Source organism: Candidatus Polarisedimenticolaceae bacterium (assembly GCA_036376135.1).
Classification (GTDB): domain Bacteria; phylum Acidobacteriota; class Polarisedimenticolia; order Polarisedimenticolales; family DASRJG01; genus DASVAW01.
In genome coordinates this window covers 1-57,457 of sequence record DASVAW010000137.1, presented here as the reverse complement: position 1 = coordinate 57,457, position 57,457 = coordinate 1, and the positions used below count along the sequence as shown (strand labels likewise).

At 72.2% G+C, this 57,457-nt stretch carries 53 protein-coding genes and 1 tRNA gene (1 of these 54 cut by a window edge); 34 read left to right on the top strand and 20 right to left on the bottom strand.

Annotated features, from left to right (window positions below; genetic code table 11):
- A protein-coding gene (locus VF139_14355; protein ID HEX6852574.1) for a TIGR04282 family arsenosugar biosynthesis glycosyltransferase crosses the window boundary here: on the bottom strand, positions 1–210 show its start. It extends 465 nt beyond the left edge of the window; the window shows 210 of its 675 coding nt (coding positions 1–210); it begins with the start codon at positions 208–210; its stop codon lies off the left edge, out of view.
- A 22-nt stretch (positions 211–232) separates the two neighbouring features.
- Here VF139_14355 and VF139_14350 point away from each other — a divergent pair, with 22 nt between their 5' ends.
- On the top strand, positions 233–838 hold the full coding sequence (locus VF139_14350; GenBank protein HEX6852573.1) for a molybdenum cofactor guanylyltransferase: 606 nt from the start codon (positions 233–235) through the stop codon (positions 836–838).
- On the opposite strand, the gene VF139_14345 is transcribed toward VF139_14350, so the two are convergent.
- Entirely contained in the window at positions 835–2,292 is a 1,458-nt protein-coding gene (locus tag VF139_14345; GenBank protein HEX6852572.1) for an aminoacyl-histidine dipeptidase, read from the bottom strand. The genes VF139_14350 and VF139_14345 overlap by 4 nt on opposite strands.
- A 58-nt stretch (positions 2,293–2,350) precedes the next feature.
- On the opposite strand from VF139_14345, the gene moaC reads away from it, so the two are divergent.
- Both moaC and VF139_14335 read left to right on the top strand, forming a co-directional pair.
- Positions 2,351–2,833 carry a cyclic pyranopterin monophosphate synthase MoaC gene (gene moaC / locus VF139_14340; GenBank protein HEX6852571.1) on the top strand — a complete coding sequence of 161 codons (483 nt, stop codon included), beginning with the start codon at positions 2,351–2,353 and terminating at the stop codon, positions 2,831–2,833.
- A gap of 4 nt (positions 2,834–2,837) precedes the next feature.
- Positions 2,838–3,272, top strand: coding sequence for a hypothetical protein (locus tag VF139_14335; protein HEX6852570.1), 435 nt, complete (start codon positions 2,838–2,840; stop codon positions 3,270–3,272).
- Here the strand turns inward: VF139_14335 and VF139_14330 are convergent.
- Positions 3,250–3,804, bottom strand: coding sequence for a hypothetical protein (locus VF139_14330; GenBank protein ID HEX6852569.1), 555 nt, complete (start codon positions 3,802–3,804; stop codon positions 3,250–3,252). The genes VF139_14335 and VF139_14330 overlap by 23 nt on opposite strands.
- Positions 3,805–3,871: 67 nt before the next feature.
- On the opposite strand from VF139_14330, the gene VF139_14325 reads away from it, so the two are divergent.
- On the top strand, positions 3,872–4,543 hold the full coding sequence (locus VF139_14325; protein ID HEX6852568.1) for a hypothetical protein: 672 nt from the start codon (positions 3,872–3,874) through the stop codon (positions 4,541–4,543).
- Positions 4,544–4,648: 105 nt separating this feature from the next.
- Here the strand turns inward: VF139_14325 and VF139_14320 are convergent, their stop codons facing one another.
- Complete coding sequence (locus VF139_14320) at positions 4,649–5,806, bottom strand: hypothetical protein (protein HEX6852567.1); 1,158 nt, start codon at positions 5,804–5,806, stop codon at positions 4,649–4,651.
- A gap of 177 nt (positions 5,807–5,983) precedes the next feature.
- On the opposite strand from VF139_14320, the gene VF139_14315 reads away from it, so the two are divergent.
- Complete coding sequence (locus tag VF139_14315; GenBank protein ID HEX6852566.1) at positions 5,984–7,147, top strand: PLP-dependent aspartate aminotransferase family protein; 1,164 nt, start codon at positions 5,984–5,986, stop codon at positions 7,145–7,147.
- Here the strand turns inward: VF139_14315 and cutA are convergent.
- The gene (gene cutA, locus VF139_14310) at positions 7,144–7,476 is read right to left on the bottom strand and encodes a divalent-cation tolerance protein CutA (GenBank protein HEX6852565.1); all 333 of its coding nucleotides are present in this window, start codon (positions 7,474–7,476) and stop codon (positions 7,144–7,146) included. The two genes, VF139_14315 and cutA, sit on opposite strands and share 4 nt — an antisense overlap.
- Positions 7,477–7,581: 105 nt before the next feature.
- Between cutA and eno the strand changes: the two genes are divergently transcribed.
- From eno to VF139_14290, 4 genes are all read left to right on the top strand, one after another.
- Complete coding sequence (gene eno, locus VF139_14305; protein HEX6852564.1) at positions 7,582–8,886, top strand: phosphopyruvate hydratase; 1,305 nt, start codon at positions 7,582–7,584, stop codon at positions 8,884–8,886.
- The gene (locus VF139_14300) at positions 8,887–9,450 is read left to right on the top strand and encodes a septum formation initiator family protein (protein HEX6852563.1); all 564 of its coding nucleotides are present in this window, start codon (positions 8,887–8,889) and stop codon (positions 9,448–9,450) included.
- A tRNA-Met gene (locus VF139_14295) sits at positions 9,451–9,527 on the top strand.
- 38 nt (positions 9,528–9,565) lie between these two features.
- Positions 9,566–10,198: a hypothetical protein gene (locus VF139_14290; GenBank protein HEX6852562.1), complete on the top strand. Its 633-nt coding sequence runs from the start codon at positions 9,566–9,568 to the stop codon at positions 10,196–10,198.
- On the opposite strand, the gene VF139_14285 is transcribed toward VF139_14290, so the two are convergent.
- Genes VF139_14285 through VF139_14270 form a run of 4 tightly spaced genes read right to left on the bottom strand, consistent with a single transcriptional unit; the run spans position 10,195 to position 15,644 of the window.
- Entirely contained in the window at positions 10,195–11,493 is a 1,299-nt protein-coding gene (locus VF139_14285) for a hypothetical protein (GenBank protein HEX6852561.1), read from the bottom strand. The genes VF139_14290 and VF139_14285 overlap by 4 nt on opposite strands.
- Positions 11,493–11,957 (bottom strand): DUF2721 domain-containing protein, encoded by a 465-nt coding sequence (locus VF139_14280; GenBank protein HEX6852560.1) that lies wholly within the window; start codon positions 11,955–11,957, stop codon positions 11,493–11,495. The genes VF139_14285 and VF139_14280 overlap by 1 nt, the downstream gene beginning before the upstream one ends.
- A gap of 16 nt (positions 11,958–11,973) precedes the next feature.
- Positions 11,974–14,250 carry a sulfatase-like hydrolase/transferase gene (locus VF139_14275; protein HEX6852559.1) on the bottom strand — a complete coding sequence of 759 codons (2,277 nt, stop codon included), beginning with the start codon at positions 14,248–14,250 and terminating at the stop codon, positions 11,974–11,976.
- Entirely contained in the window at positions 14,247–15,644 is a 1,398-nt protein-coding gene (locus VF139_14270; GenBank protein HEX6852558.1) for a S8 family serine peptidase, read from the bottom strand. The genes VF139_14275 and VF139_14270 overlap by 4 nt, the downstream gene beginning before the upstream one ends.
- A gap of 171 nt (positions 15,645–15,815) precedes the next feature.
- Between VF139_14270 and VF139_14265 the strand changes: the two genes are divergently transcribed.
- Positions 15,816–22,730: a thrombospondin type 3 repeat-containing protein gene (locus VF139_14265; protein ID HEX6852557.1), complete on the top strand. Its 6,915-nt coding sequence runs from the start codon at positions 15,816–15,818 to the stop codon at positions 22,728–22,730.
- Between the two features lie 70 nt (positions 22,731–22,800).
- On the opposite strand, the gene VF139_14260 is transcribed toward VF139_14265, so the two are convergent.
- Positions 22,801–24,240, bottom strand: coding sequence for a HEAT repeat domain-containing protein (locus tag VF139_14260; protein HEX6852556.1), 1,440 nt, complete (start codon positions 24,238–24,240; stop codon positions 22,801–22,803).
- On the bottom strand, positions 24,237–25,004 hold the full coding sequence (locus tag VF139_14255; GenBank protein ID HEX6852555.1) for an AraC family transcriptional regulator: 768 nt from the start codon (positions 25,002–25,004) through the stop codon (positions 24,237–24,239). Before VF139_14255 ends, VF139_14260 begins: the two co-directional genes overlap by 4 nt.
- 194 nt (positions 25,005–25,198) lie before the next feature.
- Between VF139_14255 and VF139_14250 the strand changes: the two genes are divergently transcribed.
- Genes VF139_14250 through VF139_14155 form a run of 20 tightly spaced genes read left to right on the top strand, consistent with a single transcriptional unit; the run spans position 25,199 to position 42,741 of the window.
- On the top strand, positions 25,199–26,425 hold the full coding sequence (locus VF139_14250) for a helix-turn-helix domain-containing protein (GenBank protein HEX6852554.1): 1,227 nt from the start codon (positions 25,199–25,201) through the stop codon (positions 26,423–26,425).
- Positions 26,422–27,135 (top strand): hypothetical protein, encoded by a 714-nt coding sequence (locus VF139_14245; GenBank protein HEX6852553.1) that lies wholly within the window; start codon positions 26,422–26,424, stop codon positions 27,133–27,135. The genes VF139_14250 and VF139_14245 overlap by 4 nt, the downstream gene beginning before the upstream one ends.
- A gap of 57 nt (positions 27,136–27,192) precedes the next feature.
- Complete coding sequence (locus VF139_14240; protein HEX6852552.1) at positions 27,193–27,879, top strand: DUF502 domain-containing protein; 687 nt, start codon at positions 27,193–27,195, stop codon at positions 27,877–27,879.
- Entirely contained in the window at positions 27,876–29,108 is a 1,233-nt protein-coding gene (locus VF139_14235) for a competence/damage-inducible protein A (GenBank protein HEX6852551.1), read from the top strand. Before VF139_14240 ends, VF139_14235 begins: the two co-directional genes overlap by 4 nt.
- Positions 29,108–29,668 carry an RNA 2',3'-cyclic phosphodiesterase gene (gene thpR, locus VF139_14230; protein HEX6852550.1) on the top strand — a complete coding sequence of 187 codons (561 nt, stop codon included), beginning with the start codon at positions 29,108–29,110 and terminating at the stop codon, positions 29,666–29,668. Before VF139_14235 ends, thpR begins: the two co-directional genes overlap by 1 nt.
- Positions 29,665–30,246 carry a glycerol-3-phosphate acyltransferase gene (locus VF139_14225; protein ID HEX6852549.1) on the top strand — a complete coding sequence of 194 codons (582 nt, stop codon included), beginning with the start codon at positions 29,665–29,667 and terminating at the stop codon, positions 30,244–30,246. The genes thpR and VF139_14225 overlap by 4 nt, the downstream gene beginning before the upstream one ends.
- On the top strand, positions 30,243–31,259 hold the full coding sequence (locus VF139_14220) for an NAD(P)H-dependent glycerol-3-phosphate dehydrogenase (GenBank protein HEX6852548.1): 1,017 nt from the start codon (positions 30,243–30,245) through the stop codon (positions 31,257–31,259). The genes VF139_14225 and VF139_14220 overlap by 4 nt, the downstream gene beginning before the upstream one ends.
- Positions 31,256–32,050, top strand: a complete 795-nt coding sequence (locus VF139_14215; GenBank protein HEX6852547.1) for a CpsB/CapC family capsule biosynthesis tyrosine phosphatase — start codon at positions 31,256–31,258, stop codon at positions 32,048–32,050. Before VF139_14220 ends, VF139_14215 begins: the two co-directional genes overlap by 4 nt.
- Positions 32,047–32,826 (top strand): tetratricopeptide repeat protein, encoded by a 780-nt coding sequence (locus tag VF139_14210; GenBank protein ID HEX6852546.1) that lies wholly within the window; start codon positions 32,047–32,049, stop codon positions 32,824–32,826. The genes VF139_14215 and VF139_14210 overlap by 4 nt, the downstream gene beginning before the upstream one ends.
- 2 nt (positions 32,827–32,828) lie before the next feature.
- Positions 32,829–33,752 carry a signal recognition particle-docking protein FtsY gene (gene ftsY / locus VF139_14205; GenBank protein HEX6852545.1) on the top strand — a complete coding sequence of 308 codons (924 nt, stop codon included), beginning with the start codon at positions 32,829–32,831 and terminating at the stop codon, positions 33,750–33,752.
- Positions 33,749–34,849 carry a bifunctional diaminohydroxyphosphoribosylaminopyrimidine deaminase/5-amino-6-(5-phosphoribosylamino)uracil reductase RibD gene (ribD, locus tag VF139_14200; protein ID HEX6852544.1) on the top strand — a complete coding sequence of 367 codons (1,101 nt, stop codon included), beginning with the start codon at positions 33,749–33,751 and terminating at the stop codon, positions 34,847–34,849. Before ftsY ends, ribD begins: the two co-directional genes overlap by 4 nt.
- Entirely contained in the window at positions 34,834–35,433 is a 600-nt protein-coding gene (locus VF139_14195) for a riboflavin synthase (protein ID HEX6852543.1), read from the top strand. The genes ribD and VF139_14195 overlap by 16 nt, the downstream gene beginning before the upstream one ends.
- A 4-nt stretch (positions 35,434–35,437) precedes the next feature.
- On the top strand, positions 35,438–36,676 hold the full coding sequence (locus tag VF139_14190) for a bifunctional 3,4-dihydroxy-2-butanone-4-phosphate synthase/GTP cyclohydrolase II (protein ID HEX6852542.1): 1,239 nt from the start codon (positions 35,438–35,440) through the stop codon (positions 36,674–36,676).
- A 10-nt stretch (positions 36,677–36,686) separates the two neighbouring features.
- On the top strand, positions 36,687–38,021 hold the full coding sequence (gene ffh, locus VF139_14185; protein ID HEX6852541.1) for a signal recognition particle protein: 1,335 nt from the start codon (positions 36,687–36,689) through the stop codon (positions 38,019–38,021).
- A 51-nt stretch (positions 38,022–38,072) separates the two neighbouring features.
- Positions 38,073–38,324, top strand: coding sequence for a 30S ribosomal protein S16 (rpsP, locus tag VF139_14180; protein ID HEX6852540.1), 252 nt, complete (start codon positions 38,073–38,075; stop codon positions 38,322–38,324).
- A 30-nt stretch (positions 38,325–38,354) separates the two neighbouring features.
- A complete protein-coding gene (locus VF139_14175) occupies positions 38,355–38,585 on the top strand; it encodes a KH domain-containing protein (protein HEX6852539.1) in 231 nt (76 codons plus the stop codon).
- Complete coding sequence (rimM, locus tag VF139_14170; GenBank protein ID HEX6852538.1) at positions 38,563–39,114, top strand: ribosome maturation factor RimM; 552 nt, start codon at positions 38,563–38,565, stop codon at positions 39,112–39,114. Before VF139_14175 ends, rimM begins: the two co-directional genes overlap by 23 nt.
- Positions 39,111–39,833 (top strand): tRNA (guanosine(37)-N1)-methyltransferase TrmD, encoded by a 723-nt coding sequence (trmD, locus tag VF139_14165; protein HEX6852537.1) that lies wholly within the window; start codon positions 39,111–39,113, stop codon positions 39,831–39,833. Before rimM ends, trmD begins: the two co-directional genes overlap by 4 nt.
- Positions 39,834–39,843: 10 nt before the next feature.
- Positions 39,844–40,197, top strand: a complete 354-nt coding sequence (gene rplS, locus VF139_14160; protein HEX6852536.1) for a 50S ribosomal protein L19 — start codon at positions 39,844–39,846, stop codon at positions 40,195–40,197.
- Positions 40,198–40,200: 3 nt separating this feature from the next.
- Positions 40,201–42,741: a tetratricopeptide repeat protein gene (locus VF139_14155; protein ID HEX6852535.1), complete on the top strand. Its 2,541-nt coding sequence runs from the start codon at positions 40,201–40,203 to the stop codon at positions 42,739–42,741.
- A gap of 156 nt (positions 42,742–42,897) precedes the next feature.
- Here VF139_14155 and VF139_14150 read toward each other — a convergent pair whose 3' ends face one another.
- The 8 genes from VF139_14150 to VF139_14115 are packed head-to-tail and all read right to left on the bottom strand — an operon-like array spanning position 42,898 to position 51,429.
- The gene (locus tag VF139_14150) at positions 42,898–45,384 is read right to left on the bottom strand and encodes a heavy metal translocating P-type ATPase metal-binding domain-containing protein (protein ID HEX6852534.1); all 2,487 of its coding nucleotides are present in this window, start codon (positions 45,382–45,384) and stop codon (positions 42,898–42,900) included.
- Positions 45,374–46,093, bottom strand: a complete 720-nt coding sequence (locus VF139_14145) for a sulfite exporter TauE/SafE family protein (protein HEX6852533.1) — start codon at positions 46,091–46,093, stop codon at positions 45,374–45,376. The genes VF139_14150 and VF139_14145 overlap by 11 nt, the downstream gene beginning before the upstream one ends.
- Positions 46,090–46,569: a FixH family protein gene (locus tag VF139_14140; protein ID HEX6852532.1), complete on the bottom strand. Its 480-nt coding sequence runs from the start codon at positions 46,567–46,569 to the stop codon at positions 46,090–46,092. The genes VF139_14145 and VF139_14140 overlap by 4 nt, the downstream gene beginning before the upstream one ends.
- Positions 46,566–47,960, bottom strand: a complete 1,395-nt coding sequence (gene ccoG / locus VF139_14135) for a cytochrome c oxidase accessory protein CcoG (GenBank protein HEX6852531.1) — start codon at positions 47,958–47,960, stop codon at positions 46,566–46,568. Before ccoG ends, VF139_14140 begins: the two co-directional genes overlap by 4 nt.
- Before the next feature lie 2 nt (positions 47,961–47,962).
- The gene (locus VF139_14130) at positions 47,963–48,595 is read right to left on the bottom strand and encodes a cbb3-type cytochrome c oxidase N-terminal domain-containing protein (GenBank protein HEX6852530.1); all 633 of its coding nucleotides are present in this window, start codon (positions 48,593–48,595) and stop codon (positions 47,963–47,965) included.
- On the bottom strand, positions 48,582–48,791 hold the full coding sequence (locus VF139_14125) for a CcoQ/FixQ family Cbb3-type cytochrome c oxidase assembly chaperone (protein HEX6852529.1): 210 nt from the start codon (positions 48,789–48,791) through the stop codon (positions 48,582–48,584). The genes VF139_14130 and VF139_14125 overlap by 14 nt, the downstream gene beginning before the upstream one ends.
- Complete coding sequence (gene ccoN, locus VF139_14120; protein ID HEX6852528.1) at positions 48,788–51,040, bottom strand: cytochrome-c oxidase, cbb3-type subunit I; 2,253 nt, start codon at positions 51,038–51,040, stop codon at positions 48,788–48,790. Before ccoN ends, VF139_14125 begins: the two co-directional genes overlap by 4 nt.
- 26 nt (positions 51,041–51,066) lie before the next feature.
- Positions 51,067–51,429, bottom strand: coding sequence for a hypothetical protein (locus VF139_14115; protein ID HEX6852527.1), 363 nt, complete (start codon positions 51,427–51,429; stop codon positions 51,067–51,069).
- Between the two features lie 203 nt (positions 51,430–51,632).
- Here VF139_14115 and VF139_14110 point away from each other — a divergent pair, with 203 nt between their 5' ends.
- Positions 51,633–52,286, top strand: coding sequence for a Crp/Fnr family transcriptional regulator (locus VF139_14110; GenBank protein HEX6852526.1), 654 nt, complete (start codon positions 51,633–51,635; stop codon positions 52,284–52,286).
- A gap of 90 nt (positions 52,287–52,376) precedes the next feature.
- Positions 52,377–53,501, top strand: coding sequence for a sigma 54-interacting transcriptional regulator (locus VF139_14105; protein ID HEX6852525.1), 1,125 nt, complete (start codon positions 52,377–52,379; stop codon positions 53,499–53,501).
- Here VF139_14105 and VF139_14100 read toward each other — a convergent pair.
- Complete coding sequence (locus tag VF139_14100) at positions 53,498–56,227, bottom strand: kelch repeat-containing protein (GenBank protein HEX6852524.1); 2,730 nt, start codon at positions 56,225–56,227, stop codon at positions 53,498–53,500. The genes VF139_14105 and VF139_14100 overlap by 4 nt on opposite strands.
- A gap of 75 nt (positions 56,228–56,302) precedes the next feature.
- Here VF139_14100 and VF139_14095 point away from each other — a divergent pair, with 75 nt between their 5' ends.
- Together VF139_14095 and VF139_14090 are read left to right on the top strand one after the other, a co-directional pair.
- A complete protein-coding gene (locus tag VF139_14095; protein ID HEX6852523.1) occupies positions 56,303–57,133 on the top strand; it encodes a lipoate--protein ligase family protein in 831 nt (276 codons plus the stop codon).
- Between the two features lie 35 nt (positions 57,134–57,168).
- A partial coding sequence (locus tag VF139_14090) for a hypothetical protein (protein HEX6852522.1) occupies positions 57,169–57,457 on the top strand: 289 nt, incomplete at its 3' end.

Genomic DNA, 57,457 nt, shown 5'->3' with positions numbered 1-57,457 from the left:
CACCGCCGATTCCGGGAGGGATTCGGCGGGCTCGGCGAGGGCGAGGATCCCTTCGCGTCCCCGCCGGCAACAGGCGGCGACGAAACGGATCTGATCGTCGACGAACGCGCGGTGCAGGTCGAGCGCCTGCTCGGCGGTGAGCGGCGGGACGAGCCGCGTCTTCACGGCGCCCAGACGGGGGGCCTTGGCGAACAGGATGAGGCGTTCCATCGGGGGAGTGTAAATTGCCGGCGTGGCTCAGACGATCGGAGTGGTGCTCGCCGGCGGAGCGGGCCGGCGCATGGGACGCCCGAAAGGCGAGCTCCGGCTCGACGGCGGTTCGCTCGCCGAGCGGGCGGCGAAGGTGCTGCGCCCTCTCTGCGGGAACGTGCTGATCAGCCTCCCGAAGGGCGTTCGGAATCCGGCGCCCTCCTTCGCCGTCGTCGAGGACGAGCCTCCCGCGGGACGGGGTCCGCTCGCGGGGATCGCCGCAGCCTTCTCGTCCACCGGAAAGGCCGACCTCCTGGTCCTCGCGTGCGACTACCCGGCGGCCGACTCGGACCTGTTCCGGGTGCTCCTGGCCGAGGCGCGGCCGGAGGCCCAGGTCGTCGTGCCGACGGACGCCGCCGGTCGGGACCACCCGCTCGTCGCGTTGTGGCGACGGTCGGCGGAACCGCTCGTGCGGGACGCCCTCGAGACGGGCGCGCTGAAGGTCCAGGCGTTGTTCGCGGATCTCGAGGTGCAGCGTCTCCCCGCCGCCGCGCTCGAGGGCTGGGGGATCGACGTCACGCTCGCGCTCGCGAACGTCAACTGGCCCTCGGAGCTCGAGGGGTTCGGGATCGAGCGGCCGGGGGCCTAGGCCGACATCCGGTCGAGCACTTCCTTGAGCGCGCCCCAGAACCGGTCGACCGACGCCACGTGCACGCGTTCGTCGGGGGAGTGCGCCCCTTCGATCTGCGGCCCGAAGGAGACCATGTCGAGACCGGGGACCTTCTCCCCCAGAAGACCGCACTCGAGTCCGGCGTGGATCGCCTTGACCTCGGGCTCGCGCCCCCAGCGCCGGCGGTAGACGTCGCGGACGACGCCGAGCGCGGGTGAGGCGAGATTCGGCTTCCATCCGGGATAACCGTCCCTCGACTCCACGTCGGCACCGGCCAGCTGGCCGGCGCAGCGGATGGCGTCCAGGACCATCCGGATCGACGGCGCGACGCTCGAGCGGCTCGAAGTGACGATCCGGACGAGGTCGCCCTCGATCTCGGCCACCGCGAGATTGTTCGACGTCTCGACGAGGCCGGGAAGGTCCCGGCTCATCGCGATCACGCCGTGCGGGAGCACGGCCAGCAGCCGCACGAGCCTCCCGGCCGCCTCGGCGGAGGCGACCCGCGCGGCGGACGGTGCGTCCGAAACCGCCACCTCGACTCCGTCGTCGACGCCGGCGAGCTCCACGCCGAACCCCTCGCGCATGCAGGCGACGATGCCGTCGAGCTTCGCCCGGTCCGCCGGATCGACGTGGAGGATCGCCTCCGCCTCGCGGGGGATGGCGTTGTGTTTCGATCCGCCCCGGATCGCCGCGAGATCGAACCGGACCCCGGCCTCCAGAGCCGAGAAGAGGATCCTCACGACGAGCTTGAGCGCGTTCCCGCGTCCCTCGTGGATGTTCAGGCCGGAGTGCCCGCCGCGAAGTCCGCGAACCTCGAGGAGCAACGGCGCGCGGCCGGGGGTCGGCGCGGTCCAGCGGGGGTCGAAGTGCAGGATCGAGTCGCATCCCCCCGAGCAGCCGACGTAGATCGCGCCGTCCTCCTCGGAGTCGAGATTGAGCAGCGTGCGCCCTCGCAGGAGCGACGCGTCGAGGCCGATCGCTCCCGTGAGGCCGCGCTCCTCGTCGATCGTGAAGAGCAGCTCGAGGGGACCGTGCGACACCGCCGGGTCGGTCGCGGCCGCGAGGGCGGCGGCGACGCCGATGCCGTTGTCGGCGCCGAGCGTCGTGCCGACGGCCCCGACCCACTCGCCTTCGACGCGCGTGCGGATCGGGTCCTTCAGGAAGTCGTGCTCGACCCCCTTGTTCTTCTCCGCGACCATGTCGAGGTGGCCCTGGAGGATCACGGCGGGGGCCTTCTCGCGCCCGGAACTCGCGGGAACCGAGAGGACGACGTTGCCCACGGCGTCGCGGCGGATCTCCGCGCCGATGCGGCGGGCGACCGACTCGACGTACGCGGCGGCGGCGGCCTCGCGGCCGGAGGGGCGGGGGATCTTCGTGAGGGCGTCGAAGTGTTCCCAGAGCGAGCGGGGTTCGAGGGCGGCGAGGGTGCTCACGGGGTCGTCTCCTGAGGTGGCCGGGGAGTCTACAACCGGCTGGGGTAGGATGCTTCCCATGGGCAGGCTGACCCACGTGGATGCGCAGGGAGCGGCTCGCATGGTCGACGTCGGCGCCAAGGGCGCGACCGAGCGCCGCGCGGTCGCCCGGGCCCGGGTCCGGTTCGGCGCGACGTCGTTCCGGCTCCTGCGCGAGAACCGCCTCGCCAAGGGGGACGCCCTGGCGGTCGCCCGCCTCGCGGGGATCCAGGCCGGCAAACGCACCGCCGAGTGGATCCCGCTGTGCCACACGATCCCGCTCGACCACCTCGACGTCCGCATCGAACTGAAGTCCCGGGGCCGGGAGGCGGTCGTCACCGCCGAGGCGGCGGCCCGCTGGACGACCGGCGTCGAGATGGAGGCGCTCGTCGCGGCGTCCGCCGCGGCGCTCGCCCTCTACGACATGGCCAAGGCCGCGGACCGCGGCATCACCGTCGAGGAGGTCTGCCTCCTCGAGAAAAGCGGAGGGCGCTCGGGATCCTGGCGCCGCCCCCGGGAGTAGCACCATGAAGAAGGGAACGATCCTCGCCGCCGTGCTCGCGCTCGCCTCGACGGCGCGTGCCGACGGCTTCGTCTCGAAGAGCTACGAGTTCAAGGCCAACAAGCCGTTGCAGGTCGGCATCGAGCTGGGTGACGGGGCGAAGTTCGACTCGATCGAGTTCGTCCTTCCCGAGCCGCAGGGGGACAAGCCGACGCCGCTGTTCGAGCAACCCAAGGCGAAGGTGACGGTCTCCAACCTCGGCGAGGCATCGGTGAAGATCGGGATCGCGCTCGCCGTCGTCGACGGCGAGGGAAACCTCGTCGGCGCGGGCACGGGGGGGACGAAGCTCATCCCGCTGCGCGCCGGTCGCCAGATGGTCTACAGCATCGGATTCGACGACGTGCGCCAGCACCTGTCGACCGCTTCGGCGTTCCGGATCACTTTCGAGACCACGCACTGATCTCCTCGAGGAGGGCCTCGAGCGAGGGGCCGGGTATCTTCGCGAGGTCGGCGACGACGATTCGCCCGGAGGGGAGTCCCGCGGGCGGGGCCGTCCCGTTCACCACGATCGCGTCGGCGCGGGACGCGGCCTCGACCGCGGCGGGCTTCAGGTCGCGCGACCCGGCGCGCGCGACGAGGTAGAGCCGGTCGGCTCCGAGCGCCTCGGCCGCCCTGAGACCCTCGACGACGAGACCGGGAAGGCCGGCGCTCCACCTCCGCACCGCGTCGAGCGCATCCTGGGGGGGTGTTCCGGCACTGCGCAGCCACGCGACGCGGGCGGCCCCCGCGTCGATCATGCGCGCCGTGTCCGATCCCGCGGCGCGGAGGGCCCTGGCGTCGGTCTCGAGCGTCCAGGGACCGGTCGGCGGCCGGCCGTGTTTTCCCGGAGAAGTTTTCAGGGCCCCCCATCCGGGAAGCCGCGCGAGCAGAAGCGCGACGAGCGTGGTTTTTCCGGATCCGGAACCGAAGCCCCCGACGGCGAGGATGCGCATGCGGCAAGGCTACCAACTTGCCCCGTCGCGGGATCGGTTTAGATTTGGCCGGGCAGGAGGCCACTCCATGAAACGACTCCTCGTGGTTACGATTTTCGTCGTCGCGCTCGTCGCGGCTCCGGCCCGGGCGGGACTCGACGTGAGCTTCGGCGCGAACGTCCCGGTCGGCGACGACGCCAATCTCTTCTTCTCGATCTCCTCCCGGTACTTCGACCGCGACGTGCGCGTGATCGAGGACTGGGGTCGGCGGTATTACCCGAACCCCGACGATCTCTCCGTCGCCCTCTACCTCGACCGCTACTGCGGCAAGGGCCCCGAGTTCTACTTCGGGCTTCGCAGGCAGGGGCTCGGGTGGTTCGAGATCTCCAACCGCTGCAACGTCCAGCCCGACGTCTTCTTCGTTCCGGTGCAGCGCGACCCGGGCCCTCCTTACGGGAAGGCCTACGGCTACTGGAAGAAACACAAGCAGGATCCCCGCCACGCGATCGTGCTGAAGGACGCCGACGTGCGCAATCTCGTCGCGGTCCGCATGGCGCACGAGTACTACGGCGTTCCGGTCGAGACGGCGATGCAGTGGCGCTCCTCGGGCCGCGACGTGCGCTCCGTGATGACGGGCGAATACAAGAAGCGGCACGGCAAGGGCGGCTCGGGCGGCGATCAGGCCAAGTCCCAGAAGGGTCAAGGCCAGGGCAAGAAGGACAAGAACAAGGGCAAGGGGAACCAGGGCGGCAAGTCCTGAGCGCGTGCATGGTGGTGCGGAGCGTGTTGGAAGCCGGGCCCACGCCCCCGCTCTTCGGCCATTCCGGTCGCGTCCACGCGCAACGCGGTGGCGCGACCGGCTTGGTCAGTACGCCAACCCCAGTTTGTGCGCGGCGTTCGGGATGCCCGGCGTGATCCAGGCGCGGCGGTAGACCTCGAGCCAACTCGCGGGGACGCGGACCCGGCCGGGGAACAGCCGTCGCGCCAGGACGCGCGCCCAGGTCCACGGCTCGGTCGTCAATCCCAGCCGCATCGCGGGGGTCGTCGGATCGGGTCGGCGCTCCGAGACCCCCTTCACGAAATTGCGCCAGGCGATGGCGAGGTACAGCCGCTCGAGGATCGCGTTGGTCCGACGCCCGAAGGCGATCGTCTCCCGCCGGTGATGGCTCTCGGAGTGGCGCAACAGCCCGTGGAGCGCGTCGACCGGGAACATCGCGCGGTCGCGGACGATGGCCGAGGCGCTGCGCGGCGAGCCCTTGGGCCCTCGCTTCGGATTCGGGAACGCGGCGTGCCGGACCCGGCTCCGGAACTTCGTGCTGGACACGACCTGTCGGTAACTCGCGTGGCCGTCGGTGCGAAGCGAGAGCGAGCGTTTGTCCGGGAAGAAATGAAGCAACGCATCGAGAATGCGGATCATCGAGCCGACATACCCGCCTCGCGTCGGCTGCGGGGGCCGCGCACGTCGCTTGGCTTCCTGGAAGGGCGTTCGTGTGCCGGCTCGAGCGTGAGGCGCAGGGTCGAGGGCGTAGATGAACCAGGACTGCTTGCCGACCACGGTGGCGACTCCGACGGGGTAGTCCTGGGTTCCGACGAAGGTCTCGAAGTGATCGGCGACGAGCTCTTCGCTCAGCTCTCCCAATTCCGAGAGCGCGCTTGCGGTGAGGAGGAGCGCGTGACGACCGAGCCTTGCGCTCTGTCGCGTGACGGTCGAGGGGGCGCAGCCGAGCGACCGCGCGAGCTGACGATGGCACGAGCCGGCCTGGAGCCCGGCGAAGATCGGAACGAGGAGCTCCGGTCGCTTCAGGAAGTACGAGAGGGCGAAGGCCTGCTTGCTCGAGGTCCTCCCGCAGGCGAGGCAGCGGTAGCGGGGGACGCGTCGGCCGTCCCGGCGGCGGTACGAGCCGTGGTATTGGAACCGAAAGGTCTCCCCCTCGCGGAGCGTGTGCTGCGCGCAGTCCTTCCGCGGGCAGAACCGCGGCACGAAGCGGCGTTGTTTCTCGACCCTGTGAATCGGCCAGCGCATGGGGTCGAGGCAAGCACCCGGCGTGCCCGCGAAAAGAGCCTTGAAATCGGGCGAGGCGTCCGCTTGGGAGTCCGCGGGCGTCCGCCTCGCGTCCGCCGCCGGTCGCCTCCCGGCAACACGCTCCGCACCACCATGGAGCGCGTGCTAACGTCCGGGGCTTCCGGGAGGAGACGATCCATGGCACCCCCGAGACGCGGCAAACCCGGCTTCGCGACCCAGGCGATCCACGCCGGACAGATCCCCGACCCGACGACCGGCGCGGTGATGCAGCCGGTCTACTTCACCTCGACCTACCGGCAGCCCGGCCTCGGCGAGGGGTGGCCGTACGACTACGGCCGCGTGATCAACCCGACGCGCTCCGCCCTCGAGCGCAACCTCGCCGCCCTCGAGGGGGGGCTGGAAGCGCGCTGCTTCGCTTCGGGGGTCGCGGCGACGCACGCGGTGTTGTCGCTGCTCGAGTCCGGGGATCACGTGGTCGTCTCGCGCAACGTCTACGGCGGGACCTACCGCCTGTTCGAGGGGCTGCTCCGGCAGTTCGGCCTCGACTTCTCCTGGGTCGACACCTCCGACCTCGCCGCGATCGAAGGGGCGATCAAGCCCTCGACGCGGATGCTGTTCGTCGAGACGCCGACGAACCCGGTGCTCGGGCTCACCGACCTCGCCGGCGCGGCGAAGATCGCGAAGGCGCGAAAGCTCCGCTTCGTCGTCGACAACACCTTCATGAGCCCCTACTTCCAGCAGCCGATCGCCCTCGGCGCGGACATCGTGATCCACTCGACGACGAAGTACCTCAACGGTCACAGCGACAGCCTGGGCGGGGTCGCCGTGCTCACGCGGCGCGAGGATGCCGACCGGATGGCGTGGCTGCAGAAGACCATCGGCTCGATCCTCTCGCCGATGGAGTCGTTCCTGATCCTGCGCGGCATCAAGACGCTTCCGGTGCGGATGGAGCGCCACGCGCGCACCGCCGGGGAGCTCGCGCGCTGGCTCGATGCGAAGCGGGGGATCGTCCGGGTGATCTATCCGGGGCTCAAGAGCCACCCGCAGCACGCCCTCGCGCGCCGTCAGATGTCGGGGTTCGGCGGCATGATCTCGTTCGATCTCGGGTCGCTCGCCCGCGCGAAGCGGTTCCTCAAGAAGGTCGAGCTGTGCGCCCTGGCGGAGAGCCTCGGCGGGGTCGAGACGCTGATCTCGCACCCGGCCTCGATGACCCACGGCTCGGTGCCGAAGGCGCAGCGGAGGAGGATCGGAGTGACCGACGGCCTCGTGCGCATCAGCGTCGGGCTCGAGGACGTCGAGGACCTCAGGAAGGACCTCGGGCAGGCGCTGAAGGCGCTCTAGCCGCCGACGTTCTCCGCGACCCAGCGCAGGTAGGCATCGCCGCCCCCTTCGACCGGGAGCACGACGACTTCGGGGACCTCGTACGGGTGGAGCTGCGCGATCGCGCCTTGCACCGCCTCGGCCCCCGCCCGCGTCGTCTTGACGAGGAGCAGGACCTCGTCGTCGCGCTGCACGTCGCCCTTCCACCGGTAGGTCGAGAGGATCCCGGGAATCACCTGGACGCACGCGGCCAGCCGCCGCTCGACGAGGGCGTTTGCGAGCCTTTGGGCCGTCGCCACGTCCGGGGCGGTCGACAGCACCACGACGACCGCGTTTCCGACCCTCTCCATCGCCACCTCGGCGGGGACCTAACCCCGGGGTTTTGTTCGAGTTGCCTTGAGCGTCGCCTCGGGGCTGAAGTATAGTCGCCCCGGCCCTGCTTCAAGGAGATTCGCGTGAGCGTTCAGGGACGGATCCAGGATGTGGTCGCGCGGGAGGTCCTCGACTCGCGCGGGAACCCGACGGTCGAGGTGGACGTCGTGCTCGAGAGCGGGGCGTCCGGCCGCGCGGCGGTTCCCTCGGGGGCCTCGACCGGCTCGCGCGAGGCGCTCGAACTGCGGGACAAGGACGCGAAACGCTACGGCGGGAAGGGCGTCCTGAAGGCCGTCGCGCACGTCGAGCGCACGATCGCCCCGGGGATCGTGGGGATGAGCGCGCTCGACCAGGTGTTCCTCGACAACGCGATGGTCGAGCTCGACGGCACGGACAACAAGGAGAAGCTCGGCGCGAACGCGATCCTCGCGGTGTCGATGGCGCTCGCCCGCGCCGGGGCGGCGGAGACGGGGCTGCCGCTGTACCGCTACCTCGGCGGCACCAACGCGAAGGACCTCCCGGTCCCCCTCATGAACGTCCTCAACGGCGGGGCGCACGCGGACAACAACGTCGACGTGCAGGAGTTCATGATCGTGCCCCTCGGATTCGACTCCTTCGCGGAGGCGCTTCGCTGCGGCGCCGAGTGTTACCACGCGCTCAAGGGAGTGCTGAAGAAGAAGGGGCTGGCGACCGGAGTCGGCGACGAGGGGGGCTTCGCGCCGAACCTCGAGAACAACGAACAGGCTCTCGCGGCGCTCGTCGACGGGATCGCCAAGGCCGGATACAAGCCGGGGAAGGAGGTCGCGCTCGCCCTCGACGTGGCGGCCTCGGAGTTCTTCGACAAGGGGATCTACACCCTCGCGGCCGAGAAGAAGCCTAGGAAGTCCTCGGCCGAGATGGTCGCGATGTACCAGGCCTGGTGCAAGGCCTACCCGATCGTGTCGATCGAGGACGGGATGGCGGAGGGAGACTGGGAGGGCTGGGCCGCGCTGACGAAGGCGCTGGGCGATTCCGTGCAGCTCGTCGGCGACGACGTCTTCGTGACGAACCCCGCGATCGTGGCGAAGGGGATCCGCGAGGGGATCGCCAACAGCGTCCTCATCAAGCTCAACCAGATCGGGACCGTCACCGAGACCCTCGACTGCATCCAGATGGCGCACCGGGCGGGATACACCTGCATCGCGTCGCACCGCTCCGGCGAGACCGAGGACGCGATCATCGCCGACCTCGCGGTCGCGTTGAACCTCGGCCAGATCAAGACCGGCGCCCCCGCCCGCGGGGAGCGCACGGCGAAATACAACCAGCTGCTGCGCATCGAGTCCGAGCTCGGCGACGAGGCGCGGTACACCGGCTGGGGCGCGTTCCCGCGTCACGGCCGCAGGCGGTAAGTGGCGAAGATCCTCCGCTTCCGGCGGGGCGGGAAGGGCGGCTCTTCCCAACGCGGGTTGTTCGACCCGGGCAGGCCCGTGCCTTCGCCGGACCTGACGCTCCGGCCGGACGGCCGCGCGACCGACGCGCGCCCGCTCGGCCCCGAATCCTCCGACGCCGTCGCGGCGGGGGAGTACGAGCGTCCGGGGGATCCGACCCCCGAGGCGGCCCGCCGCCGCCGCCGCCGCCGGAACGTCTACGTCGCGGCGCTCGCCGTCGTCTTCGTCACCGGGGTCCTGACCGCGATCTTCGGCGAGCGGGGCTGGATCGACGTCCGCGCGCAACGGGCCGAGCTCGCCGCGCTCGAGGGGGACTTCGAGGAGCAGCAGCAGCGCGTGTCGGCGCTTCGCGCGGAGGTCGAACGCCTCAAGCGCGACCCACGCGCGATCGAGCGGATCGCGCGCGAGAAACTCGGCTACGCCAAGCCCGGCGAGATCGTCGTGGTGACGCGCGGCGGCACCGGTCCCGGCCTTGATGAGTCGGGTCGATCTGCTATAGTGCCGCGCGCTTCGAACGAACCTTGACGCGGGGTGGAGCAGTCCGGTAGCTCGTTGGGCTCATAACCCAAAGGTCGCAGGTTCAAATCCTGCCCCCGCTACCAAACTTCGATTCGAAGCCTCCGGACGTCGTGTCGCGCCGATGAAGCCCCCCAAGCTGACCCCGAAGGTCATCCTCGAAGGCACGCGCCTCACCCACAAGACCGACCTCGCGTTCGCGCTCAACGAGCATCCGCGCATCGTCGGGCCCCGGAAGTACCGTTATCACTCGCCGCTGATCTCCGGGGAGTGGTGCGCGTTCACGAACTTCCCGTGGGGGCGGGGACTGCTCAACTTCGCACCCGAGGAGGAAGCCCGCGCGATGGAGACCTTCGCGACCTGGGCCCGCCTGTTCGAGCTGATGCCCTATTACTCGTGGATCGTGGACCGGTTCCACATCTCGACCCAGGTCCACCAGCTGCAGGAGCGCGGGAAGCTCTACGACTTCGCGTGGCTGGAGGACCGCCTCCTCCCGCTGCGCTTCGTCGTCGTCCACTGCAGCCGCTCGCCGGACTCGTTCGCCGCGGCGCGGGAGGAGCGCCTCAAGGTCTCCGGGAACCCCGGCCAGTACGACGACCTCGGGCGCTTCATCCGCGAGCAGGAGCTGTTCCGCGAGGCCTGCGGGCGGAGCCGCCTGCCGCGCCTGGACCTCGACGTCTCCGACGACGATCCGGCGGGGGCGGCCGATCGGGTCGCCGACTGGATGGAGGCCGAGGGGTACCTCGGCATGCCCTAGCGGGCGGGCTTCGGGGCCAGGGTCTCCGGCGTCGTCGCGCGCAGCGCCGGCGACCCCGCGGGTCGGTCGTCGTCGTGGGCGCCGACGTGCTCGGCGACGATCTCGGTCACGACCTGCGGGACGCCGTCCGACGGCAGCGTCACCGCGTGGCGGCGCACCACGCCGCGCGCGGGGCTCCACGTGAAAAACGTCGCGAGCTCGGCGCCGGGTTTTCCGGCCACGTGCGGCGGCCGGAACGCATCGAGCGCGGCGCGGGCCGCGCGGTTGCGCTCGGGCGGGGTCGACGCGCAGCGCAGGGGGACCTGGCGGGAGTCGGTCGCGAGCGCGTCGCGGTCGGTGAGCAGCTTCAGCGACGCGTCGCGCGCGCCGCTCGCGTCGGGCTCGGTGAGCGTCACGAGCGCCAGCGCCAGCGCGAGCTTGGCGTCGCGGGTCGCGGGGAGCGGGCGCCGGGCGCCCACCGCCGCGACCCACGCCGCGAGGGCGCGCTCGGCGGACTTGTCGCCGCCGAGGTCGCCGCCCAGCGGACGGCAGGCGTCGCCGTCCGCGGCGAAGACGATCCGCACGCGGCGCCCGTCCGACTCGCGCTCGGCGCGCCAGAGCGAAAGGCGCAGCGGCTCGAGCGCGGGCTCGTCCTCCCGCGCCGCCCGCGGCTCGGCGAGGGCGGTCTCTCCCGGGAGTAGGGTCGCCGCGCAGCGGTCGGGAGCGAAGTCCGCCTCGGGGATCGGCGCCGCCTGCGCCGCGCTGAAGAACCGCTCCTTCGAGACGGGGGAGGCCGGCGCGTCCCCGAATCCGTCGCGGGCCTTCCATGACGGCTCGACGCGCGCGGGGGTGAACCGGGCCCGGCTCGACGCGAGCACGTCGATCCCCGCGTCGAAGGCGGACTCCGGCGTCCAGTTCGGGTCGATGAGGCTCGGCATGAACGACGACCGTTGCGGGGCGAGCACGTCGCGCTCGGGATCGACGGCGGGGGCCGGCTGCCACGACGGATCGACCTTCGGCTCGACGAACGTCGCCGGGGGGCCGAGGGCGCGGCGCAGCGTTTGCGACGACGGCGGGCGTCGGGAATCGGCGTCCCCGGCGAGGGTCTCGGGAGCGGCGGGGCGGATCGCGGTCGGCGCCGGCTTCGGCCCGTCGTCGGTCAGCCGGATCTCGCGGACGAGGCCTTCGGGAAGGGATACGACCTCGCCCGAGGCGAGCGTGAGCTGGTAGCTCGCCCCCTGGCGACGCAGGTCGCTCCCCTCGAGGACGCGACCGTCCGAGAGGACGATCGAGACGCCGAGCAAGAGCGCGAGCATCACGCCCGCCCGGCCGCCTCGCGGTCGCGCGCGATCTCGTGGCGCAACGCGTCGAGGGAGAGATTCACGTCGCGCAGGAACACCGCGAGACCGACGATCAGGGATCCGAGGCAACCCGTGAAGACGACGACCACGAGCGCGGCGCTCTCGATCCCGGCGAACGCGAAGGCGAACAGGATGGCGACGAGCACCGCCGCGAGCAACACGCTCAGCGAGACGCAGGTGATCGCGAGGTTCAGCAGCCCCGACCGGCGGTCGAGGATGGCGAGCTGCGTCAGCAGGGTCGCGCGGTCGGCGGCCTCGGCGGTGCGCAGCTCGCGGCCGAGCGCGCGCGCGCGGTCGACGACCCGGCCGAGGCGGTTCGTCATGCTCAGCAGGAGCAGGCCCACGCCGGAGATCAGGATGACGGGTCCGACCGCGACCTGAAGGACCGGAATCAGCTGCGTGAGCGTCGTGCCGTTCAAGGTGCTCGCCTCCGGATCAACGGGAGAGGCGCCGCAGCCCCTCCCGCGCGGCCACGTCCCCGGGGTTCACGCGCAACGCTTCACGATACGCCTGCGCCGCGGCCGCGCGCTCGCCGGTCTGCTCGAGGAACCGGCCGCGCAGCGTGATCCCGTCCGAAAGGCGCGGGTAGCGCCGGGAGATCTCGGCGAGCGTGGCCTCGGCTTCGACGGCCCGGCCGAGGGCGAGCAGCGCCTTCGCGCGGCCGAGCATCGCGTCGGCGCGGTCGGCGCGGCGCGCGAGCACCGCGTCGAAGGTTTCCAGCGCCCCGGCCGGGTCGCGCGCCTCGAGCGACAGCTCGCCCCGCAGGAGCATCGCCTCGGCGAGGAACGGGTCCGCCGCGCTCGCGCGCTCGGAAGCGGCCCGCGCCCCCTCGAGGTCGCCGGCCCGGCGGCGCGCCTGCCCGACGACCGACCAGATCCCGGCCGCGCGGGGGAGCGAGGCGGCGAGCGCCGCGAGGTCCCCGATCCCGCGCGCGCCCTCGCCTCGCCCCTGGCGCAGCTCGAGCAGCCGGCGGGACGGCTCCGCGTCCTGCGGCGCCGCCTTCGCCGCCGCGAGGTAGGCCTCCGCCGCGGCCTCGAAACGCCCGACGGATTCGAGCAATCGGCCCAGCGCGACCCGCGGCTCGACGAGGTCCGGGGCGAGCGCGATCGCGGCCTCGTAGTGGCGCGCGGCGTCGTCGACGCGCCCCAGGCGACCTTCCGCGGTCGCCGCGAGCAGGTAGCCGTTGGCGAACTCCGGTGCGACGCGGATCACCTCCGCGAACTCCGCGGCCGCTTCCGCCACGTTCCCCGCGGTGAGGAGCGCCGTGCCGAGCTGGTAGCGGACCATGAAGTTCTCGGGGGCCTCCGGGACGAGCGCGCGCAGGAGCGGGATCGCCTCCGGCTGTCGTCCCGCGGAGGCCAACCCCACCGCGCGGTCGTAGCGCTGGAGGTAGTCGGTCATCGCCTTCGGGTCGCGGCCGCGTCCCTCGCCGGGGTTGGACCGGAGCGATCCGGCCGAGGTGTACCCGAGGCTGCGCAGCTTCGCCTCGTCCTCCGCGGAGAGCCCCCCGGCGGCGCGCTCGGAGGCCTGCGGGTCCTCGGCCGCCCGGAAGGCGGCGAGCGCCTCGGCCATCGCCTCGCCGTCGGGGTGACCGCCCTCGAGATTCCGCTCCTCGCGCGGGTCCTGGGCGAGGTCGTACAGCTCCGGGGCGGGGGCGTCGATCCGCTTCAACGAGCCCCGCCGCAGGGCCGTCAGCTCGGAGAAGCGGAACTGGAGCTTGGGGAGCCACGATTCGGCGTAGATCGGCCGCGCGGCGGCCTTGCCCGCGAGCACCGTGGCGCCGAGGTCCGCCCCCTCCACCCCGGCGGGGACCGGGATCCCGAGCCGGCCCAGCACCGTCGGGAGCACGTCGACGAGGCTCACCGGCTCCGCCACCCGCCTCGCGTCGAGCCCCGGGGCCCGCAGGACGAACGGAACGTGGATCGTCGATTCGTAGACGAAGACGCCGTGCGTTTTCTCCCCGTGCTCCCCCAGGCTCTCCCCGTGGTCGGCCGCGATCACCACGATCGCGTTCGGATCGTCCTCGCGCACCCGCGCCAGCAGGCGTCCCACCTGGCCGTCGAGCCAGGCGATCTCGCCGTCGTACGGCGCCTTCGCGTGGCGCGAGGCGAACGGCTCGGGAGCGGCGTAGGGGGCGTGGGCGTCGAAGTAGTGGACCCACAAGAGGCGGCGGGAGTCCCCGAGTTTTCCCCAGACCTGAAGCGCCCGATCGGTCACCGCGCGGGCGTCGCGCTCCTGGAAGAAGACGGGGACGCTGCCGTCGGCGTTCGGGCTTCCCTCCGGGAACTCCTCGTCGTAGAGGTCGAACCCCTGCGCGAGACCGTAGCGGCTCTGGAGCGGGAACGACGCGACGACCGCGCCGGTGCGGAAGCCGCGCTCCTTGAGGATCTCCGCGAGGGTCGTCTCGCCGGCGGGGACGACGAAGGTGCCGTTGTTCCGGACGCCGTGCGCGGTCGGGTAGCGGCCGGTGAACAGCGACGTGTGCGACGGGAGGGTGATCGGGGTCGGGGCGGAGGCCGCCTCGAAGACGACCGACGCCTCGGCGAAGGCGTCGAGCGCCGGCGTCAGGCCGTCGCGATTGCCGTAGGCTCCCATGCGGTCCGCCCGGAAGGTGTCGAGCGTCACGACGACGACGCTTCGCGGCTCCGGGGACGCGCACGCCCACGCGAAAAGGGCGAGCGCGGCGACGAGAAGCGGACGGGTCCGGCTCACCGGCGACTCTCGAGCGCCTCGAGGGCCAGGGGCAGGTCGATCGCGCCGGCGCCGGTCGCGTCGTCCACCCCGGGCGGGGCGACGTCGCGCGCACCGGCGACGAGCGCGCGCGCGATCTCCTCCGGGGTCGCCTCCGGGTGCGCCTGCAGCAGGAGCGCCGCGCCGCCTCCCGCGAGCCCGACGGAGAAGGAGGTGCCCTGGCCGGCTAGGTAGCTGCGCGGTGTGAAGGGATGGGCGTGGGGAAGGCCAGCGCCCGGCGCGGCGACGGCGGGGAACCTCGTCGAGCCGCAGGCGCTGGGCCCGCGCGACGAGGTGGCGCTCGGACCTCCCGCCGGATCGATCCCGGCGACGGCGAAGATCCCCGCCAGCTGCGCCGGGCTCTCCCCCGAGCCCGGAGCGGGCCCGGCGTTGCCGGTCGGGAAGGCCACGAAGATCTCGGCCGCTTCCCACGCACGAACGAACGGGAGGTCGAAATCGGTGCACCGTCCCTCGTCGTGCGACCACGCGTTGATCAAGACGTCGGGACGGGCCGTGCGGAGGATCCAGTCCGCCGCGAGGGTCATCCGCGAACGCGAGTAGTAGTTCCGCCAGTTGCCCAGCGCGGAGGCCCACGTCGCCTCCGGGGCGACGCCGAGCACCCGTCCGTCGACGTTCCCCCCGACCGCGACGGAGAGCACGCCGGTGCCGTGCCCGTGCGGATCGCGGGGCTCGGCGGATCCCTCGACGGGGTCGTACCACCCCCGAGGTTCCGGGGCGTTCCGGCCGGCCAGCTGCTCGTGCGCCCCGTACACCCCCGTGTCGATCGACGCGACGAGTACCCCCGATCCCGTAAGGCCCCGCGCCCACAACGCGTCGGCGCGCATCGACGGGATCGCCCAGCTCACGAACCGCTCCGGGAGGGTGGAGCCGTCCGGGGTGAAGGAGGGCTCGAGGGCGGTCCCGGCGGGACGGCTGGTCCAGTCGGGGCGGACGACCGCGACCTCGGGGCGACGGGCGAGCGCGAGGATCCCGGCGGCGGAGCCCTCGACGACCAGGCGATTCACGACGGCCACCGAACGTGCGTAATCGAGCGAGCCCTCGCCGATCGCGCGCTCGATCGCCTCGAGCAGGGGCGCCTGACGCGCCTGGGCATCGCGCTCGAGGGCCGCGATCACCCGGGCCCGACGCTGCGCCTTGGGCAACCCCTCGCGCCGTAGCCGGTCGCGCAGCGCGAGCGGATCGAGGCCGTCGCGCACGTCGACCAGCACGGTGAAGCGTTGGCCGGGGGAGGCGGAGGCCAGCCGCGCCTCGAGGTCCCCCTCGAACCGCGGCACGGGGGGCACGGCGTCCCGGCGGGAGGCGGCGCACCCCGTGGCCAGGAGGAGCAGGGCGAACGGGGCGGAAAACGCTCTCATGGGGGCGCGCAATATACCGCCGGATTACGGAGTTGAAGGCTCGCGGCGGACCGCGGCTCCGAAATCCACCCCACACCGGCGGGTGCGCCGTATATAGGTGGCTTCGGCTCGGGGGGGTCCGAGACCGCGCTGGCCGGGGTGTATCCCTCGGGCGGCCTTGTTGGGGGTGGCATGACGCTCGAGCGGAGACTCCTCGCCGCGATCGGGATCGCGGCGACCGCGATCCTCCTTCCCTTCGCGACCGCGCGGGCCCAATGGGCCGATCTCACGGTGGACCTGCAGGGGGACGACCAGAGTCCGGTCCTGTGGGGGATCTCCGACGGCGACGCGTACGGCCACGAGGTCCTGTTCGCCGACGTCAACGGGGACGGCCTGGCGGACGTGATCAGCGCCGCGAGAGGCGGGCGCGGTCCCAACGACGAGCGCGGGGACGGGGTCGGGGAGGTGTCGATCCGCTTCGGCTCGAAGTCGTGGCCGACCACGATCGACCTCTCGACCGCCCCGGCGGCGGTCGTGATCTACGGCGTGAGCGGAACCGACCAGCTGGCGCGGGCGATGGCGGCGGCCGACCTCAACGGCGACGGCCTGCAGGACCTGATCCTCGGGGTCAGCGGCGGAGACGGACCCGGAAACCTCCGCTCGGGAGCGGGCGAGGTCTACGTCCTCTTCGGACGCACGTCGTGGCCGGCCTCGATCGACCTGCTCTCGGCGGACTCCTCCACCACGAAGGCCGACATCACGATCTTCGGCGCCGATCCGGGGGACCAGCTCGGCCGTACCCTCGGGGTCGGCGACGTCAACAACGACACCTATCCCGACCTCGTGATCGGTGCGCCCTCGGCGGACGGAAACAACAACGCGAAGCTCGACTGCGGCGACGTGGTCGTCCTCTACGGACCGTTCACCGCCGGAACGCGCGATCTCGCCCTGACCCAGCAGCTCCCCAACGTGCGGATCTACGGGATCGACGCGCTCGACGCCTACGGCCGCGGCCTGGCGGTGGGCGACTTCAACGGCGACCTCATCCCGGACATCGCCCTCGGCGCGCCGACCGGCGACGGACCGGGGACCGCCCCGGGAAGCCGCCTCGACGCCGGCGAGATCGCGATCGTCTACGGCTCGGCGACCCTTCCCAACGAGATCAACCTGGCGAACTCGAACCCGGTGCGGATCTACGGCGTACGCGCCGGAGACGGCGCCGGCCTCATGCTCGCCGCGGGGAACCTCGACGGCGACACCTTCGCGGACCTGGCGATCGGCTCGCCCCTCGCCGACGGCCCCGGCCCGTCGTATTCGCGCTCCTCGGCGGGGAGGGTCGATCTCGTCTTCGGCTCCGCGTCCCTCGCGCTCGAGATCGACCTCGCCACCGCCGGGAGCAGCATCCCGATCTACGGCGCGGACGCGGGCGACCAGTTCGGCGACCGCGTCGTCCTCGGCAACGTCAGCGGGAAGGACACCTACTTCGATCCGGGTTGCTCGTGCAACGTCGACCGCTTCCTCGACGACCTCGTCGCGGGAGCTCCCGGGGCCGACGGCCCCGATTCCCTCGTCCCTGCGCGCACCCTCTCGGGAGAGGTGTACGTCCTCAACGGGCAGGACAAGGTCCTCGACCCGTTCCCTCTCTCCTACGACCTCAACGACTTCGCCACCGGAAACGTCGACGCCCTGATCCACGGTCGCGACGTGCTCGACTCGATCGGCCAGACCCTCGCCACCGGCGACGTGAACGGCGACGGAGTTCGCGAGATCGCGATCGGCGCGGCGGAGGCCGACGGCCCCGACGACGGGCTCGGTCCGATCCTCGACAACCAGCGCCCCGACGCCGGCGAGCTCTGGATCGTCTCGTCCGTCGACACCGACTTCGACGGCCGACGGAACATCGCGGACAACTGCCCGACGACCGTGAACATCAACCAGTTCGACGCCGACACGGACGGCGTGGGGAACAGCTGCGACAACTGTTCGGCGGTCGCGAACCCCGACCAGCTCAACACCGACGCCGACGCGCAGGGGAACGCCTGCGACAACGACGACGACGGCGACGGCTTCCTGGACGGCGCGGACAACTGCCCGCTCACCTCCAACGCCTCGCAGGCCAACGGCGACGGCGACACCCTCGGCGACGCCTGCGACAACTGCCCCTCGGCGACCAACGCCAACCAGGCCGACCTCGACCGCGACGGCCAGGGGGACGCCTGCGACACCGACGACGACAACGACGGCGACCTCGACGCGGCCGACAACTGCCCGACGATCGACAACCCCGACCAGGCCAACACCGACGGCGACACGCGCGGGAACTCCTGCGACAACTGCATCTCCGTCGTCAACAACGGTCAGGAAGACGGCGACCTCGACGGCGACGGCGACGCCTGCGACAACTGCCTCGGCGTCCAGAACGCGACCCAGGCCGACGCCGACGGGGACGGCGACGGTGATCTCTGCGACAACTGCGTCTCGGTCTCGAACGCCAGCCAGACCGACGGGGACCTCGACGGCCGCGGCGACTCCTGCGACAACTGCTCGGCCCTCGCGAACGCCGACCAGGCGAACTCCGACGGGGACAATTACGGGAACGCCTGCGACAACTGCCCGGCCGCCGCGAACAACACGCAGGCGGACGGCGACCTGGACGGGCGCGGCGACGCCTGCGACAACTGCGTCTCGACCGCGAACGCGAATCAGTCCGACATCGACCTCGACGGCGTCGGGGACGTCTGCGACGCGGACGACGACGGGGACACGGTCGCCGACGCCTCCGACAACTGCGCGACGACGTCGAACTCCACGCAGGCGAACGCCGACGCGGACAACTTCGGCAACGCCTGCGACAACTGCCCGAACGCCGCGAACAACACGCAGGCCGACGGCGATGCCGACACCTTCGGCGACGCGTGCGACAACTGCCCGACCGTCGCGAACCTCGACCAGCGCAACAACGACGGCGACGCCGACGGCGACGCGTGCGATGCGGACGACGACGCCGACGGGATCGACGACACCGTCGACAACTGTCCGTTCCGGTCGAACCCCGGCCAGGAGGACACCAACGGGAACGGCGTGGGGAACGCGTGCGATTTCGCCGTGATCGACTTCGCGCAGGTCCTCGGCGACATCGAGCTGCACGGCATCGACCAGGACGACCAGGCCTCGATCGCGCTGACGTCGGGAGACGTGAACGGCGACGGCGTCGCGGACTTCATCTTCGGCTCCACCCTCGCGTCGGGTCCCTCGAACGCCCGGACGGCCTGCGGCGAGGTCTACGTGGTCTTCGGCCGCGAGACGTGGAACTCGCCCGTCGATCTCAGGACCGCCCCCCCCAACGTGACGATCTACGGCGCCGATCCGCGCGACACCGCGGGGAACAGCCTCGGCGCGGGGGACTTCAACGGGGACGGAATCCAGGACCTGATCATCGGAGCGCGCTTCGCGGACGGCGCCAACAACCTGAAACCGAACGCGGGAGAGGTGTACGTCCTGTACGGGCGCACCACCTGGCCCGCGACGATCGACCTGAGGACCGCCGACGCCAGCCGCACGGCGGCCGACGTGACGATCTTCGGCCCCGACGAGTCGGACCAGTTCGGCCGGTCGCTGGCCGTCGGGGACTTCAACCACGACGGCTTCGCGGACATCCTCGGCGGGGCGACGGGGGGCGACGGCAGCAACAACCAGTGCCCCGCCTGCGGCGACGCCTACGTCCTCCGGGGTCGCAGCGGCGCGGCCGCCACCTACAACCTGGCGACCAACAACGTCGCCACGGTCAGTATCTACGGACCGACGTCGGACAGCTTTTTCGGCTGGGCCGTCTCCGCGCTCGACTTCGACGGCGACACCTTCCAGGACATGGCGATCTCGGCGATCAGCTTCCCCGCCGGGGGGAAGGCCGAGTCGGGCCGGGTGTACGTCGTGCGCGGCGCCAACAACCTCCCGTCGACGCGCGACATGACGAACACGGCGCACTTCCTGGTCGCGCTCGACGGCATCGACGCCGGCGACCAGACCGGCGAGACGCTCGCCGCCGGGGAGCTCGGGGACGACGCGAGCCAGCCGTGTGCCGCGTGCCGGGACCTCATCGTGGGGACCCCGAACGGCGACGGCCCGGCCCCCACCGACATCCGTACCGATTCCGGCGAGGTGCGCGTGGTGCGCGGCCGGAACAACCTGGCGTCGGGAACCGTGATGTCCCTCCAGGACGTGACCTCCGCCCCGTACAACCTCGTCACCGCCGCCTTCGGGGCCGCCGCGGGGGACCGGATCGGGACCAAGGTCGCCGCGGGGGACATCGACGGCGACGGCCGGCAGGACCTCGTCATCGCGGCGGAAACCGCGAACGGTCCGAACGCGCGCACCTCGGCCGGGAAGGTGCTCGCCTACTGGGGAGAGGCGAGTCCCCCGCGGACGATCGACGGGCTCACGCGCACGGCCGACCTCACCGTCTACGGGCGCAACGTCCTCGACGGCCTCGGCTCCGCGGCGAACGCGGGCGACATGAACGGCGACGGGTTCCAGGACGTCCTCCTCGGCGCCCAGGGGGCGGACGGTCCGGGCGGCACGCGCACGGGCGCCGGCGCCGTCTACCTGGTCTCGCCGGTGGATACCGACGGAGACGGCATCCGCAACCTGAAGGACACCTGCCCGCAGCTCAACAACCCGACGCAGCTCGACGCCGACGGGGACAGCCGCGGCGACGAATGCGACAACTGCCCCAACGCGGCGAATCTCTACCAGGAGAACTCCGACAACGACACCCTGGGGGACGCCTGCGATCCCGACGACGACAACGACGGGGCGCCCGACGTCTCGGACAACTGTCCGCTCAAGCCGAACGGCAACCAGGCCAACGGCGACGGCGACACGCTCGGCGACGCCTGCGACAACTGCCCCTCGGCGACGAATCAGAACCAGCTCAACACCGACGGCGACGCGTCCGGCGACGCCTGTGACACCGACGACGACGGCGACGGCGTCGCGGACGCCTCGGACAACTGCCCGCTCGCCTCGAACGCGAGCCAGGCCGACGCCGACGCGGACACCAAGGGCGACCCGTGCGACAACTGCGTCTCCACGGCGAACACGAATCAGGCCGACGGGGACGCCGACGCCCGCGGAGACGTCTGCGACAACTGCTCGGTGGTCGCGAACGCCGCGCAGACCGACACCGACCTCGACGGGCTCGGCGACGCCTGCGACAACTGCCCGGCCGCCTCCAACGCGGGCCAGGAGGACTTCGACCTCGACGGCATCGGCGACGCGTGCGACTCCGACGACGACAACGACACGATCTTCGACGACGGCGACGTCTCGGGCTCGGCGACGGACAAGCCGTGCATCACCGGCCAGCGCTTCCAGTGCGACGACAACTGCCGCACCGGCGCGAACCTCGACCAGACCAACAGCGACTCGGACGGCCTGGGCGACGTCTGTGACACCGACGACGACAACGACGGCCGGCTCGACTCGGACGGGGACGCGGTGAACGATCCCTGCACCGGCGGCGCGACCACCAACTGCGACGACAACTGCCGCATCACCGCCAACGCGAACCAGGCCGACGGCGACGGCGACCTCGTGGGCGACGTCTGCGACAACTGCAGCACGACGGTGAACACCGACCAGGCGAACGCGGACGGGGACGCGTCGGGCGACGCCTGCGATACCGACAACGACAACGACGGCATCCTCGACGCCTCGGACAACTGCCCGAACGTCGCGAACGCCGGGCAGGCGAACGGCGACGGCGACACGCGCGGCGACGTCTGCGACAACTGCCCGTCGATCTCGAACTCGACGCAGACCGACGGCGACACGGACGGGAAGGGCGACGTCTGCGACAACTGTCCGGCGAACGCCAACGCGGACCAGAAGAACACCGACGGCGACGGGCAGGGCGACGTCTGCGACACCGACGACGACGCCGACGGGATCCCGGACGCGTCGGACAACTGCGACCTCGTCTCGAACGTGAGCCAGGCGGACGGCGGGGACGGGGACGGCGTCGGCGACGCTTGCGACAACTGCTTCGGCGTCGACAACCCCACGCAGGTGGATGCGGACGGGGACGGCAAGGGCGACACCTGCGACAACTGCCCCGCCGACGTGAACGCCAGCCAGGCCGACCTCGACGGCGACGGCGAAGGGGACGTCTGCGACTTCGACGACGACAACGACGGCGTCCCGGACGTGAACGACAACTGCAAGACGATCGCGAACAGCTCGCAGTCCGATGCGGACAACGATCGCATCGGGAACACCTGCGACAACTGTCCGAACACCGCGAACCCGGACCAGCTGGACGCGGACGCCGATTTCGTCGGCAACCTCTGCGACAACTGCGCCTCGACGAGGAACGGCAACTGCGGCCTCTCGACGGCCTATTGCGACCAGAACGGGGACCAGACGCTCTCGAGCCTCGAGCTGCTCGAGGGGAACCAGTCGGACGTCAACGGCGACACCCAGGGAGACGCCTGCGATCCCGACGACGACGGCGACGCCGTCCTGGACGCCTCCGACAACTGCCGCAGGGTCTCCAACGTCGGGCAGGCCGACGGCGACTCCGACACGGTCGGCGACGCCTGCGACAACTGCCTGACGACCCCGAACGCGACCCAGACCAACTCCGACACCGACGCCCGGGGCGACGCCTGCGACAACTGCGACTTCGCGGCGAATCCCGACCAGGCGAACTTCGACGGAGACGCCGAAGGGGACGCCTGCGACGCGGACAACGACAACGACGGCACGCCGGACACGGCGGATTGCCAGCCGTTCAACGCGACGATCACCGAGATCCCGGGGAATGCCGCCGGCGTCGGCTGGTCGTCGAAGACGACCCTCGAGTGGAGCGCGACCTCCCAGGCGGGTGCGTACAACGTCTACCGCGGGACGATTCCGAGCGCCGGCGCGATCGTGTACGACCACACGTGTTACGAGAACGCCTCGGCGGACCTGACCGCGACCGACGGCTCGACACCCCCGGAGCGCGGGTACTACTACCTCGTCTCCGCGGAGAACGTCTGCGGCGAAGGAGGTCTCGGAACGCGCAGCTCGGGCACGCCGCGTCCGAACGACGCGCCGTGTCCGTGACCCGTCTGCGCCTGTAACAGGGCCCGGCGCGAGGAATCGCGCCGGGCCCGTCCGGGAGTCGCAGGCAGCCCTACGCCCCGATCGCCTCGATCGCCCGCCGCGCGGCGCTGCGGACCGCCTCCGCGGGGTCCTTCTGGAGCTCGCGCAGGGCGGAAAGGGCTTCCTTGTCCTTGAGGGCGCCCAGGGTCTGGATCGCGGCGAGCCGGATCGGCATCTGCTCTTTCTTCGCGACGGCGACGAGGCGCTGGCGCGCCGGCGCACCTCCCAGCGTGCCGAGCGCGCGCACGGCCTCGAGCCGCACGAGCGCCTCCTTGTCCTTCAGGCCGAGGTCGACGATGGCGAACGCCTGTTCCCCGCCGACGCGTCCCGCCGCGCTCACCGCGCGCGAGCGCACCGTCGGGTCGGCGTCCTTCGCGAGGGACTCGAGCGTTCCGAGCCCCTCGGCGGCGCGCAGCTCGCCGAGCGACTCGGCGCACGCCGCCCGCACGGAGGCGTCGGGGTCCTTCGCGACCGACCGGACCGCGCTCAACCGAGCCTTGTCCCCGGCCGCCCCGAGGGCGAGGGCGGCGGTCGCGCGGACCTTCACGTCGGCGTCCTTCAACCGGGCCGCGACCAGATCGAGCGCTGCGGGAGCGGGGTTCTGGCGCGCCGCGGCGACGAGCATGCGTCGCACCGCGGGGGACGCGTCGGAAGCCGCCTTGGCGAGGATCGGGAGCTGGTCGGCGGCGGGATGGTCGCGCAGGCTCTGAAGCAACGACATCCGGACCGTCTCGTCCGCGTCCCCGATCAGCCCCATCACGACCGGCCCGTGGGAGCCGACGCCGCCGAGCACGGGGAGGGTCCTCGCGACCGCGGCGCGGACGAGGGGCGATTCGGACGCGGCCAGGCGAGCCACCCGTTCGGCGGCGCGCGGGTCCCGGAGGACGCCGAGCGCGTCGACGGCGTCCGCGGCGGTCTGCGCGCTGGCGTCGGCGGTCGCCTGCATCAGGAACGGGAACGTCTCCTTCGTCCCGATCGCGCGGAGCGCGGAGACGGCGGTCCCGCGCACGGCGGCGATCGAATCGCCCGTGAGCGCGCCGATCTCGGCGACGAATCGCGCGTCCCTCCGGTCCCCCAGCGCCGCGGCGGTCTGCGAGCGCACGCGATCCCGCGCGTTCGTCAACGCCGCGCGCGTCGCGGCGGCGGCGTCGTCGCCGGGAATCGTCACGAGCGCCAGCGCCGCGTTGACGGCCACCGACTCCTCGGTGTCGTCGAGCCTGGCGAGGAGGTCGGGGACGGCGGCGGCGCCGAGCTCGTTCGCGATCGTCTGGACCGCGGCGGACCGGACCGCCTCGCGCGGATCGGCGAGCGCGGCGCGGAGCGGCTCGGCGGCGGCGGGCCCCTTGCCCCGCAGCTTCACGATCTCCGCGACGCGCACGGACGCGGGCACTTCCGTGCCGGGATCCTCGGCCAGGACGGGGAGCGCGAAGGCGAGCAGGAGCACCGCGGGGAGGGCGCGGTTGGGCGTCATTGGGCTTCCTCTTCGGCGGGGATGGCGGCCGCCGCCAGGGGAGCGGGCTGCGGATCGGCGAGCCGCCGCCGCGCCTGGCGCGGGGAGGAACGTTCGTACTTCACGAAGTTCCGGTAGAAGTCCCGGTAGGTCTGGTAGCCGACGAGGTAGGCGATCTCCGAGATCGTATGGTCGCCGGCGGCGAGGAGCATCCGGGCGTGCTCGAGGCGGACGCGGTGCACGTACGCCGTGAGCGTCATCCCGGCCTCCTTGCGGAAGAGCCTGGAGAGGTAGTTCGCCGAGACGTGCAGCTGCCGGGCGACGGCGGAGAGCCCGACGCGCCCCTGGTAGTGGTCCTCGATGTAGGCCTGCGCCCTTTCGACGAGGGGATGCGCGGCGGCGGGTCGGGTGCGCAACGGGGCGAGCAGGCGGTGCACGGTGGGGAGGAAGGCACGCCGCGCCTCCTCCGGGTCTTCGAGGGCCGCGAACTGCTCGATCATCGCGACGCGGGTCACCTGGTACTGGGGGTCGGCATCGGGGGGACGGTGGAGCCGCCGATGGATGCGCTGAAGGACGTCGTGCAGGAGCAGGACCACCTCGCGCCCCCTGGCCCTCCCGGGCGCCAGGTCGAGCTGGTCGACGAGGCGGCCGAAGGCCGCCCGCGCCCCGTCCACGTCGAAGTCGGCCAGGCGGCGGAACGCCAGCGCCTCGAGCGCGGTCTCGTACCCGATCCGGTCGTAGAGCGGGGGCATGGGCACCCCCCGGACGAGCTTGAGCCGCGACAACGCAACCTCCGCAACTTCGGTGTTACGCCGAAAGCAGGAGTGTACGGGGGTGGGGGGGCTCGTGCAATCGCGGACCCGGCGTCCGCACCCGGCAACGAAACCCCGGAAATCTCCTTGACGCCCGGTCCGCAGCGGCGTAGGCAGCGTTCATCCGACCGGCCCGAGGGGACTAACGGGTCGGCACGGGGGGGACGATGGGGCAGATCCGAACCGGGAGTTGGGAGACGCAACGCGGCGACGAACCGAGACCCTCACCCAGGCTCGGCGAGTACCTGCGCCGGCTGCGAGAAGGGTACGGCTACACGCTCCGCAAGGTGGAGGAGAAAACCGCCGCGCTCGGGGAGCCGATCGACAACTCCCAGTTGAGCCGGTTCGAGAAGGGGAAGGCGCTCCCGTCCTTCGAGAAGCTCCGGGCGCTCGCACGGATCTTCAACGTTTCCGTCCAGCAGTTCAGCGACGTCCTGGACCTCGAGGAATACGAGCCGCTCAAGCCGGTGGACGCCGGGTACGAGGAAGCGCTCCGGATCGGGGAGGAGCGGTTCGCCCGCGGGGAACACGGCGGCGCGTTCGCCGCCTTCGAGCGGGCCGTGGAGCTCGCCGTCGGGGAATCCGAGTCCGCCACCGTCGAGTCGGCCGAACGGGTCGCGGAGGCCCGCTGGCGCCTGGCGGCCGCCCTGAAATCGCTCGGCAAGCTCGCGATGACCGAGCGGGAGCTGCGCGAGGTCCTCAAGGTGCGCGAGCGCATCCCGCGCCGCGCCCGGATCCGCACGTTGCTCCAGCTCTCGTTCGTCTACCGCGAGCTCGACGACCTCTACCTCGCGGAGCTTCTGGCCCGCGAGAGTCTCGCCCTGGCGACGGAGGAGGAGGACCGTGCCGCGCAGGCCTCCGTCCTCAACACGCTCGGCAACCTGCACGAGCCCTCGAGCCCCGATCGCGCGCTGGCGTACTACGAGCGATCGCACGCGCTCTTCGAGGAGCTCGGAGCGGCGCAGGAGGAACCGCGCCTGGTCGTGAGGACCAACCTCGGCGGCTGCCTCGTGAAGACGCACCGGTTCGAGGAGGGGATCGCGGCCCTCGAGCAGGCCCATCGGCGCGCCCGGGAGATGGGGTTCCGTCGCGTGGCGTCCCTCTCGCTGACCCGGCAGGCGGAGGCCTGGCTCACGCGAGGCCGGCACGACCGCGCCTCGCGCCTGCTCGACGACTCCGATGCCCTGGCTTCGATGCCGGCGGGGCCGTACCACGACATCCTGTTCCTGAACGCGTTCCACCGGTGGACGGCGGCGCGAGAAACGCAACACCCCACCCGCGAGAAGATCGCGTTCGGCCGCCTGCGCCACCTGCGCGCGCGGATCGAGCGGCGCTTCCCCGAGGTGGACGCCTTCGATCGACACGTGGAGCGCTCCCGGAGGGAGTCACGATGAAACGGCTCGGCGTCTGGATGGGATCCCTGGCGGTGGTGACGGCGGCTGCCCTCGCGCCCGCGGCCGCGGAGGTGGCCGCGGAGCTCGACGCGTCGGGCGCCTACCTTCGGACGGTGGTCCTCGCGAGCTCCTCCGCGAAGAACGTCCGGATCTGGACGAAGGTCACCTCCCGGCCGAACCTCTACCCCGTGAACCTCGACGGAGACCTCAACGGGGATCTCTGGCCGGTCGTGGCGGAGCAGACCGTGGGGGTGGCGAGGCCGTGGCTGGTGTGGAGCCGCTTCACCGGCGTGGGCTTCGACCTGTCCTGGTCCCGGTTCGACGCCGGGACGCGGTCGTGGCTTCCGCTCGGTTGGGTCGAATCCGAGGCGACGGCGGGCGACGATCTCGACCCCGCGATCGACTTCGATTCCACCGGCCGCCCCTTCCTGGTCTGGTGGCGGGACGAGGCCGGCGTCGGGCAGGTCTACCTGAGCCTGTTCCTGCAGACCCGCTGGATGGCGCCGTTCCGGGTTTCCGACGCCGGGATCGACAGCGTCGCGCCGACGATCACGATGCTCTCCGACAGCCGCGTCCGCGTCGACTACACGACGTCCGAGGGGACCGTCTCGCGCACGATCGAGTTCCACCGCCCGCTCACGATCACCGACGACGCGACGCCGTTCGGCCGATTCACCGTGACGGCGTCGTCGACGATCTCGCCGAAGTAGGGGATCGGCGGCTGCTACACTCCCACCCCTCGGCCGCCGCCGAGGGGAGAACGGCCCGTGATCGGTGACGCTTGGGCGCACGTGCGCCACAACCTCCTTCGCGGGATCCTCGTCCTGCTCCCCGCGATCATCACGCTGTGGCTGCTGCGCCTGCTCTTCGGCCTCATCAGCGACAACGTCACCCCCACGGTCGTCGCGGTGCTCCGCGCGGCCGGCGTCCAGGGGCTGGACGGCTGGTATCTGCGCGTGGCGGTGCCCCTGATCGGCATCGTCCTCACCTTCCTGCTCGTCTACCTGTTCGGCTTGATCGCCGCGAACCTGGTCGGGAAGCGGCTGCTCGAGATGGCCGAGCAGGCGATCCTGCGGATCCCGCTCGTGAAGAGCATCTACGGGGGAAGCCGGCAGCTCCTCGACGCCTTCAACGTCGGCGGCGCCGGCGGCTTCTCCCGCGTCGTGGTGGCGGAGTACCCGCGGCTGGGGGTGTGGACCGTGGGGTTCGTCACCAACGAGACGCCCACGTCGCTGGCGGGATGCGGCGTGGACGCGGAGCGGGAGATGATCTTCGTCTTCTTCCCGACGACGCCCAACCCGACGTCGGGCTGGCTCGCGCTGATCCCCGGGTCGTCCGTCCACGACCTCGGCATCACGGTCGAGGAGGGGATCAAGCTGATCGTCTCGGGCGGGATCGTGGCGCCGCCGAATCTCGCCGCGCGCGTCGGGGTACGCGTTCCCGGGAAGCCGTGAAGGCGGCGATCGTCGCGGTCGGAACGGAACTCCTGGGGCCGGGACGTCCCGACACGAACGCCGTCTGGCTCGCCGAGCGGCTCGAGCGCCTGGGGGCGGAGGTCCGCATCCGCGTGCTCGTCGCCGACGACGAGGGGGCGATCGCGGCGGCGCTCGTCGCGCTCGCCTCGGAGTGCGACGTCGTCGTCGCCACCGGCGGCCTCGGACCCACCGAGGACGACCGCACGCGCGAGGCGCTCGCGCGGGCCGCCGGCGTCCCGCTCGAGCGGGACGACGCACGCCTCGCCGCGCTCCGCGCGGCGTACGCGTCGCGCGGGCGGACCTTGGGCCCGGAGCAGGAGCGGCAGGCCGACCGGCCGCGCGGCGCGAGGTTCATCGACAATCCGGTGGGGTCGGCTCCCGGCCTGTTCGTCTCCGTCGGAGCGGCGCTCGTCGCCGCCCTGCCGGGAGTCCCCGCGGAGATGACGGCGATGTTCGAGGGGAGCGTGGCCCGGGAGGTCGCCTCGCGCGGCGCGGGAACGATCGTCCGTCGCGTCCTTCGGGTCGGCGGCCGCACCGAATCGAGCGTGGACGTGCAGCTGCGGGATCTCTACGGCGCGGACGGGGTCGAGGTGACGATTCTCGCGGCATCCGGCGCGATCGACCTGATCTTGCGGGCCCGAGGCCCCGACGCGTCGGCCGCCCGGGCGCGGCTCGCCCCGGTCGAGGCGGAGATGCGCAGGCGGCTGGGCGCGGACCTGTTCGGCGAGGACGACGCGACGCTGGCGTCGGTGGTGGGTGGGACGCTGGCGGGGCTGGGCCGGACCGTGGCGACGGCGGAGTCGTGCACCGGCGGCCTTCTCGGCGCCGAGCTCACGACGGTGCCCGGATCGTCGGCGTGGTACCGGGGCGGCGTCGTCGCGTACGCGAACGAGGTGAAGGTCGGGATGGTGGGCGTGGACGCAACCGTGCTCGACGAGCACGGGGCGGTGAGCGAGGCGGTCGCGCGCGCGATGGCCGCCGGGATCCGCGAGCGCCTCGGCGCCGACTACGGCGTCGCCGTCACCGGCGTCGCGGGCCCGTCCGGGGGAACCCCGGAAAAGCCGGTCGGACTCGTGCACCATGCCGTCGCCGACGCCGGGGGCGGCGCCCACGTCGTGCTGCGCTGGCCCGGGGACCGCGCCCTGATCCGGCGTCGCTCGGTCCTCGCCGCCCTCGACCTCCTGCGCCGGCGGATGCGGGAGGCGTGATGCGGCTTTTCCTCGCGCTCGACCTGCCGCACGACGTCCGGGAGGCGATCGGCAGGGCGCGGCGCGAGCTGGAGCCGCGCCTTCCGGGGTGGCGCTTCACGCGTGCCGAGGGGGTGCACGTGACCGTGCGATTCCTCGGCGAGGTCGAGGACGCGCGCCTGGCCGAGCTCGGGCCGCGCTGGGAGAGGGCGGCGCTCGCGGCGACCGGCCCGATCTCCCTCGAGGTCGCCGGGCTCGGGTGTTTTCCCTCCCCGCGGCGCCCCCGCGTGTTGTGGGTGGGAGTGGCGGAAGATCCCGACCGCGGGCGCCTGCGCGCCCTCGCGGCGGCGGTCGAGCGCGAGGCGAGGGCCGCGGGGTTCGCGCCGGAAGAGCGGGGTTTCCGCCCGCACGCCACGCTCGCGCGGGCCGCCGGCGCCGGCGCGTCCGGCCCTCCCGAACGCGAGTGGTTCTTCGGTCGCGCGTGGATCGAGTCGCTGACGCTGTTCCGGAGCGACCTCGGCCCCGGCGGCGCGCGGTACACGGCGCTCGCGACCTTCCCGCTCGGCGGGGCGGCCGCGTGATCGACGGCGTCCTCGCCGCGATCGCCGGCTACGCCCTCGGATCGATTCCGACCGGCGTCTGGATCGCGAGGAGCCGCGTCGCCGCCGACCCACGACGCCACGGGAGCGGTGCGACCGGCGCGACCAACGTCGCCCGCGTCGCGGGGACGGGCGCCGGGATCCTGGCGTTCGCCCTCGACGCCGCCAAGGGAGCCGTGGCGGCCGCGGTCGGCGGCCCGCTCGCGGCCGTCGGCGCCGTCGCCGGGAACGTCGCCTCGCCCTGGCTGGGGTTTCGCGGCGGCAAGGGGGTCGCCACCGGCGCCGGCGCGCTCGCGGTCCTCGCCCCCGCGGCGCTGGCGGGGGCCGCGGGCGTCTTCGCAGCCACGGCGGTGGCGCTCCGATGGGTTTCGGTCGCCTCGCTGGCCGCCGCGATCTCGTTTCCCGTCTGGGCTTTGCTGCTACGATCCCCACGCCCGGTCGTGATGTGCGGCGCGGTCTGCGCCGTGGCCGTCGTCATACGGCACCGCGAGAACCTCGAGCGGCTTCGTTCCGGCCGGGAGCCTCGATGGGGACGCCCCTGGGGAGGTCCGAAGAAGTGACGGGACCGGTGACGATCGTCGGCGGAGGTGCGTGGGGGACGGCGCTCGCCGTGCACCTGGGGCTCCTCGGGCGGGACGTGCTGCTCTGGATGCGCGAGAGCGACCTCGTCGCGCGGATGCGCGAGCGTCGGGACAACCCCGCCTACCTTCCCGGCTTCGACGTCCCCGCGTCGGTGCGTCCCACCGACGACCTCGCCGAGACGCTGCGCGTCGCGGGTCCGCTCGTCCTGGTCGTGCCCACCCCATTTGCGCGGGCGGTCTACCGGTCGCTCGCCCCCGGCCTCGATCGGGGGCGCCCCGTGGTGATCGCCTCGAAGGGGATCGAGGAGGAGACGCTCGCCCTGCCGACCGACGTCGCCGAGCAGGAGCTCGGCGCTCCGGAGCGGCTTGCGGTGATCTCCGGTCCGTCGTTCGCCGCGGAGGTCGCGGGAGGCCGGGCCGCGGCGATCGTCGCCGCCGCCCGGGAGGCGGCGATCGCGGCGCGGGTTCAGGAGGCGCTCTCCGGCGGGGGCCTGCGCCTGTACACCAACGACGACGTCGTCGGCGTGCAGGTGGCGGGGGCGCTGAAGAACGTGATCGCCATCGCCGCCGGCGTGGTCGAGGGGCTCGGGCTCGGCCACAACGCGCTCGCCGCCCTCGTGACGCGGGGGATCGCCGAGATGCGCCGGCTGGGCGTCGCGATGGGCGGTCGCGCGGAGACCTTCTCGGGGCTCGCCGGCCTGGGCGATCTCGTCCTGACCTGCACCGGGTCGCTTTCCCGCAACCGGCAGGTCGGGATCGCCCTCGCGCGTGGGGAGCGGATCGAGGACATTCTGGCCACGACGCGGCACGTCGCCGAAGGGGTGAGGACGTGCGAGTCCGCGCTGGCCCTCGCGCGCCGCCACGGGGTCGAGATGCCGATCGTCGAGGAGGTCCACCGGATCCTCCACGACGCGGCCGTCCCCGCGGAGGCGGTGCGCCGCCTCATGACGCGCCCGCTCACCGGGGAGTTCGAGGCGGAGCGCCGGCCATGATCGACGTGCACACGCACATCCTCCCCGGCGTCGACGACGGCGTGCGCACCGAGGACGAGGCGGTCGCCTTCGCGAAGATCGCGGTCGCGGACGGCATCCGCACGCTCGTCGCCACGCCGCACTGCCGCGAAGGGTTCTATCTCAACGACCGCGACGCCGTCCTTTCCGGCGTCGCCAGGCTCAGAGAGCGCCTCGCCGCCGAGTCGGTGCCGCTCGAGGTGCTCCCGGGCGCGGAGGTTCACCTGGCCGACGAGCTTCCCGCCCGGGTCAAGGACGGCCGCGCGCCGACGCTGGGCGACAACGGCCGGACGCTGCTCCTCGAGCTCTCGATGTCGCAGTACGCGATCGACGTCGAGAACGTGGTCTTCCAGCTGCGCCTCGCGGGGGTGCAGGTGCTCTTCGCGCACCCCGAGCGGATCCGCTGGTTCCAGGACGACCTGAGGCGCTACGAGGAGATGATCCGCCTCGGCGCGTTCGGACAGATCACCACGGGAAGCCTGCTCGGCGACTTCGGCGAGTCGACGCAGGAGTTCTCCGAGGAGCTGATGCGCAAGCGGCTGGTGCACGTCATCGCCTCGGACTCGCACAATACGCGCGGGCGTCGACCGGAGATGTCGGCGGCGGTCCGCGTCGCCGCGACGTTCGTGGGCGAGGCGTACGCCGCCCGCATGGCGGACGAGTTCCCGCGGGCGCTGCTCGACGGAAGGGAGCCGGCGGTGGAGCCGCCGCTGGAGCCCCCGCCGCCGAAGCGCTCTTTCCTGGGTCGCTGGTTCGGGAGGGACGGAACGTGATCGCACGACGATCGAGGGTTGCGGCGGTGCTGGCGGCGGCGTGCCTTCTCGCCGCCGGCTGCGGCGGCGGGTCCGCGGCGACGAAGCCGGCCAAGCTGGAGCCGGGGGCCGAGCTGCGCAAGCAGATGGGGCTCGCGGAGTCGTATTTCAAGGCGGGACGCACTTCCGAGGCGATCGAGATCGCCGAGAAGGCCGCCGCCGACAACCCCGGGAACGCGGCGGTGTGGAACTTCCACGGCCAGCTGTGCTTCATGGCCGGGCGCCTTCCCGCGGCGGAGCAGTCGTTCCGGAAGGCGCTCGCGCTCGACCCGTACCTCGCGGACGCCAACAACAACCTGGGCGCGGTGCTCGATCGCGCCGGGCGCAAGGCCGAGGCGGAGGAGGCCTATCGCAAGGCGCTCGCCGATCCGACCTACCCCACGCCCGAGAAGGTCCACCTCAATCTGGGCCTGCTCTTCGCCTCGCAGGGACGGGACGACGAGGCGGTGGCCGAGATGCGGCGCGCCGTGGAGTTCAATCCCAAGTTCTATCAGGGGCACTTCGAGCTCGCGTCCCTGCTCGACCGCACCGGACGGCTCGAGGAGGCGGTCCGGCTGTACGAGGTGGCCGCGCCCGAGTACCGCGAGGACGGTACCTACCAGTACCGCCTCGGCCTCGCCTACTTCCGCCTGAAGCGGCCGGAGGACGCGCGCAAGCACCTCGAGAAGGTCCTCGCGGTCGCCCCCGGCTCGGAGAACGCCGCGAAGGCGGACGATCTCCTGAAGCTGATGCGCTGACGATGGCGTTCGACGTCCTCAAGCGCCTCGTCCGCGGTCTCACGAAGACGCGCGAGACGATCGGCGAGGCGCTCGCCACGACCTTCCAGCGGCACGAGGTCGACGAGACGACGCTCGAGGACCTCGAGACGAACCTGATCGCGGCCGACCTCGGGCCGCAGCTGGCGGGGGAAGTGGTCGAGACGGCGCGTCGTCGCGCGCGCGCGCAGGCGCTCGACGGTGCGGGGCTGCGCGCGGTCGTCCGCGACGTCCTGCGTCGCGCCCTTCCCGACGCCCTCCCGTCCCCCGCGGCGCCCGGAAGGCCGCGCGTCGTCTTCGTGGTCGGGGTGAACGGAGGGGGCAAGACGACGACGGTGGGGAAACTCGCCGCGCGCGAGCGCGCCGAGGGGCGCACCGTCACCGTCGTCGCGGCGGATACGTTCCGCGCGGCGGCGATCGAGCAGCTCGAGCGGTGGGGGGAGCGGGCCGGCGTCGAGGTCGTCAAGCAGCGCGAGGGAGCCGATCCCTCCGCCGTGGTCTTCGACGCGCTCCGGGCGGCGAAGCACCGCGGGACCGACGTCGTGCTCGTCGACACCGCGGGAAGGCTCCACACCAAGTCGAACCTCATGGCCGAGCTCGAGAAGATGGCGCGCGTGGCGGGGCGCGAGGTGGACGCCGCGCCGCACGACGTGTTGCTCGTCGTCGACGCGACGACGGGGCAGAACGGGCTCGCGCAGGCGCGCGAGTTCACCCGGGCGGCGAAGGTGACCGGCGTCGTGCTGACCAAGCTCGACGGCACCGCCAAGGGGGGCGTCGCGCTCGCGATCCATCGCCAGCTGGGCGTGCCCGTGCGTTTCGTGGGCGTCGGCGAGACGGTGGACGACCTGCTCCCCTTCGACCCCGAGGCGTACCTCGACGGGTTGCTCGGCGGGACGGAGGCGGCGTGAGCCTGCTCACCTCCGACGCGGCCGGGATGGAGCAGGCACTCGCGCTCGCGGCGCTGGGCCGCGGGACGACGAGCCCGAATCCCAGCGTCGGATGCGTCGTGGTCCGCGACGGCGAGGTCGTCGGCCGCGGGTTTCACGCGCGCGCGGGGGGGCCTCACGCCGAGGCGCTCGCCGTCGCGCAGGCGGGGGAGCGCGCGCGGGGGGCGACGGTTTACGTGAACCTCGAGCCGTGCGCGCACCAGGGGCGGACGCCTCCGTGCGCGGAGCTGCTCGTCGCCGCGGGGGTCCGCCGCGTCGTCGCCGCGATCGTCGATCCGAATCCGCTCGTCGACGGGCGCGGCCTCGCGCGCCTGCGCGCCGCCGGGATCGAGGTGGTCTGCGGCACGCTCGCCGACGCCGCCGAGGAGCTCAACGCGGCGTTCCTGCTCCGACAGCGGCTCGGCCGGCCGCTGGTGACCCTCAAGGCGGCGGTCACCGTCGACGGGCGCATCGCGGCGAAGGGGGGGCGTGCGGCGTGGATCTCCTCTCCGGAGTCGCGACGTTACGCGCACCGCCTTCGTGTGCTGCACGACGCGATCGTCGTGGGGGCGGGAACGGTCCGCGCCGACGACCCGAGGCTCACGGTCCGCCTTCCCGGGGTCGCGGCCCCCCGCCTGCGCGGCGTGCTCGCGCCCCGCGGCGGGCTCGACCCGGCCGCGCGGCTGTTCGCCGCGGACGGGGCGGCACCGCCGCCCCGGGTCTACGTCCTCGACTCCCACGTCGAGTCGGCGCGGGCGGAGCTCGGCCCGCGGGCGGTCGTCGTGCCGATGGGGCCCGCGCTCGACCTGCGCGCCGTCCTCGCCGACCTCGCCGCCGCCGGCGCCCTCTCGGTCCTCGTCGAGGGGGGAGGGCGCACGCACGCGGCGTTTCTCGAGGCCGGCCTCGCCGACCGGGCCGTCCTCTTCGTCGCGACGTCGCTGCTCGGCGTCGGCGGGACGACGCCCCTCGCGGACATCGACGGGGCGGTCGATCCCGCGTCGGGATTCCGGCTTCGCGACGTCGAGCGCTTCCCGATCGGCGCCGATCTCGTGCTGAGGGGACGATGTTCACGGGACTGATCGAAACCGTCGGCGAGGTCGTCGAGCTCCGCCCGGCTTCCGGCTCCCTGCGCCTGGTGATCGCCTCGACCCTTCCCGCGCGCGAGATGGCCGACGGGGAAAGCGTGGCGATCGACGGCGTGTGCCTGACGGTGACCGAGCGCAAGCCGGGACGCCTCGCGTTCACGGCGGTGCAGGAGACCCTCGACCGCACGACGCTCGGCGGGGTGCGCCCGGGGGCGCGCGTCAACCTCGAGCGGGCGGCGCGCCTGTCGGACCGCCTGGGGGGCCACCTCGTCCAGGGGCACGTCGACGCCGTCGCCGGCGTGGCGCGGGTCCGCGCGCGGGGGGACGACCACCGGATGCGGGTGCGGCTCGTGCCGGAGATCCGTGGATACGTCGCGCGGAAGGGCTCGGTGGCCCTCAACGGCGTCTCCCTGACCGTCTCGGCCGTCGATCGGACGACCTTCGAGGTCGCGTTGATCCCGGAGACCCTCGCGCGGACCAACCTCGGCGCCCTCGCGGCGGGCTCGAAGGTCAACGTGGAGGTGGACCTCGTCGCACGGTATCTTGAGTCGCTGCTCGCCGAACGGCGGCCGGGATGAGGTGATGGGGCTCAAGGACGCTTCCGAGGCGAACGGGTTCGCGACGATCGACGAGGCGCTGGACGAGCTGCGCGCCGGGCGGATGATCGTCATCGTCGACGACGAGGACCGCGAGAACGAGGGAGACCTCTGCTGCGCGGCGGAGCTCGTCACCCCCGAGATCGTCAACTTCATGGCGACGCACGGACGGGGCCTGGTCTGCCTGCCGATGACCCCCGAGCGCCTCGACGAGCTCGACCTCCCGCTCATGGTGCAGCCGGGGCGCAACACCGCGCGGCGGGGAACCGCGTTCTGCGTCTCGATCGAGGCCCGACGGGACATCACGACCGGGATCTCCGCCGCCGACCGGGCGACCACGATCCGCGTCGCGGTCGACCCGAAGACGAGCCCCGAGGATCTCGCCCGCCCCGGCCACGTCTTTCCCCTGCGCGCGAAGCCCGGCGGGGTCCTCAAGCGGGCGGGCCACACCGAGGCCGCCGTCGACCTCTGCCGGATCGCGGGGCTCACCCCCGCCGGGGTGATCTGCGAGGTGATGAACCTCGACGGCACGATGGCGCGCGTCCCGCAGCTGCGCACCTTCGCGGCGGAGCACGGACTCAAGGTGATCACGATCGCCGACCTCATCCGCTACCGGATGAGCCGCGAGCGGATCGTGCGGCGCGTGGCGTCCCCGGATCTGCCGACCGACCGCGGGGCCTGGAAGATCCACGCCTTCCACTACGAGCTCGAGGACCAGACCCACGTGGCGCTCGTGATGGGGGACCCGAAACCCGGCGAGGACGTGCTCGTGCGCGTGCATTCCGAGTGCCTGACGGGGGACGTGTTCGGATCGACGCGCTGCGATTGCGGCGCGCAGCTGCACCTCGCGATGGAGCGCATCCAGAAGGAGGGCAAGGGCGTCATCCTCTACCTCCGGCAGGAGGGGCGCGGCATCGGCCTCGCCAACAAGCTGCGCGCCTACGAGCTCCAGGACCGGCACAACAAGGACACCGTCGAGGCGAACCTCGCCCTCGGCTTCTCCCCGGACCTGAGGGACTACGGCGTCGGCGCGCAGATCCTCTACGACCTCGGCGTCCGCCGGCTGCGCCTGATGACGAACAACCCCGGGAAATACGTCGCGCTGAAGGGGTACGGCCTCGAGATCGCCGAGCGCGTCCCGCTCGAGGTCCCCGCGGGGCCGGACAACCGCGGATACCTCGCGACCAAGAAGTCGAAGATGGGCCATCTGCTCGAATCGGTCTGAGGGCCAAGCCGTGTTCCAGGGTCTCTCCGAACGCCTCCAGGGGATCATCGGCAAGCTCCGCGGCGAGGCGCGGATCAGCGAGGGCGTGCTCGACGAGACCCTGCGCGAGATCCGCATGGCGCTCCTCGAGGCCGACGTCCACGTCACGGTCGCCCGCGAGCTTCTCGCCCGGGTGCGCGAGCAGGCGCTCGGCGAGGCGGTCCTCAAGAGCCTCACCCCCGGCCAGCAGGTGGTGAAGATCGTCCGCGACGAGATCGAGACGCTGCTCGGCGCGGGCGAGGTGAACCGGCTCCGGTTCGCCCCGAAGCCGCCGACGGTGATCCTGATGGTCGGCCTGCAGGGATCGGGGAAAACCACGTCCACGGCGAAGCTCGGCCTGTGGCTCAAGAACTCGGGACGATATCCGTTCCTGATCCCCGCCGACGTGTACCGCCCCGCGGCGATCGAGCAGCTGATCCGCGTCGGGAAGTCCGCGGGTCTCCGGGTCCTCGAGCACGACGGCTCGCGCAACCCGGTCGACATCGTCCGTGACGGCGTGCTCGAGGCGCGGCGGTCGGGGTTCGACACGATCCTCGTCGACACCGCCGGTCGCCTGCACATCGACGAGGCGCTGATGGACGAGCTGCGCGCGATCCGCGCCGCCGTCGAGCCGGTGGAGATCCTCTTCGTCGCCGACGCGATGACCGGACAGGACGCGGTCCGCTCGGCGGGGGAGTTCCACAAGGCGCTCGGCCTGACCGGCGCGATCCTCACCAAGACCGACGGCGACGCCCGGGGGGGCGCCGCGCTGTCGATCCGACACGTGACCGGCGTGCCGATCAAGTTCGTGGGGACCGGCGAGCGCCCGTCGGAGTTCGAGGCCTTCCACCCCGACCGGATGGCGGGCCGCATCCTCGGACTGGGCGATCTGCTCGGCCTCATCGAGAAGGCGGAGGAGGCGCTCGACCTCGAGGAGGCGCAGGCCCTCGAGAAGAAGCTGCGGAGAAACCAGTTCACCCTCGAGGAGTTCCGTAGCCAGATCCGCATGATGAAGAAGATGGGACCGCTGTCCGGCGTCCTCGCGATGCTCCCCGGGATGGGGCACATGAAAGACGCCGACCTGGACCACGACGCCCTGAAGGGGGTGACGGCGATCCTCGACTCGATGACCCCCGACGAGCGGAGGCGCCCGGAGATCGTGAGCGGCAGCCGGAAGAAGCGGATCGCCCGCGGCTCCGGGACCTCGGTCCCCGAGATCAACCGCCTCCTCAAACAGTTCGCCCAGATGCGCCGGATGATGAAGTCCATGCAGGCGCAGCAGGCCTCGGGGCGGAAGGGGCTGCGGCTCCCGTTCTTGGGTCGATAAGCTATAGTGTGGCGTTTCCGTGAGCCGGTACGGCTCTGGGAGGATGGTTTCGTGCTGAAGATCCGTTTGAGCCGGGGCGGCAGCCGCCAGGCGCCTATCTACCGGGTGGTCGTGTCCGACTCGCAGAGCCGGCCGACCGGCCGAAACGTCGACACGCTCGGGCTGTACGATCCGGGGACCGAGCCGGCGACGATCCGGCTGGACGTCGCCCGGGCCGAGGCCTGGATCGCCAAGGGGGCCCAGGTCTCCGACACGGTCCGCAGCCTGATCGAGAAGGCGAAAGCGGTCCCCGTCGGCGTCTGACCTCCGCGGCTTGCCTTCCGAGGGTGCGCCATGAAAGAGCTGCTGGAACTGATGGCGAAGGCGCTCGTGGACCAGCCGGAGGCGGTCGAGGTCAGGGAAGTCGAGGGGGAGCAGACGACCGTCCTGGAGCTTCGGGTGGCCCAGGACGACCTCGGCAAGGTCATCGGGAAGCAGGGGCGGACGGCGCGGTCGATCCGGACGATCCTCTCGGCGGCCGGCATGAAGCTCCGCAAACGCGTTGTCCTCGAAATTCTCGAATAAGGGCGGCGCGGCGCTCCCGATCGGCCCGATCGCCGGGTTCCGGGGCGCGCGTGGCGAGATGACCATCCGGGTTCCCTCGGGGCACCCGGAACGATGGACGGGATTGACGCGGGTCTGGGTCGGCAGGGATGCCTCCGACCCGGGGCCAGAGGTTTTCGAGGTCGAGGCGGCCCGGTCCTACCGGGACCGGCTCGTCCTGAAACTGCGGGGGCTCGACACTCCGGGGGAGGTCGAGTCCCGGCGGGGACGGTGGATCCTGGCCCCTCCCGAGGAGGTGCCCGAGCTTCCGGCCGGGACCTACTACGTGGAGCGGCTCCGGGGGCTTCGCGTGGAGGATGCCCGGCGGGGGCCGCTCGGCCGGGTCGTGGATCTGCTCGAGACCGGGGGGGCCGACCTCCTGGTGGTCGAAGGCGAAGGGGGGGCGGAGTTGCTCATCCCCTTCGCGGGAACGATTGTGTTGGAGGTCCGGGAGGACCTCGGGACGATCCGGGTGGACCTTCCCGAGGGGCTCGCGGAGGACGGAACGTGACGATCGACGTCGTCACCCTGTTTCCCGGGATGTTCTCCGGGGCGCTCGAGGACGGGATGCTGGCCCGGGCGCGCAGGGCGGGGACGTTCGGGGTGCGGCTGCACGACCTGCGACGCTTCGGGATCGGCCCGAATCGGCAGGTCGACGACGCGCCCTACGGCGGGGGAGCGGGCATGGTCCTCAGGCCCGAGCCGATCGCCGACGCGGTGGCGTGGATCCGGTCCCGGTGGCCGGCCGAACGCTCCCGGACGGTCCTGCTGACTCCCCAGGGGGGGCGGCTCGACCGGGACGCCGCCAGACGGTTGGCGGGGTTCGACCGGCTCGTGGTGATCTGCGGCCGGTACGAGGGGATCGACGAGCGCGTCCGCGAGGAGGTCGCGGACGAGGAGTTGAGCGTCGGCGACGTCGTCCTGACCGGGGGCGAGTTGCCGGCGATGGTGCTGGTGGACGCGGTCGCGCGGTTCGTCCCCGGGGTGCTCGGGAACGAGGCGTCGGCCGGGGCGGACTCCTTCGAGGGAGACCTGCTCGACCATCCGCACTTCACGCGTCCCGCGGTCTGGCGCGGGCGGGAGGTTCCGGCGGTCTTGCGGAGCGGCGATCACGGCGCGGTGGCGCGGTGGCGGCGCGAACGGTCGATCGAGGCGACGCGGCGCAAGCGGCCCGACCTCGATGCGCGGCGAACGGAAATCGAGCGGAAGGCCCCCCCCGGGGGCGAGTGAGGTACGGGCGATGAACGTGATCCAGACCATCGAGGCCGAGGGGCTCAAGAAGGACGTCCCCTCCTTCAGGCCCGGCGACCGCGTCAAGGTGCACGTGCGCGTCGTCGAAGGCGACAAGTCGCGCATCCAGGTGTTCGAAGGGGACGTGATCGGCCGGCGCGGGGCGACCGAGGGGCTGCGCAGCACCTTCACCGTCCGGAAGATCTCCGGCGGCGTCGGCGTCGAGCGCATCTTCCCGGTGCATTCCCCGGTCGTCGAGAAGATCGAGGTCGTCCGGCAGGGGAAGGTCCGCCGCGCCAAGCTGTATTACCTGCGCGAGCGGAGCGGCAAGAAGGCGCGCATCGAGGAGCGTCGGAGCCGCTGACCCGTGTCCGTCGACCGCGAGAAGACCTTCGCGAACGCCGAGAAACTCCTCAAGCAGGGCCGTCCGGCCCCTGCGCTGGAGGAGTTTCGCCGGGTCGCGGAGGCTTCGCCGCGGGACGTCCTGATGCTCAACCGCATCGGCGACGCGCTCGCACGCGCGGGGCGCAATTCCGATGCGCTCGGTTATTACGAGAAGGCCGCCGACCACTTCACCCAGGCGGGCTTCTATCCGAAGGCGGCCGCGATCCTCGCGAAGGTCGCCAAGATCGACCCCCACCGCGTCGAGGTGCTCGTCCGCATGGCGGACCTGCACGTCAAGCAGAAACGCCCCGCCGACGCCCGCCGCTGGTTCCTGGCCGCCGCCGAGCAGCACCTCAAGGCGCGCGAGTTCGGGAAGGCGCGCGAGGTCTACGAGCGGATGGTCCAGGCCGAGCCCGCGGAGGCGCTCCACCGCGTGCGCCTCGCCGAGGCGCGAGCCGCGGAAGGGGACGCGCCGCGTGCGTCGGAGGACCTCCTCGTCGTCGCCGATCAGTGGTCGCGTGAGGGGCGCCACGAGGAAGCCGAGCGCACCTACCGGCGCGCCGCCGACCTCGGTCCGCAGCGCGCCGAGCCCTGGGCGGGGATGGCGCAGGCGCTCGCCGCGCGCGGGCGCGGCGAAGAGGCGGTGCGCCTGCTCGACGAGGGGCTCACGCGTCTTCCCGATCATGCGTCCCTGCTCGCCGAGAAGGTCTCGATCCTCGGGCTCATGGGGCGCGACGACGCCGCCGGCGCCCTGATCGAGTCGCGAGCCGACGCCCTCTCCGAGGAGCAGCTCGAGCGGCTGTTCGGCGAGGCCGCCTCGCGCGGCTCCGCCGAGCCCTGGTTCGCGCGTCTCGAGGCGGTCCTGGATCGCTGGGAGGCGGCCGCGCGGCACGACAGGGCCCTGGGGGTCCTCGAGCGCCTCGCCACGCTCGACGCGAAGGGGTTTCTCCCCGCGCTCGATCGGCTGGTCCGGGTTCGGCGCCTCGAAGGGGGAGCCGTCGCCCTCTCGGCGGCCCTGGGGCGGATGCGCCGGGCGCTGGAGGCCCACGGACGGGCCGATCGCCTCGCGGCGATCGACGAGGAGCTCCGCGGACTCGACGCGCCGAAGGCGCCGGCTCCCGCACCCGCACCCGCCGTCGCGCCCGTCGCCGCCGTCGCGGCGCCGGTCGCCGAGGAGCCGTCCGACCCGGGTGCCCCCGCCGTGCCGCTCTCGCCGGCCGACCACGAGTGGGTCTCCGGACACCTCACCGAGGCGGAGGTCTTCCAGAAGTACGGCCTCCAGGTCGAGGCGCTGCAGCAGCTTCGCGAGGTCGCGCAGCGGTTCCCGGGGCACGTCGTCGGCGTGGAGCGCCTGGCGGCGATGCTGCGCGCGCGGGGGGAGCGCGGCGAGCTCGCCGAGACGCTCGCGACCCTGGCGATCGCGCGCCGTGCCGCGGGGGACGTCGCCGGCGCGCGGCACGCGGCGGACGAGGCCGCGGCGATGGGGACGCTCGGGCCCGCGCGCCGCCGGTCCCTCGAGGCGCTCGTCAGCCCCCCTGCGGCGCCGGAGGCCGCCGCGGCCGCACCGTCCCCGTCGGCGCCGGTCGAGGAGCTCGAGGAGCTCGTCATCGAGCCGGCCCCCCCGCCGGAGGCGGCGGAGCGCGCCGCGAAGGCGCCCGCTCCGGCCGCGGCCCCGGTCGAATCCGACGACGAGTTCGAGATCTCCTTCGACGACGAGGAGCCGGTGGAGTCGCCCGCCGCGAGCGCGCCCCCGGTCGCCGCGAGGGGGAGGGCGCGCGAGGCCACCCCGGACATGATCGAGGAGATCGCGTTCTACCTCGACCAGGGGATGGTCCCGGACGCGAGGAAGAAGATCGAGGCGTTGCGGATGCTCGGATTCGCCGGCGCGGAGCTCGACGCCCTCGAGGCCCGGGTCGCCGCCCCCGCGGCTCCGTCGGAGCCGGTCGCGGAGGAGGAGGTCCTGATCGCGGAGGAGGAGTCCGAGCCGACGACCTCCGACGACCTCATCGCGATCACCGCGGCGCTCGAGGCCGAGCTCGGGTTCGACGCCCCACCGGCCCCCGAGACCCAGGCCGGCTCGCTCGACGAGCAGAGCCTGCAGGACGTCTTCGACGCCTTCAAGAAACACGTGGAGCTCGAGGTGGGGAGCGAGGACTACCGGACCCACTACGACCTCGGGATCGCGTACAAGGAAATGGGGCTCATCGACGACGCGATGGGGGAGTTCCGCAACGCGATGCGATCCCCGGCGTTGTTCCGCGACGCCGCGAGCATGCTCGCGATGTGCCACCGCGAGCGCGGCGAGCACGCGGACGCCGCGGCGCTCTACCGCCAGGCGCTCGCCGCCGCGGGCGACGAGGGGGATCCGCTCTACGGCATGCGTTACGACCTGGCGGACACGCTCGAGGCGACGGGGGAGCTCAGGAGCGCCCTGGACCTCTTTCAGGAGGTCCTGCAGGCCGATCCGGGGTACCGCGAGGTGCGCCAGCGCGTGGCGGACCTGCAGGTGCGCCTTCGGTCCTGAGCGCGTCCGGGGACTTCTCGTCCTCCTCGTCGAGCAGCACCCGCAGCGCCGGCGTCTCCAGATCGTCGAACTGCCCCGACCGCACCGCCCAGACGAACCACGCGACCGCTCCCGCCGCGAAGGCGAGGGCGAGCGGCAGCAGCACGTACAACACGCTCATGCGACCGCCTTCTCGGCCGGGCGCTCGGCGGCCCGACGCGCCGCGGGTTCCGGGTGCGCGGGCGGGTCGAACATCCGCGCGCGGTACGAGCTGACGATGACCGTGATCGAGCTGAGAGGCATCAGCACCGCGGCCACGAGGGGGTTGATCCACCCCGCCATGGCGAGCACCACCCCCAGCGCGTTGTAGGCGAACGAAAAGGCGAGGTTGCGCCGCACGACGGCCATCGCCCGGCGCGATCCCTCGAGGACCTCGACGACGGGGCCGAGTCCCGCGCGGTTCACGTAGACGTCGGCCGCCTCGAGGGCGGCTTCCGCCCCGCCGTGGACCGCGATCCCCACCGTCGCCGCCGCGAGCGCCGCCGCGTCGTTCACCCCGTCCCCGACCATGAAGACGGGCCCCTCCTTCGCACCGGCGCGCACGATCTCGAGCTTGTCCTCCGGTGTGGCCCCCGCGCGGACGTCGTCCCCTTCGAAACCGAGTCGCCGCGCGACCGAGGCCGCGACGTCGGGATGGTCCCCCGAGAGCAGGCCCGTCCGGAACCCCAGCGCGCGGATGCGCGCGAGCGCCGCTTCGGTCCCCTCGCGCGGGCGGTCCCCCAGAGCGGCCGCGGCGGCGACGCGGCCGTCCAGCGCGACGACGACCGGGGTTCGACCGTCGCGCGCCCAGCCTGCGAGGCGGGCGGCCGTCGCCGGATCGGGGACCACACCCCGCGCCCGGACGAAGGCGATCGATCCCGCGAGCACCTTCCGGCCGGCGACCCGTCCCTCGATCCCGCCTCCGCGGGTCTCGACGACGTCGACGGCCGCGAGCTCCGCCGCGCCCGGGTCGAAGGCCGCGAGGGCGCGCGCCGTCGGATGGGAGGAATGGGTCTCCAGGGCCGCCGCGAGCCGGAGCGCGCCGCGGTCCCCCTCGAACGCCACGACCGCGAGGTTCCCCTCGGTCAACGTCCCCGTCTTGTCGAGCCACATCCGGCCCGCGACCGACAGGCGCTCGAGGGCGTCCCCCCCCTTGATCAGGATCCCCGCGCGCGCGGCCTGGCCGACCGCGGCGCCGACCGCGAGCGGAGTGGCGAGCCCGAGGGCGCACGGGCAGGTCACGATCAGCAGCGCGATCGTGTGATCGAAGGCGCGCGCCGGGTCGAGCCGCAACCACAACAGCGCCGTGAGCGCCGCGAGCACGAGCACGATCGCGACGAAGACTCCCGAGATCCGGTCGGCCAGCTGCACGATCGGGGCACGCCGCGCGGCGTGCTCCTCGACGAGGCGCATGAGGCGTCCGACGCGCGTCGCCTCGCCGGTCGTCCGCACCGCGACGAGGACGCGGGCGGCGAGGTTGAGCGTTCCGGCATGGACCTCGTCGCCGGCGCTCGCGGCCTGGGGGTGCGATTCGCCGGTGAGCAACGACCGGTCGACCGAGGTCCGTCCCTCGGCGACCACGCCGTCGGCCGGAAAGGTCTCTCCGGCGCGCACCTCCACGCGCATCCCGGGAAGCAGCGCCTCGACCGGGACCTCTCGCACGATGCCGTCCTCCTCGACGCGTCGCGCGGTCGAAGGAGCCAGCGCGACCAGAAGCTCCGCCGAGTCGGCGGCCCTCCGCTGCTGGCGCATCTGGACCCAGCGCCCGGCGAGCAGGAGGAAAATCAGGGCGGTGACCGAGTCGAAGTAGACGACGCCGCCGCCCCGGATCGTGTTGACCACGCCGTGGGCGAAGCCGCCGGTGATCCCGAGGGCGATCGGGACGTCCATGTGGAGGGTCCGGGCGCGCAGCGCGTTCCAGGCCCCCCGGAAGAAGACGCCTCCCCCCCAGTAGAGGGCCGGGAGCGAGATCGCCACGCTCGCCCAGCGGAAGAACTGGTCGAACTCGCGCTCCATGCCGCCGAGAATCCCGCCCCACAACGCGAAGGCGATCGCCATGACGTTCGAGGCGCAGGCGCCGGTGATCCCGAGGCGCACGAGCATCCGGCGCTCCTCCGCGCGGCGGGCCTGCTCGGCGCGCGCCCCGCGGAACGGATGGGGCGGGTAGCCGAAGCGATCCAGGCGCCGCGCGATCGACGAGAGCGCGGTGCGGGCCGGGTCCCACGTCAGGCGCAGACGCGACTTCGGAAGGTCCAGGCGCGCCTCGACGACCCCCGGCGCCAGGCGGGGGAGACGCTCGACCAGCCACACGCAAGCGGCGCAGTGGACCCCTTCGAGGACCCAGTCGACCTCGCGGAGGCCGTCCGGCCTCTCGCGACAGGCGACCGATGCGTACGCCGGATCGTCCATCGCGTCGAAGGTGGCGCCGGTCGTGCGCGCGGCGCGGCGATCGGCGCGCGCGTCGGCGTCGCGCAGCGCGTACCAGCGGTCGAGCCCCTCGCCGACGAGGATCGCGTGCACCGAGGCGCACCCGTCGCAGCAGAACGCCTCCGCCGAAGGCGCGACGACGCGCGCGGGCGGGACGGGAAGGCCGCAGTGCGCGCAGACCGGGAGCTCAGTGGGCATGGTCGCAGCAACCGGACGTCGTCGCCGATCCGGGATCGGCGTGGACGGGCCACGCCCGTTTGGCGACGACCGCGAGTCCGACGACGAGGACGACGGCGGCGGTCACGAGCGGGAGGCGCCGCCGGAGCGGTCCCGCGATCCGCCTCGCCGCCGCGCCCACCGCCACGAGGGCGGGTAGGGTCCCCGACCAGAACAGCGCCATCACCGCGGCTCCCGACGCCGGCGAGCCGGTCCCGGCCGCCGTCGCGACGAACGCCCAGAGGAATCCGCACGGGAGCAGCGCCGAGAGGAGGCCGAGCAGACCCGCGCGCGCCGGAACGGGCATCCCCCGGACCGCACGCATCGCCCGCGCCGCCGCTCCGGCCCACCGGGCGGGAGGGGCGAGGCGAGGCACGCGCGCGCCGAGCGCGCCCAGCACGCCGTGCAGCCCCCACAACGCCACGAAGGCGCCGCCGAGGAGCGCGGCGGTCCCCGAGAAGCCGGCGACGGCGCCGGTGACCTCGACGGCGGCGCCGATCGCCCCCGCGACGGCGCCCATGGCGGCGTACGCGACGAGGCGGCCCGCGTTGTAGGCGACGTGCCCGAAGCGCGCGGCGCGCGGGTCCTCGCCCTCTCCCGCCCAGAGCAGGACGAGAGGGCCGCACATCCCCGCGCAATGGAGGCTTCCCGCGAGGCTCGCGCCGAACACCGCGAGGGCGGCCGCGGTCACCGCAACCCCCCGAGCTCGCGGTCGAGCACGGTCGTGAAGGTGGTCGCGCCCTTCTCGACGCGCACGCGAAGCTCCCACAGGCCGGCGCGCCGCATCGGCAGCGTCGCCGCGTAGCGCTCGCCCGACGCGACGAGGTCGACGCGCAGGCGGTCCGCCGCACGCGCGTGGTGGAAGGCCTCGACCGAGACGAGCGCGCCGGTCACCGGGTTTCCGTCGCGATCGACGACGTGAAGGGCGAGGTCGGTCCAGCCGGGCCCCTTCGCGGAGGGGGTCGGCTCGACGGCGACCGTCCAGCCCAGCTCGGCGTTGCTCGCCGCCTCGCGGGTCGTCTCGTCCCATCGCAGCGCGCGCCCGTAGTAGTCCTCCTCGACCGCGAACGACGGATCCCCCGTCGCGACGATCAGGAAGCCGATGTTGACCCCCACGCCGAAGACGAGGAGCCCCACGAGCATCCACGGCCAGGCGCGCCCCTTCAATCCTCCTCCGGTCCGAGGACGCGCCAGGGCTTCTCGGCGGTGAAGCCGGCTCCGTCGTCGACGCGCAGCACGACGTTGCGCATGCCTCCCGGGATCGCGTCGTCGTCGCCGACCACGAACGCGGTCGTCTCCACCAGCTTGTCGGCGGGGACGTGCAGCGGGTTGTCCGGCGCGACGAGCGTGAGGCCGGCGGCGTCGACGAGCTCGAGCCGGTAGCTGCGGTCCGTGTCGCCGCGGTTGGCGATCTTGATCCGCATCTGGTTCGACACCTGGCCGTCCGGCAGGATCGTGAACGGAACGCCGATGCCGCGAAGCAGCGTCACCTCCGCGGACTCGCGGCGGGCGAGCGCGACGCCCAGCGCGCCCCACGCGACGACGAGAAGGGCCGGGTAGATCAGAAGCCGCGCGCGCAGGCGCCGGGGCTTCGCCCCGGCGAGCTCGTCGCGCGAGGTGTAGCGCACGAGGCCCTGGGGGCGACCGATCTTCGCCATCACCGTGTCGCACGCGTCCATGCACTGCGTGCAGTGGATGCACTCCATCTGGAGGCCGTCGCGGATGTCGATCCCGGTCGGGCAGGTCTCCACGCACGCGCGGCAGTCGATGCAGTCGGGGCCGGCGGTGCGGTCGGGGCGCGTCCCCAGGCGCGATCGCGGCTCCCCGCGCGCGGCGTCGTACCCCACGATGAGCGAGCGGCGGTCGAGCAGCACCGACTGGAATCGTCCGTACGGGCACGCCACGAGGCACACCTGCTCGCGCAGGACGCCGAAGTCGAGCAACATCGCCGCGGTCGTCCCCGCCATGATCAGGAACGCGGCGGGGTGCTCGAAGGGCGAGCGGGTGATCCAGCGCGCCAGCGCCTCGGTGCCCACGAAATAGGCCAGGAAGGTGTGCGCGAGGAACATGGAGAACAGGACGAAGACGCCGTACTTCAGGAAACGGCGGACGTCGGGGCCCTCGCGGTCGAGCTTGAGCTGGCGGGCGCGATTTCCCTCGAGAAGCGTCTCGACCGGCCGGTAGAGGAACTCCATGTAGACGGTCTGCGGGCACGCCCAGCCGCACCAGACGCGGCCGTAGATCGCGGTGAGCAGGAAGACCAGGAGGAACGTCCCGACCAGCAGCAGCATGAGCAGCAGCGTCTCGGTCGGAAGGAACGTGGTTCCGAACAGCGTGAAGCGGCGGTGCACGACGTCGAGCAGGATCGCGGGCTTGCCGTTCATCCGGAGGTGGGGGATCACGGCGAACAGCACGATGAGGGCCCACGCGACCGCGAAGCGCCGACGCCAGTAGGGCCCGCGGGAGAGCTTCGGCCGCACCCAGCGGCGCGACCCGTCCGCGTTCATCGTCGGCAGGACGGTGGAGGGCGCGACCTCGGGGGGCGTCGCGGGGGGCATGGCTACTCCTTCGCGCCCTTCGTCGCCTCGGGGGGCGTCGGCGCGGCGGGTGCGCCCGCCGCCGCGGGCGGGGCGGTGAACCGCTCGCCCTGCGGCTCCTTGGGGTTGGCCGGGTTCGTGCCGTGCAGGGTGGTCACGTACGCCGCGAGCGCCGCGATCTCCCCGGGGCGCAGCTGCTGCTTCCAGCTGATCATCCCCTTCGCCGGGACCCCGTCGGTGATCGTCTTGTGGATGTTCGTCGGCAGGCCGCCGTGCAGCCAGTAGTCGTCGGTGAGGTTCGGGCCGATCTTCCCCTCGCCGTTCTCGCCGTGGCACGTCGCGCACTTCGAGACGAACAGCTGCCGCGCGCCGAGCATCATTCCCTGGTTGGCCCGCAGCCCCTCGAGCGTCGCATCGGTCACCGGCCCGGCGGAGAGCGCCTCTTTCGCCTGCATCTCGCCCAGCGCCAGCATGTCCGCCTCGTATTGCTGGAGCTCGGACCGCCCCTCGCCCGCGTGGTAATAGAGCATGTAGACGGCCGAGAACACGATCGTCCCCCAGAACAGCAGCTGCCACCACCCCGGCAGGGGGTTGTCGTACTCCTGGATGCCGTCGTATTCGTGGTCGAGCAGCTTCTCGGGATCAACGGCGCTCATGTCGAGGGTTCTCCTGGACGCCCGTTTCGGTCGGGGCGTCGTCGAGCGGCAGGCGGCTGGCGCGATCGAACGCGGCGCGGTTCCGGCGGGAGAAGACGTAGAGCACGACGCCGACGAACAGCACGACGAACATCACCAGGGCGACTTCCGCCCAGAAGTGCAGGTTCGCCTCGCTCATGATGTCGGTGAGGCTCATCGTGCGCTCGCCCCGGCGGCGGCGACGGGCGGCGCCGGGGCCGCCGCCGGCGCCGCGAGCTTGATGTCGGTCCCGAGGCGCTGCAGGTAGGCGATCAGCGCGACCACCTGCTTGTCCTCGAGCCCGGCGGGGCCGCCCTGCGTCTCGACGTCCGCGGCGATCTTCGCCGCCTGGGTCTTCGCGAGGGACTCCGCCCCCGCGATCGCGGCGTCGTCGTAGGGGACGCCGACCGCGCGCAGCGCCTTCAGGCGCGGCGCGAGGGAGGTGAAGTCGATCGTGTCCTTCAGCAGCCACGGGTACCGCGGCATGATCGAGTTCGGCGTGACCGCGGGCGGGTTCTCGAAGTGGCGGACGTGCCAGAGGTTCGGGTACTTCCCGCCCACGCGGTGGAGATCGGGGCCGATGCGACGCGAGCCCCACAGGAACGGGTGGTCGTAGACGAACTCGCCCGGCTTCGAGTACTCGCCGTAACGCTGCGTCTCGCTGTGGATCGGCCGCACCATCTGCGAGTGGCAGTTGTTGCACCCCTCGGCGATGTACACGTCGCGCCCCGCCGCCTCGAGCGGGGTGTAGGGCTTCACGGCCGCGATCGTGGGGACGTTGGAGCGGATGAGGAAGGTGGGGACGATCTCGAAGAGCGACGCGGTGACGACGGCGACCGTCGTCCAGACCGTGAAGGTCAGCGGGAGGCGCTCCCACCGGCGGTGCCAGGCGGCGCCGACGAAACGCTCGAGAGTGTAGGCGAACCCGGCCACCGGGGCGCCGGACTGCTTGAGCTTCGAGCCGGGCTCGTGGTCGACGTAGTCGCGCGAGAGGGCCGGGGCCCGGTGGACGGGCTCCTCGTAGCGCGCGGGCCGCGACCGCCACGTCAGGATCGCGTTGACCATGCAGATCACCACACCGGCGACGTAGAGCACCCCGCCGCCCACGCGCAGCCAGTACATCGGCATCAGCCGCATCACGGTTTCGACGAAGTCGGGGTAGGCGAGGCGGCCGCCCTCGTCGAAGGCGCGCCACATCAGCCCCTGCGTGAGCCCGGCGGCGTAGATCGCGACGATGTAGAGCAGGATGCCGATCGTCGAGGTCCAGAAGTGGATCTCGGCGGCCTTGCGGCTCCAAAGCGGCGCCTGGAACAGGCGCGGGAGCAGCCAGTACACCATCCCGAAGGTCATGAAGCCGACCCAGCCGAGCGCCCCGCCGTGCACGTGCGCGATCGTCCAGTCGGTGTAGTGCGAGAGGGCGTTCACGCTCTTGATGGAGAGCAGCGGCCCCTCGAAGGTGGACATTCCGTAGAACGTCACCGCGACGACGAAGAACTTGAGGATCGGGTCCTCGGCGACCTTGTTCCAGGCGCCCCGCAGGGTCAGCAGGCCGTTGACCATCCCCCCCCAGGACGGCATCCACAACATGATCGAGAACAACATCCCGAGGGTCGACGCCCACGAGGGCAGCGCGGTGTAGTGGAGGTGGTGGGGCCCCGCCCAGATGTAGATGAAGACCAGCGTCCAGAAGTGGAGGATCGACAGCTTGTAGGAGAAGACCGGCCGGTCGGCCGCCTTCGGCATGAAGTAATACATGAGGCCCAGAAACGGCGTGGTGAGGAAAAACGCCACCGCGTTGTGCCCGTACCACCACTGCATGAAGGCGTCCTGCACCCCGGCGTAGACCGAGTAGCTCTTCAGCAGGCTCGCGGGCATCTCGAGGCTGTTGAAGATGTGCAGGACCGCGATCGCGATCAGGGTCGCGATGTAGAACCAGATGGCCACGTACAGGTGACGCTCACGGCGCCTCGCGATCGTCCCGAAGACGTTCACCGCGAAGACGACCCAGACGAGCGCGATCAGGATGTCGATCGGCCACTCGAGCTCGGCGTATTCCTTCGCGCTCGTGAAGCCGAGCGGGAGGGTGATCGCGGCGAGCACGATGATCAGCTGCCAGCCCCAGAAGTGGATCGCGCTCAGCGCGTCGGAGAACATCCGCGTCTTCAGCAGGCGTTGGCACGAGTAATAAACGCCCGTGAAGATCGCGTTCCCCGCGAAGGCGAAGATCACCGCGTTCGTGTGCAGCGGACGCAGGCGGCCGAACGTGAGGAACGGCAGGTCGAAGTTGAGCGCCGGCACCGCCAGCTGGAGCGCGATCACGACCCCGGCGAGCGTTCCCACGATCCCCCAGAGCAGGGTCGCGAACAGGAACTTCCGGACGATCGCGTCGTCGTAGACGAAGGACTCGAGGCGAGGCGAGGTGTTCAACGTGCGGACCTCCGTTCGGGAACGGTTCAGGCGGTCGGTCGTCCGGCGAGACCGGCGCTCTCGAGCAGCCTTCGGACCTCCCCGTCGAACAGGGCGAGGCTCCGGGGGATGAAGAGCATGCGGGTCTCGCGCGCCACCGTGAAGCTCGTGGGCGCCGGACGGTCGAGCTCGTCGTAGGACGGGATCAGGAAGGGCCCGCGGCTCGCGTCCATCAGGCGGTTGCTGTCCCGGCGCACCACACCCTGCAGGACCAGGTAGAGCCCGTTGGGGACGTGGTGTGGATAGAGCAGCACCTGGCCGCTGTGCGCGGCGACGGGGGTGACGTCCGGGAGGTTCCCCAGCGCTTTCGCCAGGGCATCCTGCTTGCGGTCGGGTCGTCGCAGGTCCATGGGGATCTCCTCGTTCCGCGCCAGTCTAGGCACGCGGGAGTCCTCCGACCTTGACGGCCGTTACCGGGGCACTTGATAGAAATCAACTTCCGCACCACAATCACGCCGTCATGGGGAACGGTCTTTATCGAATTGGTGGCTCTCCGTCCCGGCGACAGACCAATTGCTTCACCTGTCAGTCGCGCGATCGGTCGGAGTGGTGCGTGCTGGAACCGGAGGATCTCAAGATCCTCAACCAGCACAAGGTCTGCAACGTCTACGAGCCGGGGCAGGTGATCTACTACGAAGGCAGTCCGTGCCTGGGGATCCACTGCATCGAAGGAGGCTCGGTCGCGCTGAAGAAGTCCGACGGCAACGGCGGCGCCGTGGTCGTGGGGATCTTCGGCGAGGGGCAGACGCTCGGCTACACCGCCTTCTTCTCGGCGCGCGAGCACACCGCCAGCGCCGAGGCCCTCGAGCGCACGCAGGTGTGCTTCATCGAGAAGGCGGGTGTCCGCACCCTGCTCGACCGGAACCCCTCGTTGGGACTTCGCTTCCTCAACCGGGTCTCCGAGCGCCTGGTCGACTCCGAAACCGAACGCGTGCGCGCGCTGACCCTCCCGCTGCGCGCGAGGCTCGCCCACCTGCTCCTCATCTTCAAGGACCGCAACTCGACGGTGGACGACGACGGGACGCTGACGATCGAGCTGCCCCTCTCCAGGCGCGACATCGCCGCGATGGTGGGGGCACGCCCCGAGAGTCTCTCCCGCGTGCTTCGGGACCTGGAGAACGACGGCGTGGCGCGCTTCGACCGGCGCCACGCGGTGGTCCCCGACCTCGACCTGCTGATCGACGAGGTCGAGCGGGTGCAGGAGTAGCGGGGTTTCGTTTTTCGGCGTTTTCCGCGGCCCGTCGATCTATACTCCCCCCACGAATCTCGCGATCGGCGCGTGAGGGAGGGACGCCGCATGGAACGCCCGGTCATCCTCGTCGTGAGTCGGAATCCGGGTGAAGCCCGCGAAATCGTCGGCGCCCTCGCCGAACGCGGGGTCGAGGCCCGGAACGTCCACGGCGTCTCGGAGGCGATCGAGATCGTCGCCCCGATCCTGAGCGACTACCACTCCCGCCGCTTCGAGGCGAGCGAGGCCTCCGGCTTCTCCGGCCTGGTCGGAAGGAGCGAGGGGATGGAGCGCGTGCGCGAGCGCGTCGCGCGCCTGTCGGCCTCCGACGACCCCGTGTTGCTCGTCGGGGAGCCGGGGACCGGGAAAGAGCTCGCCGCGCGATTGTTGCACCAGCGCTCGTCCCGTCACGCGGCCCCCTTCGTCGTCGCCGACGCGCGGGTCTCGGCTCCCGGCGCCTTCGAGGAGGAGTTGTTCCGCAAGAACGGCGGCCTCGTCGACCTCGCCGCCGACGGCACGTTGTTCGTCGAGGAGATCCTCGACCTTCCCGCGGCGACCCTCGACCGACTGCTTCGGGACTACGCGGCGGGACGCCTGCAGACGCGGATCGTCGGCGCCACGTCGCGCGACCCGCGGCGCGCCGCGGACGAGGGGAGGGTCTCGCGCGACGTCGTGTCGTGGTTCGGCACTTCGGTCGTCCACCTTCCGCCGCTTCGCGAGCGACTCGAGGACGTGCCGCTGATCGCGCAGGGATTCCTCGACGCCCTACGGGCGATCAACGACCTCACGGCGATGCGCTTCGATCCCGAGGCCGCGGAGGCGCTTTCGCGCTGGCGCTGGCCCGGCAACGTCCGCGAGCTCCGGCGCGTGGTCGAGCACGCGGCGCTCCTCGCGCCCGACGGATGGATCCGCCCCGAGCACCTGCCGGAGGCGGTTCGCCAGACCGGAGGGGGGGACCCCGGGCCCGGAGACGTCGTCGCCGACCGCCCCTTCCGCGACGCGAAGCGGCGGGTCGTCGAGGCGTTCGAGCGCGCGTACCTCGCCGACCTGATGCGCCGACACGGGGGGAACGTCACCGCGGCGGCGGCGTACTCCGGCATGCTCCGGTCGGCGCTGCAGCGGCTGCTGCGCAAGTACGCGCTGAAGTCGGTCGAGTTCCGCGAGGGGGAGCGGGGAGTCGGGCAAGAGGTCTAGGGGCAGGCTCCACCCGGCGATCCCCACGCTCCGGCGCCGCACGCGTTCCGGCCTCGCACCAGATACGCGAACCCCGCCCCCGCGGCGGGGACGACCGCGTCGGTGGCGCTCGTCGCGAGGCCGGTCGCCACGCACGTGTCGAGCGAGCCGCCCCCCCGCACCACCTCGAGATCGCCGCGAGACAACTCGTGGCTTGCGGCTCCCGCGGCGCTCGTCCATCTCAGGGTGATCCGGTCGGCGTCGAACCCGAGCCCTTCGGCGGGACCGGGAGTCGAGACGACGAGCGGGTCCCACGGGTCGCAGTCGTGTTGATCGAGCGCACCGTCGCCGTCGGTGTCGATCGCCGAGCGGTAGAGGGAGCCGTCGCGGCCCATCGTCGATCCGGTTTGCCCTCCCCACACGAGCATGTGCTCGCCGGTCCAAAGGGAGTTGAAGCTCGTGCGGAACGGGGCCGGCTCTCCGACGGCGCTCATCGGGCTCCACGTGTCGTTGACGGGATCGTAGCGTCCGCCCGGGGCCGTGGTGTTTCCACCCCAGATCAAGACACGGCCACCCGTCCACGCCGCGGTGGGCTGCTCGCGCAGCGCGGGCGCACCGAAGGTCGAGATCGGCTCCCACGCGTCGATCGAAGGGTCGTAACGACCGCCCTGCGACACGTCGAAGGTGCTCCTTCCTCCCCAGACGACGACGCGACGCCCTGTCCAGGTCGTCGCCGCGAGTTGGCGACCGGTCGGTGCGTTCACGGTCGTCGTCGGAGTCCACGAGTCGCTCGCGGGGTCGTAGAGCGCACCCGTCGGGACGTAAACGCCGGAGACCGTTCCGCCCCAGATGAAGAGCTTCGATCCGGTCCACGCGAACTGGAAGTTGAATCGCCCGCCCGGCGCCCCGGTCGCGGAGATCGGCGTCCAGGTGTCGTCGGCGGGGGAGTACCGCGCCCCGCTCGGCGCTCCTCCCCAGACGAGCACCTCCGAACCGGTCCAGGCGATGGCCACATCTGTGCCGGCACTCGGCGCTCCCACGTTGCTCACGGGTCGCCACTGGTCCTGCTGCGGGTCGTAGGCGGCGCCGTCGCCCAGAGGCGTCGAGTTGCTCCCGGCCCCGCCCCACAGGATCATCTCGGTTCCGGTCCATACGGCGGCGTGCGAACTTCGCGGGGATAAGGCGCCGATCGGCGAGATGCCGAACCAGGCGTCCACGAGGGGATCGTAGCGACCGCCGTCGCTCAGTCGCGGCCGGTGCACTCCTCCCCAGACGATGGCCTGGGTTCCGGTCCAGACGATCGAGGCGCCGGAACGGACCGCGGGAGGAAGCAGCGAACGCCACGAGTCGGTCGCCGGGTCGTAGCTCGCCCCTCCGTTGGTGTAGGAGTCCAGTGGCTCGCCCTTCGCGAGGAACTGCCCGGCGAAGATGACGAAGCGCGAGCCGGTCCATGTGCCGGTGTGCCGGCTGCGACTCGCGGGCGCTCCGACGATCGACATCGGCGTCCAGGTGTCCCAGGCGGGGTCGTATCGTCCACCCGGGTTGCCGGAGTTGCCGCCCCACACGAGCAGCCTCGTGTCGGCCCACGCCGACGAAGGGTCGCGGGCACCCGCAGGAGCGCCCGTGGTGGAGATCGGCGACCAGACGTCCGCGACGGGGTCGTAGGCGCCGCCCGTGTTGACCGCGGTCGTGCCGGGGCCGCCACCCCAGACGAGCATGCGTGAGCCGGTCCACGAGGCGACGTGATCGCTGCGACCGGCAGGGGCACCCGTCGTGGCGGTCGGCGCCCAGGTGTTCGACGACGGATCGTAGCGCCCGCCCGTCGCGAGATCGGATCCTCCCCACACGATCATCGTGGATCCCGTCCAGACGGCGGTGTGCGAGGCCCGCGCCGCTGGCGCGTTGACCGTCGAAAGCGGCGACCAGGAGTCCGTGTCCGGATCGTAGGCCGCGCCGTCCCCCAGCGTGCCCGCCGCGCCGGTGCCCCCGAACACGATCATCTTCGAGCCCGTCCAGACCGCGGTGTGGTCGTGACGCCCCGCGGGGGCGCCCGTGAGGCCGAGCGGCGTCCACGTGTCGCTGACGGGATCGTAGGCGGCGCCGTCGGCCTTCGCGGAGAATCCGCCCCACACGATCATCCTCGAGCCCGTCCAGACGGCGGTGTGCCGCGAGCGCGCGGCCGGGGCGGCGATCGTCGATACGGCCGACCACGCGTCGGCGACGGGATCGTATCGATTGCCGGTGGCGACGGGTGTGTCCGCGGCCCCCGAGAGGCCGCCCCAGAAGATCAGGAGGCTTCCCGTCCACACCGCCGTGTGATTCCCGCGAGTCGTCGGAGCGTCGTCCAGCACTCCCGCCGACCACGTGTCGTCGGGTCCGAATCCGGCATGCGATCCGAACCCGGCGCTTCCTCGTGTCTCGAGGACCGGCCGCACGAAGGCCTCGAGGATCAGGTCGAGGTCATGTCCGAGCGCGCGTTCGATCTGCGCGAGACGTTCGGGGAAGCGGGTGTTGGTGCGGATGCGCTGCCACTCGATCTCGAGCTCGAAGCGGGTCGGACCCTGCGTGACCGTTCGGCGCGCGACCTTCGGCGCCAGATGGGCCGTGACGCGCCGCTCGTCGAAGGGACCGGCATCGAGGGTCCACCCGTGCTGGAGCTTCGCGACGGCGAGCTCCGCGCTCAGTTGCTCGTCGTAACCGGGAGCGCGGGCGTGCGCCGACGCGAGCGAAACCAAGATAAGGAACACGCCGTGGAGAAGCGCTACCCGCATGCTGGCCCCCACCTGAAGTGCCTCGATGATACGCCTTGCTAGGCTTGCGGGGTGACGAAGTGGCGTCTGATCTCCGACCCCCCCGCCGACGGCCCCGCGAACATGGCGCTCGACGAGGCGATCCTCGAGCGCGCCGCCGCCTCGCCGGTCGAGCCGACGCTGCGCCTGTACGGCTGGGAGACCGCCACGTTGTCCCTCGGCTCGCGCCAGCCCGCCTCCGGCTCGCACGAACTCGGCTGGCTGCTCGATCGAGGGCTGGGCCTCGTGCGACGTCCCACCGGAGGACGCGCCGTCCTTCACGAACACGAGCGCACCTACGCCGTCGTCGCGCGGCTCGACGCGCCGCCGTTCGACGGCGGGGTGATCGCGACGTACCGGACCCTCGCCGCGACGCTCGTGCGCGCACTCGAGCTCCTCGGGTTGCCGGCGCGCGCCGGCGACGCCCCCTCGGATCCCGGACCGGGCGCCGATCCCGTCTGCTTCGCCCGACCGGGACCGCTCGAGATCGAGGTCGACGGGCGCAAGGTGATCGGCTCCGCGCAGCTGCGTCGCCGCGGCGCGTTTCTGCAGCACGGATCGATCCTGCTCCGCGCGGACGCGGCCCGTTGGTCCGCGGCGATCGGTCGCGAGGCCGACCCCGCGGCGTTCGCGGGGATCGAGGATCTCCTCGGACGGCGCGTGCGCGTCGACGAGCTCGACGCCGCTCTCGTCGCCGCGTTCGAAGAGCGCCTGGGCGCCCGGTTCGAGCGCGCCGAGTACGGCGACGCGGAGCGCCTGCGCGCGGCGGAGCTGCGCTGCTGGAAATACGACTCGGGGGCGTGGACGTTCGAGGGAAGGATCGGCGAGCGGGAGCGCCGCTGGGGGACCGGGATCGGATCTTGACGAAGGCTGGGCGCGGGGGGTATAGACGCCTCAACATGCTCCAAAGACCGACGTTCATCCTCGCCGCCGCGTCCCTCCTCTTGCCGCTTCTTCCCGCTCCCGCGCACGCGCGGGACGTCGGCATCGAGGAGCGCGTCGCCGGGCAACTGGCACTCGACGACCTGTACCGCTCCTGGCAAACGGGTTCGCCCGCGAAGCTCGAGGACGACGACCGACGCGCGATCGCGGAGCGGAAGGTGGCGCGCGCCGTCGCACTCGCGGCAGCCCTCGAGCGGGAGCGAGGCGTGCGCATCGACGCGGATCTCGCCGATCGCGAACTGCGTC

Bases quoted from the DNA above. Each gene is read 5' to 3' on its own strand.
- VF139_14125 (HEX6852529.1), bottom strand. From the start codon at position 48,791: ATGAGCCTCACCGACATCATGAGCGAGGCGAACCTGCACTTCTGGGCG.
- VF139_14190 (HEX6852542.1), top strand. From the start codon at position 35,438: ATGGGGCTCAAGGACGCTTCCGAGGCGAACGGGTTCGCGACGATCGAC.
- moaC (HEX6852571.1), top strand. From the start codon at position 2,351: ATGGGCAGGCTGACCCACGTGGATGCGCAGGGAGCGGCTCGCATGGTC.
- ftsY (HEX6852545.1), top strand. From the start codon at position 32,829: ATGGCGTTCGACGTCCTCAAGCGCCTCGTCCGCGGTCTCACGAAGACG.
- VF139_14150 (HEX6852534.1), bottom strand. From the start codon at position 45,384: ATGCCCACTGAGCTCCCGGTCTGCGCGCACTGCGGCCTTCCCGTCCCG.
- VF139_14130 (HEX6852530.1), bottom strand. From the start codon at position 48,595: ATGAGCGCCGTTGATCCCGAGAAGCTGCTCGACCACGAATACGACGGC.
- VF139_14330 (HEX6852569.1), bottom strand. From the start codon at position 3,804: ATGCGCATCCTCGCCGTCGGGGGCTTCGGTTCCGGATCCGGAAAAACC.
- VF139_14215 (HEX6852547.1), top strand. From the start codon at position 31,256: ATGATCGACGTGCACACGCACATCCTCCCCGGCGTCGACGACGGCGTG.
- VF139_14325 (HEX6852568.1), top strand. From the start codon at position 3,872: ATGAAACGACTCCTCGTGGTTACGATTTTCGTCGTCGCGCTCGTCGCG.
- VF139_14270 (HEX6852558.1), bottom strand. From the start codon at position 15,644: ATGAGAGCGTTTTCCGCCCCGTTCGCCCTGCTCCTCCTGGCCACGGGG.
- rplS (HEX6852536.1), top strand. From the start codon at position 39,844: ATGAACGTGATCCAGACCATCGAGGCCGAGGGGCTCAAGAAGGACGTC.
- VF139_14195 (HEX6852543.1), top strand. From the start codon at position 34,834: ATGTTCACGGGACTGATCGAAACCGTCGGCGAGGTCGTCGAGCTCCGC.
- VF139_14250 (HEX6852554.1), top strand. From the start codon at position 25,199: ATGGGGCAGATCCGAACCGGGAGTTGGGAGACGCAACGCGGCGACGAA.
- VF139_14260 (HEX6852556.1), bottom strand. From the start codon at position 24,240: ATGACGCCCAACCGCGCCCTCCCCGCGGTGCTCCTGCTCGCCTTCGCG.
- VF139_14115 (HEX6852527.1), bottom strand. From the start codon at position 51,429: ATGGACCTGCGACGACCCGACCGCAAGCAGGATGCCCTGGCGAAAGCG.
- VF139_14285 (HEX6852561.1), bottom strand. From the start codon at position 11,493: ATGCTCGCGCTCTTGCTCGGCGTCTCGATCGTCCTCTCGGACGGTCGC.
- VF139_14335 (HEX6852570.1), top strand. From the start codon at position 2,838: ATGAAGAAGGGAACGATCCTCGCCGCCGTGCTCGCGCTCGCCTCGACG.
- VF139_14245 (HEX6852553.1), top strand. From the start codon at position 26,422: ATGAAACGGCTCGGCGTCTGGATGGGATCCCTGGCGGTGGTGACGGCG.
- VF139_14175 (HEX6852539.1), top strand. From the start codon at position 38,355: ATGAAAGAGCTGCTGGAACTGATGGCGAAGGCGCTCGTGGACCAGCCG.
- VF139_14320 (HEX6852567.1), bottom strand. From the start codon at position 5,806: ATGCGCTGGCCGATTCACAGGGTCGAGAAACAACGCCGCTTCGTGCCG.
- VF139_14315 (HEX6852566.1), top strand. From the start codon at position 5,984: ATGGCACCCCCGAGACGCGGCAAACCCGGCTTCGCGACCCAGGCGATC.
- cutA (HEX6852565.1), bottom strand. From the start codon at position 7,476: ATGGAGAGGGTCGGAAACGCGGTCGTCGTGGTGCTGTCGACCGCCCCG.
- VF139_14290 (HEX6852562.1), top strand. From the start codon at position 9,566: ATGAAGCCCCCCAAGCTGACCCCGAAGGTCATCCTCGAAGGCACGCGC.
- VF139_14105 (HEX6852525.1), top strand. From the start codon at position 52,377: ATGGAACGCCCGGTCATCCTCGTCGTGAGTCGGAATCCGGGTGAAGCC.
- VF139_14265 (HEX6852557.1), top strand. From the start codon at position 15,816: ATGACGCTCGAGCGGAGACTCCTCGCCGCGATCGGGATCGCGGCGACC.
- ccoG (HEX6852531.1), bottom strand. From the start codon at position 47,960: ATGCCCCCCGCGACGCCCCCCGAGGTCGCGCCCTCCACCGTCCTGCCG.
- thpR (HEX6852550.1), top strand. From the start codon at position 29,108: ATGCGGCTTTTCCTCGCGCTCGACCTGCCGCACGACGTCCGGGAGGCG.